This window comes from Bacillus sp. JH7, from assembly GCF_001563515.1.
Taxonomy (GTDB): Bacteria; Bacillota; Bacilli; order Bacillales; family Bacillaceae_G; genus Bacillus_A; species Bacillus_A cereus.
The window spans coordinates 115,343-173,013 of record NZ_LPUS01000011.1; the positions used below are offsets into that span (position 1 = coordinate 115,343).

Consider the following 57,671-nt stretch of genomic DNA (forward strand, 5'->3'; position numbering starts at 1 on the left):
TACTTCCTTCTCTAACATGACGAAGTACCGTTTCAGCAAGTAATAAATCATCCTCATCTGTCCAAGCATCTTGTCTTACTTTCATAGATTCAACTCCCTTTCTTTTTATGAACTTCCTATTTTTATAATGGGCAAAAAAATAAACTTTTATACAAAGCTTTTAAAAATATGGTAGATTTCGATGAAAGGTAAAAATTTTCCCATGAATGGTGAGCGCTTCTGTAGGAGAGCATATAAAATATGTAGCATTATGTAGAGAATAGGCTTTGTAGGGAAACTTGCAACGAGCTTCAAAGAGCGGTAAAATACCATTTAGTGTTTATTTTTAAACGTACTTGAGAAAAGTTTAAAATAGAGGAAGTGTTATATAATGGGAAACGAGTTTCGCGTGTGCGATGACTGTCAGGCAACGAACGTTAAAACGTTAGTTCCGAAGTTAAAAAAAGTAGATTCATGTGCAACGATTGAAGTTGGATGTCAGTCTTACTGTGGTCCTGGTCGTAAAAAATCATTCGCATTTGTAAATAACCGTCCAGTTGCGGCTCCAACAGAAGATGAGTTAATCGCAAAAATTGAAGCAAAGTTAAATAAGTAAGAAAAAGAAGAGTGAAAAGATTACTCTTCTTTTTTATGCCCATAAGAGGAATAATTTATTCTGCGAAAGTACTCTTGTATGGACGAACGTTTTCTAAAGGATAGACACAACTTTTGTATTAAAATTCCAATTTGTATAAATTTATATTTCAAAATAATGGTTGACAGTCTTTTAAAGCGATAGGTAGAATAGAAGTGTCTGATTCTGATAATCATTATCAGGAAAATAACAATTCACCTAATTTTTTTATTACTATTTGAGAATAAATTTCATTTCAATAAATATATGTTGTTAGTTAGGATGGTTGAGGGATGGAAGCGAGCGCAAGCAGTATAGAACAGCAAGAAGAGAATGTTAAAGAGATTAAGAGCAGACCGCTTATCGCTTCTATTATTTTAGTAGCGGGTACAGTTTTGTTAGCTTTAAGCATGGCAGTTTCTATTTCTTTTGGGGCTGCAGATATTAGTTTAAAGACTGTATGGCAAGCTGTATTTCAGTTTGATGGATCTATTACACATCATAATGTAATTCAAGAGCTTCGCATGCCTAGAGCAATAGGGGGCGTAGTTGCAGGTGCCTTTTTAGCGGTATCAGGAGCAATTATGCAAGGTATGACGCGAAATCCACTTGCTTCGCCATCGTTAATGGGGATTACAGATGGGGCTGTATTTGGAATTGCAATTATGTATGCATTTTTTCCTAATTCACCTTATTTAATGTTTGTTATCGCATCTTTTATTGGAGCTGCGTTTGGTGCAAGTATTGTATATGGAATTGGGTCTTCTTCACCAGGTGGATTAACACCTGTGAAATTAGCTTTAGCAGGTGCAGCTATTAGCGCTTTATTAGGGGCGATTTCATCTGGAATCGCATTGTATTTCAATCTTGCCCAAGAGGTAAGCATGTGGAATGCAGGCGGAGTTGCTGGAGTGAAATGGCAAAGTATTAATATGTTAGTGCCAATTGGCCTTGTTTGTCTTTTTATCGCAATTATGATGTCGAGATATATTACAATTTTGAGCTTCGGTGAAGAAATTGCAATTGGACTTGGTCAAAATACGACATTAATTAAATTTATCGGAACAGTACTTGTTCTTGTTTTAACGGGTTCCGCAGTTTCCATGGCAGGATCAGTTGGATTTGTTGGTCTTGTAATTCCGCATATGACTCGTTTTCTTGTAGGCTCGGACTATAGATGGGTTATTCCATGTTCTGCGGTCTTAGGCGGGCTGTTAATTGAATGTGCAGATATGTTATCTCGCGTTATTAACCCGCCATTTGAAACGCCAATTGGAGCAATTACAGCGCTAATTGGGGTTCCATTCTTCCTCTACTTAGCACGTAATGAAGGGAGAGGAAAGATGTGAGGACGAGTGTCTTAACAAAAAAGAACATTTCTATATTAACGATTTTAGTAGGACTAATCGTTTCTATATTTCTTATTAGTTTAAATACAGGAACTTTTAAAATCCCGCCAATGGACGTATTAAAGTCATTGGTTGGACTAGGGGCTGAAGATCAGTCTGTTATTTTATTTGAATTCCGTATGCCGCGTATGGTAATTGCTATACTAGTCGGATCTGCTTTAGCTATGTCAGGTGCGATTTTGCAAGGTTTATCACGAAATCCGCTTGCTGATCCAGGTATTATAGGTATTAATGCTGGAGCGGGATTAACAGTTGTTATATTCGTCTACTTCTTCTTCGGGAAAGTAGGGACTGGTACATTTTTATCTGTATTCATTCTTCCATTCTTTGCACTAGTTGGAGCGATATTAGCAGCGGTAATTATTTATTTACTAGCATGGAAAGACGGCGTTTCATCGACTCGATTAATACTTGTCGGTATTGCCGTTGCAGCTGGATTTGGAGCTGTTAGTTTAATTTTCTCTATGAAGATGACATCTAACGATTTTCGTTTTGCTACGATTTGGCTGGCGGGAAGTCTATGGGGTACAGATTGGAAATTCGTATTAAGTGTACTTCCATGGATGGTTATTTTCTTACCGCTTGCTATAAGTAAAGCACACATATTAAATGTAATGAACCTAGGCGATTCTACAGCAGTTGGCCTTGGTGTAAACGTAGAAAAAGAAAGACGTAAATTATTATTTATTGCAGTTTGTTTAGCAGGTGCATCTGTTGCTGTTGCGGGCGGAATTGGCTTTATCGGTTTAATGGCCCCGCATTTAGCAAGGCGCCTTGTTGGTGGTAAACATCAAATTATGTTGCCCACCGCTGCGCTAATAGGAACGTTTTTACTTTTATTCGCAGACGTAATTTCAAGAAGTGTATTAACAACTTCAGAAATACCAGTCGGTCTTGTTATTTCTGTAATTGGTGCACCATATTTCATTTATTTACTTATGAGGACAAAATAAAGGGAGGCTTTTCGTATGGCAACTTTAGCGGTGGATGCGGTATCTGTTGGCTATAATGAAGGTTTAATTATTGACGGGTTAACAGTTGAAATTCCGGAAGGGAAAATTACAACAATTATTGGACCAAATGGTTGTGGGAAGTCCACATTATTAAAAACGGCGTCTCGTATTTTGAAGGCAAAGCAAGGTACTGTTTATCTCGACGGAAAAGCAATTGAGAAACAGCCAACGAAAGAAATTGCAAAGAAAATGGCGATTTTACCACAAACTGCAGAAGTGCCAACGGGTCTTACTGTATTTGAGCTTGTGTCATATGGAAGATTCCCTCATCAAAAAGGGTTTGGCACGTTGAAAGAAGAGGATTATCGCTACATTAACTGGGCACTTGAAGTGACAGGAATGAAAGAATTTGCGAATCGTCCAGCAGAAGCGCTATCAGGTGGCCAACGTCAACGTGTTTGGATCGCAATGGCTCTTGCACAAGGAACAGAATTACTTGTATTGGATGAACCAACAACGTACTTAGATATGGCTCATCAATTAGAAGTATTAAACTTATTGAAAAAGTTAAATGAAGAAGAAGGTAGAACGATTGTTATGGTTATCCATGACTTAAACCACGCTTCTCGTTTCTCTGATCATATGATTGCATTAAAAGCAGGTAAGTTAATGAAACAAGGAACGCCAGATGAAGTTATGACAAGTGAAACACTTCGTAACGTATTTGAGATTGAAGCTCAAATCGTTCCATGTCCAGTAAACTGTAAGCCAATTTGTTTAACATATGATTTAGCGATGATTAGTAATCAATTGCGTAAAAAAGCATAAGTAGAACCCCCTCGTAAAGAGGGGGAATTCTAATGGACGTTGAGCTTCTTATATAAGAATGGGAAGTTGAACGCCCGTTAGAATGGGTTGTTAACAACAATTAATAAATATATATTAATTAATTGTTATATTTGTTTCTTATAGTTCATTGTAACTTATAAGATAAATACAGCTAGAAGGAGTGGGAACATGAAGAATTTTAAAATGGCACTATTAGCAATGGTACTAGTTGTGACTTCTGTACTATTTGCAGCTTGTTCTAACAAAGAAGAAGAAAAGAAAGCAGATGCAAAGACTGAAGAGCGCACTGTAAAACATGCAAAAGGGGAAATTAAAATTCCTGCAAACCCAAAGAAAATTGCTGACCTTAGTGGTTCAACAGAAGAATTATTAATTTTCGGTATGAAACCGGTTATTACTGCTAATACATCTCAAGAAAAAATTGATGCACATATTGAAAAGAAACTAAAAGACGTTAAACCAGTTGGTTCTGCTTGGGGCGATAAAATTAACATTGAAGCAGTAGCTGCTGCAAAACCAGATTTAATTCTTGTAAATAATCGTCAAGAAAAGATTTATGATCAATTATCTAAAATTGCACCAACAGTTATGTTAAACACTCCATTAGATCAATGGCGTCCAAAATTCGAAGAAGTAGGTCAAATCTTCGGTAAAGAAAAAGAAACAAAAGAATGGTTCAAAAAGTATGATGAAAAAGCAAGCAAATTACATGACAAAATCGTCGCTAAAACTGGTGAAGCAACATTTATGAAAATGGCTGCATATCCAAATGCTTTCCGCGTATATGGTGATTACGGTTACGGTAGCGTAATCTTTAATGATTTAAAACTACCAGCAGTTAAAGGTACACCAACTGATAAACCGTTAGTACAAGTACAAAAAGAAGCTTTAATCGATTACAACCCAGATTACTTATTCGTATTTACAACTGGTGACGGTTCTCAGCGCTTAAAAGAATTCCAAGAAGAATCAATTTGGAAAAACATGAACGCTGTTAAAAATAACCACGTATTTACAATTAAAAATGAAGACTTAAACAAAGGTTACTTCCCACTAGGGAAAGATATGATCTTAGACGAAGTTGCTGAATTCGTTTTAGGTAAATAATGTATAAAGGAAATCACTTTTACTTCGGTAAAGGTGATTTTTTCTTTTTATAAAGGGAATTAATACAGTCTTTCATTTCTTTCTGTTTCTCATTTCGTTTATAATATAAAGTAAGAATGTAGTAAAGAAAGGGGGATGTCGGAAAGTGGTATATTTAAACGACAAACTCAGCGAAACAAAAGTGTTTAAAGACCCAGTACATAAATATGTGCACGTGCGTGATCGTGTTATTTGGGATTTAATCGGAACGAAAGAATTTCAACGCTTGCGCCGTATTAAGCAGCTTGGAACGACATTTTTTACATTTCACGGTGCAGAGCATAGTCGCTTTACTCATTCGTTAGGTGTATACGAAATTATTCGTCGTATGATTGATGATGTGTTTGATGGCAGACCAAATTGGAATGCTGAAGATAGATTGTTATGTTTATGTGCGGCATTACTTCATGATGTCGGTCACGGCCCATTTTCTCACTCGTTTGAAAAAGTATTTTCATTAGATCATGAGAAATTTACGCAAAAGATTATCGTAGGCGATACGGAGATTAATGATGTATTAAGTCGTGTTGATAAGGAGTTTCCACAAAAGGTAGCAGATGTAATTGCAAAAACATCTACTAATAAATTAGCGATTAGTATGATTTCGAGCCAAATTGATGCGGATCGTATGGATTATTTATTAAGAGATGCTTATTTTACAGGCGTAAAGTACGGAAACTTCGATATGGAACGTATACTGCGTGTAATGCGTCCGTATGGGAATCAAGTAGTCATTAAAAATAGTGGTATGCATGCTGTTGAGCATTACATTATGAGTCGTTATCAAATGTATTGGCAAGTATATTTCCACCCGGTAACGCGAAGTGCAGAAGTTATTTTAACGAAGATTTTACACCGTGCGAAATCACTGCACGAGAAGTATTATACATTTAAAAATCATCCTGTTCATTTCTATTCTTTATTTGAAGAAGAAGTAACAGTAGAGGATTATTTAAAGTTAGACGAGAACGTTATGTATTACTACTTCCAAGTATGGCAGGAAGAAGAAGATTCAATTTTAAGCGATTTATGCCGCCGTTTTATGAATCGAAATCTATTTAAATATGTAGAGTTTACAGATAAACACGGTTTAGATAATTGGATGGAATTAAGTAGTTTATTTAAAAAGATTGGACTTGATCCGGAGTATTATTTAGTAGTTGATTCAACATCAGACTTACCGTATGACTTTTATCGTGCAGGAGAAGAAGAAGAGCGTCTACCAATCCTACTTCTTATGCCAAACGGAGAGCTTAGAGAGCTTTCACGTGAGTCGGATATTGTTGAGGCGATTACAGGTAAGAAAAGAACGGATCAAAAGCTATTCTATCCACATGATTTAATCTATGAAGATGGAAGAAAAGGAAAATATAAAGAGAGAATTATTGAGTTGTTAGAAGGAAAGAAATAAGAAGCAGCTAATGGCTGCTTCTTATGAAAAAACTTGAAATTATTTGTCACTTAAGCGTTTTCCGCCAACTGCATAATGGTTTTTAGACATTTCTTCGATGAAAACAACGATGTTTTCTTCAGGAGCACCAGTTGTTTCGCTTACTGCTGCTGTTACTTTCTCAGCAAGAGCTTTCTTTTGTTCTTCTGTGCGTCCTTCTAGCATTTTCACTGTTACGTATGGCATGTACAATCGCTCCTTTTATGTAAGTTACACTCTTATTATAGCGGATTATGGGGAAGAACAATCGAAAAAACAAATAATTTCTTTTTTTGACATATGGAAGAGGAGATGAAGCATGGATCAGTTATTTAGATACCCGTTGCACCAAATTCCTTTGGTAGCAATGGCCATTATTATCGCATTATCAGTTCATGAATTTGCACATGCATATGTAGCATATAAATTTGGAGACGATACAGCAAAGAGACAAGGCCGTTTAACGTTATCACCGATGGCACACTTAGATCCTATAGGTTTGATTGCAGTATTAATTCTTGGATTCGGTTGGGCAAGACCGGTTCCTGTTAACCCATATAACTTTAAAAGACCGCGTCTTGCAGGTATATTAGTTTCAATTGCAGGGCCGATTAGTAACTTAATTTTAAGCGCAATTGGTTTAATTATTTGGTATAGCTTAGTAAAATTTGGTGTATTATACTCAATTCCATCTGCAGTAGCAGATACGTTAGCTCAATTTTTCCAGATTTTTATTATGCTGAATATCGTTTTACTTGTATTTAACTTATTACCGATCCCGCCACTTGATGGGTATCGAGTTGTGGAAGATTTAGCGCCAGCAAATATTCGCGCGAAAATGATACAGTATGAAAAATACGGGGCAATTGCGTTATTAATTCTCGTTATTACACCGCTTAGTAATTACACAATTCAACCTATTTTCCAGGTAGTTATTCCGCATGTATTTGTATTTTTAGATAGCATCATTGCGCCTATTTTTGGCCTTTTATAATTTTTAAGTGAGGAGGATTTTACATATGACAGAGAAAAAGAAAAAAATCGGTTTTAATATCGTGAAAAATGATTCAACAGATGGACATGGTGGATTTGGTGTTGGGGCATTAAGCTTAGAAAACATTTCACCTGTATTTGTTGATGTACTAGAGAAAACTGCATTCGTTGATATTGGTGCGATGCACGCGCGTAGTACAGTAGAAAAAGGTATTAAGTTTTTAACAAATAAAGATGAAGTTCCAAACGGAAAACCATTTTGGCTTGTTTGGGTAACGATTGAAAGAACTGCGACAGGTGCGTATTATGCAGGTGTAACAGCTTGTGAAATGACAGTAGACCGTGAAATTCGCCGCGGATATAAATCACTTCCAGAGCACGTAAATAAAATGGATAAATCATTGAAGCGTCACATTATGGTTGACCATATGGATGAATCATCTAAAAAGGTACTTGGTACGTTCTTGAAAGAACATAATGAAGCTATTTGGAACGAATCTAGTGAAGAATTGCGCCGTGCATTATTAAGTGAATAAAAAATAGCTGACGGATGCCCGTCAGCTATTTTTTTTACCAAGGAAGATATTTTTTCCACCAACTTGCTTTTTTCTTTTCTTCAGTCGTTTTTTCAAATTCTTCTTTATCATCGACGTGATCCATACAATATTCAGTCGGTTCGGTACCTTTAGCGAAATACATTTTCACAGAAATAGGACAATTTTTTGTAGCAATTTTACCGTTCTCTGGATTGATATTAACCGCTACGACGTCACTTGGTTGTTTAAATTCTTTTTTTGGTTGTCCCTCTAACCCTTTCTCCATCGTATCAGTCCATATTTTCTTCGCATATCCTTGTTCTGCTACGTTTGAAATAGATTTAGGTTGATCATATCCGACCCACACACCAGTTACGATTTGCGGAGTAAATCCGATCATCCAACTATCCGTTTCAGTAGAACCAGATTTGCCGGCATATGTTCTTGATAGTTTGGATAACATCGATTGACCAGTTACAGCAGCATAGCTGCTTAGTTTCTTATTAAACATACCAGTCATCATTTCTTCCATTACAAACGCTTTGCTCTTGTCGAGAACTTGTTTACTCTCTAAATGAGCATCGTATAATATATTTCCTTCATGATCCATAATGCGGCGAATGAAAGTAGGTTTTACTTCTTTTCCACCGTTTGCGAACATGCTATAAGCGTTAACCATTTCAATTGGTTTTACTGGTGACGTACCGAGAGCTAGAGAAGGCACATCTTTTAATGCACTTTTAATTCCAAATTGTTTCGCTGTTTTTGCAAGCGCGTCATCGCCTAAAAACAAATTCGTTTTCACAGCATATATGTTATCAGAGACTGCGAGAGCTTGTGCCATCGTTACGAAATCATCTGCATAATAATCTTTATAGTTCTTCGGTTTATACTTTGAAACGCCGTCACCTAAGGTGAATACAGTATATTCGCTTTTTAAGCGCGTAGCAGGCGTGAATCCTCGTTCTAATGCCGCATAATATAGAAATGGCTTAAATGTAGAACCAGGCTGACGAATGGCTTGTGTAGCCCTGTTAAATTGACTCGTAGTATAATCAGTTCCACCAACAAGAGCAGCCACTTCACCTGTCTTTGGATTCATAGAGACGAGAGCAGTTTGTATGTTTGTTGTGTCAGGTATGTGATCTTTTACAGCTTGTTCTGCTACAGCTTGTAGTTTAGGGTCTAGCGTTGTATAAATTCGCAAGCCACCCCGTTGTAAAGCTTGTTCGTCTAATCCAACATCACGAAGGAGCGAAGCTTGTACAGCATCTTGGAAATATGGTGCGACCTCTGCTACTTTTTTCGTATCTAATGAGGCAAAAGTTAGTGGCTCTTTCTTCGCTAAGGCTGCTTGTTGCTTCGTAATATATCCTTGTTCTACCATTTCATCTAATATGAGAGCTTGTCGTCCTTTCGCACGATCCTCTTTCAAAAAGGGAGAATAGACACTTGGCCCTTTCGGGATACCTGCGAGCATACTAGCTTCTGCTAATGTTAACTCTTTTGCCGTTTTATCGAAATATAGACGGGATGCAGCTTCGATGCCATAAGCGCCATGTCCGTAATAAATTGTATTTAAATATCCTTCTAAAATATGATTTTTATTATAATTCACCTCAAGGCGAATTGTGTACATTGCTTCTAATAGTTTACGTTTCCACGTTTTATCATGATCTAAGTAAAGGTTACGAGCATACTGTTGTGTAATCGTACTAGCACCTTGGACTTTTGCCATCGCTTTTAAATCGGCAACAATGGCACCAGCAATACGTTTCATATCAAAGCCATGATGTTTGTAGAATCGTTGATCTTCAATAGATAGTGTCGCCTCTTTTACATAAGGTGAAATTTCATTAAGAGATACATTGTAACGTTTTTGCATTTCATTACTTTGTCCTATAACAGTGTCATCATTTGCGTAAAAGACGCTTGTTTGCGGGACCGCAACAGGAGGAGGTCCCATAATTTTTGCAACTATAATAATAACAAAAAAAGAAAAAACGAAGAAAAGGACGCAAGAAAACATTGCGGTGAAGAAAAGACGTTTATATTTTTTAAGTTTTGGATTCATAGTTTGATCCATCTTTTTTCAGCCCCTCATTAATACAAGCGTTATTGTATTAGTATTGAGGGTTTTCATTTATTTTAAACAATGAAATTTCGAAAATAAAAAAGCCCCTTCCATTAAGAAAGGAGCTCAAAGGCACGTGCTGGCCAATCAGTAATGATGACATCTACACCATAATCAATCATAGTTTGTAAATCTTTGTATTCATTAATTGTATATGGACGGAAAACATACCCTTGCTCTTGTGCTAACTGCACAAATTCTTTCGTTAATAACTGGAAGTTTGGATGTAATCCATTTGCTTCTCTATGTTTTGCTTCGGCAATTGGATCAGAAAGTGGTGTATCATATAAAATTGCTCTTGGGATTTCAGGAGCAATTTCTGCTAATAATGAAACAGAGTCATGGTTAAATGATGAAAATACAATTTGATTAGAAAGATGATATTCACGCACAAGTGCAACAGCTTTTTCCTCAATATTTGGGTAATGAATAACATCTGTCTTTAATTCAATATTTAGTTGTAAGTTCGTTGTGGAAAGCCAAATGAAAACCTCACGCAACGTTGGGATTTTTGCTTCATGGAAAGAAGGGTCTTTATAGCTACCAGCGTCCAATGATTGTAGTTCCTCTACCGTTTTTTCCGAAACAAGTCCAACGCCATTTGTTGTACGATCGACGGTTTCATCGTGAATTACGACAAGTTCACCATCTTTTGATAAGTGGACATCGAGTTCAATTCCGTGAGCGCCAATGCGTTCTGCTTCTTGGAAGGCAATCATCGTATTTTCGGGATGTGTTCCTTTTACTCCGCGGTGAGCGAAAATAAGTGGTTTACTCATGTGAAATTCTCCTTATTATCTCTTTTCTTTCATTATGAAACTGCTTTAGAGAAAATACAATTGAATATGACAAACATTTACAAAAGTCTAACAGTTGCAGAAAAGTTAACGTTAACGTAAAATGTAATAATTAAGTGAAGGGAGGAATAAACATGTATAAAATTGATGAAGTAACAAAGCAAGTCGGTTTAACAAAACGTACACTTCGTTATTATGAGGAAATTGGTTTAATTCATCCCCCAGAACGTAGTGAGGGAAATATTCGTCTGTATACGGATGAGGATATTGCCAGAATTAAAAAAATTGTAGAAGCGAAAGAAGTGCTAGGAATCACACTTCAAGAAATGCAGCATTTTTTATCATTAAAAGAAAGAATGGAGCAAAGAAGAAGTAGTGAAAATCCTCGTGACCGTGAAGTGATTCAAGAAATTAAAGAGATGCTTGAACAACAAGTGCAAACGTTAGACGAGAAAATGGAGCAAATGCAGCGTGTAAAGACAGAGCTTGAAGATAGCTTACATCGTGCAGTAACATTTTTAGAGAACACAAAAGGAGAGTAATCAAAATGGAGAGCAAACAAAAATTAGGGAGATTGATTACAGTGGTGGCTACCTTCCTTGCCTTTTCGGGTATAGGGGTAGTCGACCCAATTTTACCAAGCATTGCTGAACAAATTGGTGCATCGCATTGGCAAGTAGAGATGTTATTTACAGCATATATTTTAACGATGGCAATTATGATGTTACCAGCTGGAATATTCGCATCGAGATTTGGTGATAAACGAATGATGACGATTGGTCTTGCGATCGTGACTATATTTGCGTTTATATGCGGTATATCGCAAACGATTGCTCAATTATCTCTTTTCCGCGCTGGATGGGGATTAGGAAATGCGATGTTTTTTGCTACAGCAATGACGCTATTAATAGCATTAAGTAAAGAAGTTCATGAAGCAGTAGGATTGTATGAAGCAGCTATCGGTTTAGGGATGGCAGGCGGACCGTTATTAGGCGGGATATTAGGTGGACATTCTTGGCGTTACCCATTTTTTGCGACGAGTATTTTAATCTTCTTAGCATTTATTTTAGTTTTCTTTTTTGTAAAAGAACCGGAGCGAAAAGTGAAGCGTAAAGCGGCAGGCGTAGGAGAATTACTTAACTTAGTTAAATATAAACCGTTTATGCAAGGTGCGATTTCAGGAATGTTATACTACTACGGATTTTTCGTTGTGTTAGCATATTCACCACTTATTATGCATTTATCTGCTATTCAATTAGGGTTTGTGTTTTGCGGATGGGGATTAGCGTTAGCTTACGGTTCTGCAATTTTAGCCCATAAGCTAGAAGGTAAATATGAGCCGAAAACATTGTTGAAAGGAAGTTTACTCGTATTTGCGCTTTTCTTAATCGCGCTATTCTTTGTAAAAATTATGTGGTTACAAATTGTATTAATTGTTCTATCAGGATTAGCATCTGGATTAAATAATGCATTATTTACAAGTTATGTAATGGATATTTCACCTTATGAAAGATCTGTTACATCAGGTGTTTATAATTTCGTTCGTTGGTTAGGTGGTGCAATTGCGCCAATCTTATCAGGGGTCATCGGTCATACTGTTTCACCGCAAAGTCCGTTTTTAGTCGGTGGAATTGTTGTATTAGTTGGTTGCGTAATGCTTTTAATTCCGATTCAAAAACCGGTAGAAGTAGAGAAAAAAGCCCTTTCTTAAGAAAGGGCTTTTTTTATGCATAGATATTGGAGCCCTCTGACTAAAATATATTTTCGCTATTTTTTTACTTTTAACTATACTTTTTGGATGTTTTGTTTTATTTTTGTTAGGGGACATTAATGATGTCCCTATTATAAATTTGCATTGAAAGGCGTGATTGTATGATGGAACTATGGTTCACTGAAAAACAAACAAAACATTTTGGGATTACGGCGCGTATTAACCGCACATTACATACGGAGCAAACAGAATTCCAAAAATTAGATATGGTTGAAACGGAAGAGTTCGGAAACATGCTTATTTTAGATGGCATGGTTATGACAACAGAAAAAGATGAGTTCGTTTATCATGAAATGGTAGCGCACGTACCTTTATTTACACATCCAAACCCTGAAAACGTATTAGTTGTTGGCGGCGGTGATGGCGGTGTTATTCGTGAAGTATTAAAACACCCAAGTGTAAAGAAAGCAACTCTTGTTGAAATCGATGGAAAGGTAATTGAGTACTCTAAACAATACTTACCATCAATTGCAGGCGCATTAGATAATGAGCGTGTAGAAGTAAAAGTAGGAGATGGCTTCCTACACATCGCAGAGAGCGAAAATGAATATGACGTAATTATGGTAGATTCTACTGAGCCAGTAGGACCAGCAGTAAACTTATTTACGAAAGGTTTCTACGCTGGAATCTCTAAAGCGTTAAAAGAAGACGGTATTTTCGTTGCACAAACGGACAACCCTTGGTTTACACCAGAATTAATTACAACTGTGTTTAAAGACGTAAAAGAGATCTTCCCTATTACTCGTTTATACACAGCGAACATTCCAACTTACCCAAGTGGTCTTTGGACGTTCACAATTGGATCTAAAAAACATGATCCATTACAAGTAAGTGAAGAGCGTTTCCACGAAATCGAAACGAAATACTACACAAAAGAATTACACAATGCAGCATTCGCATTACCGAAATTTGTTGGTGATTTAATTAAGTAAGAAAATCGTATCAAATAAATAAAGTGTAAGTAGCTCATTTAAGGTGTTTGTCCAGAAGACTTGAACATGCTAGCTACTTACACTCCTGTAAAGAAAATCGTCTTCTTGTTATGAAACAGAAGACCCGGTAAATCGAGAAAGAGGAGCAATTCGCTCCAAATTTGAGAAATAGTGAAAGGTTGGGATACCTTAAGTTCCACATAAGGAGGAAAAGAATATGCGTTTTGATGAAGCTTATTCAGGTAAAGTATTTATTAAAAGTCATCCAAGTTTTGAAGAGTCAAAGGTAGTTATTTATGGGATGCCTATGGATTGGACAGTAAGTTACCGTCCGGGATCTCGTTTTGGCCCTGCACGTATTCGTGAAGTATCAATCGGTCTTGAAGAATATAGCCCGTATTTAGATCGTGAACTAGAAGAGGTAAAATATTTTGATGCGGGTGATATCCCATTACCATTCGGAAACGCACAACGCAGCTTAGACATGATTGAAGAGTATGTATCAAAACTTTTAGATGCCGATAAGTTTCCACTAGGTCTCGGCGGTGAGCACCTAGTGTCTTGGCCAATTTTTAAGGCAATGGCAAAAAAATATCCGGATTTAGCAATCATCCATATGGATGCTCATACTGATTTACGTGAGTCGTATGAAGGGGAGCCTTTATCCCACTCTACACCTATTCGTAAGGTGTGCGATTTAATTGGTCCGGAAAACGTATATTCTTTCGGTATTCGTTCTGGAATGAAGGAAGAATTCGAATGGGCAAAAGAAGTAGGTATGAACTTATATAAATTTGACGTATTAGAACCGTTAAAAGAAGTATTACCGAAACTGGCAGGACGCCCAGTTTATGTCACAATTGACATTGACGTATTAGACCCAGCTCACGCTCCTGGAACAGGAACGTTAGAAGCTGGAGGTATCACATCTAAAGAATTATTAGATTCCATCGTAGCAATTGCAAATTCAAATATAAATGTAGTTGGAGCAGACTTAGTAGAAGTAGCTCCAGTCTACGACCATAGTGATCAAACACCAGTCGCAGCAAGCAAATTCGTGCGGGAAATGCTGCTGGGTTGGGTGAAATAAAAGTGAAGCCGACTGTTTAGACCCGGTGACTAAGGTTCTTTCTTGCAAAAGGTGCTTTTTACCTTTTGGCAGGGAAGGTTCTTAGACGCAAGGGGCTAGGAGACGTAACTGGATAAAATAAAAGCGGAAGCGGCTCGCTCAGAATGTGGGGGGGATGGAGCTTCAGACGTAGAGGCGCTTTTTGCCTCGAAGGAAGAAGCGAAGCCACCAATCATTCTAGCCGCTGCAGCTAGATAAAATAAGAGCCCTCTATATGATTAGAGGGCTCTTATTTTGTCGTTATGTGTCGGTAAGTCGATATATTGAAAAAATCGCCGATATAATTCGAGTTGCGCCGATATATTAAAAAAATCGCCGATATAATTCGAGTTGCGCTGATATATTGAAAAAACCGCTGATATAATTTCAATTACCGTTACGCAACACAAAAAAAGCTATTCTCAAACGATGGGAATAGCTCTTTTTCTTATGCAACCTTCTCTTCCGAAGTAACTCCGCGAATTTCATCAGCAGAGCGGATTGGATATTTACGGAACACAATAGATCCAATGTATCCGACAATAGTGGTAACGATTCCACATAATATAGCAGCAATTGTTACTTTTACAACATCATTAAATCCGAATAGGACAAGAAGACCTGGAATTGGTGATGCTGTTCCTGGTGCATTATTAACAAGCTGGAATAGCGATGTAATAATACCGGCAAGTGCACCGCCAACGAAATTTGTCATATAGATTGGAATTGGATTTGCTGAGACAACATCGGCTTGTGTTAAAGGTTCGATTGCTACAGCAATTGTATCTTTCTTTGAACAAATTTTTAATCGTTTAAAGAAAATAAAGTTCATCGGGGCTGAGGCCGCAACGGCAAGACTACCAATCGCCATAGGTAAACCTGTTAATCCAAGCATTGCAGTTAGTGCCATAGAACTCAGTGGAGAGGTAGAAATAACTGTTATTAATCCACCAAGCATAATACCCATAATGATAGGGCTTTCTGTAGTTGCAACTGAAATCATAGAACCGATTTTACCGAGTGTTGCGTTAACAAGCGGATCCATAAGCATTGCCATTCCGCGTGAGATTGGTGCAGCGATAAATAGGATTGCTAAAAATTCCACGCCAGCTGGTAATTTCTTTTCGAGAAATTTCACGACGAAAGCACAAACGTATCCAGCGAAAAATCCTGGTAAAATACCGAATCCACTAGTAGCGATACCAATTAAAACAGCGTATACGGGGGAAACACCGATTGCTAATGCGACTAAAATCGCTGCTGCGACACCGCTCATACTACCGGAAGCTTCTCCTACTGATTGTAAAAAGTCATTATGAAACATTTCCCCACCTATATAACGGTGAAATGCTTCAATAAGAAAACTTGCGATTGCTGCATTAGCTAAAGCACCCATCGCCTTCATTCCATAAGGCGCACGGTAACTAAAAAGTGTAAATAGACAAAGTACAACAAGTAATAGTGCTAAACCTTGCAAGATAGCCATTTGAAAACTGTCTCCTTTGATTTTTGTAATAAAAATTCGTATCATTCAATAATAATATAAAAGTGTATGAAACGGAAAAATTTTTTCTTGGGAACTTGCTGTAAGAAAAATCCCTTACAATAATGTAAGGAAAGTGTAAGACTTTTAGATAGAGTATAGTATGCTCTTTTCCGTATAATACAAGTATAGATATAATACTAGTGAGAAAGAAGTGCAAACAGGAGGTTCATGTATGAAATTGGTAATTAAAGTTTTAGCTGTATTCGCCATTATTCTAGGTGGAACAGCGTATTATTTGAACACAAAAACAGAAGGTGTACATGCTTTTGTAGACAACTTCTTTTCAAATAAAGAAATACAAGATTATTATGCGGTTATAGATAAAGGTGAGAAAAAAGACGGAGAATACTTGTATACTTTTAAAGGGTATACAGAAGACGGAAAGTTACAGATCATTAAAAGAATGATGAACCGTGAATTGCATACGGGGGCGTTTATAAAAATTTATGCAAAAGGTATGCAAGGAAAAGGATGGGCTGAAATCCCGAAAGAATCTATTCCACAAAAAGCGTTGGAAAAAATAGAAAAACCATAAAAGGAGCGACTCATTCGCTCCTTTTTAGTGCGTTAAAATAGTGATAGATGTTTTTTCCTTGTTAGAAATAATTTTTGCACGTCCACCAATTGGGAAAGTGAAAATCGGGGTTGTATGCCCGAAACTTGCGTTTGCAATGATAGGAATATGTGCAAGTTCAGGTTTTGAAGCAATCATTTCTTGAATGTCTTCTATCGTACATTCTGCACCTTTTTGCATCTTTCCTATAACGATTCCCTTTATGTATTCAAAATCTTGCTGCTGCATAAGGGAATGTAAATAACGATCAAAAGTTTTAAGAGTAGATGTTCCAGTTAAACTATCTTCTTCAATAAATAAAATTTTGTCCTTTAAATTTGGCATATATGGTGTACCTTGCAGTAAGTTAAATGTGCTCATATTGCCACCGATAATATCTCCCGTAGCTTCTCCTTCCTGAATTGAAACGTATCCTTTATTTTTAATAAATTCTCGATTTTTCTGATCTATATACCAAGAATCATCGCTCCATGTTTCAGATGGCAGGACTTCAATAGGCTCATTAGAAGTTAAGCACTTTAAAAAGTAATCGGTTGTATACTCGAGCCCTTTCTCCATTCCAAAGGAAGAGAAATGGGGTCCTGAATATGTAACGAGACCTGTTTTTGCGTAAATTGCATTATTTAAAGCAGTAATATCTGAATAACCACAGAAAAATTTCGGATTTTTACGAATTAGATCATAATCGAGATGTTTCAATAAACCATTGGAGTTGTATCCGCCAAGTGTCGTCAAAATAGCTTTTACATTAGGGTCTCTAAATGCTTTATGGAGGTCTTGAATGCGGGAAGAAATAGAAGAGGAAGCAAATCGATCTATCTCATCGGCATATTTTGAGAATGTAACTTGAAAGCCCATGTCGGTTAATCTTTTTATAGCAAATTTTTTATTTTCATTTGAAACAATACTTAAACTACACGATGGTGAAATCACCCGTATTTCATCACCCTTTTTTAACTTTGTTGGTATCACTATATTCACCTCTTTAATTGAAAGAATATTTAGATTTAAAAAATATTTTATCATATAAAATAAAGTAGAAGTGAATTATTTTTTGAAATGGAGTTTTCCTGATTTTTCAGCAGACAGACAGAGTCTTTTTTTGATATGATAGGAAAAGTGATTTATTATAAGTAGTATTTAATATCTATAACATTTGAAAGGTGTGCAAGACGTGGAGAAACAACTTGCAGGCTTGCCGGTACACGTTCATTTCGTAACAGAAATCCGTGAAGGGGCGAGGAAGGAAACCGTTGCTTTTGAAGCAAATGGTCAATACTATGTAAAAGGTCAAGGTACATATGTAACATTCCAGGAGCCGAACGAACAAGGCGAAGTGAAAACAATTATTAAAATTCAAGATGAACAAGTTCTCATTATGCGTTCAGGTGCTGTTTCTATGCGTCAGACGCATGTGAAAGGTGAATGGACAACTGGTACGTATACGAGTGAACTTGGTACGTTTGCATTGCAAACAAAGACTGATAACGTTCTTTTTAAATGGTCGGATGAAAAGAAAAAAGGACAACTCTTCTTAACTTACGCATTGCTTCTAAGTGAACAAGAAGCTGGCAGATATACTATTACAATTAATTTGAAGGAGGCAAAATAATGAATTCCTTAGAACAAGTAAAAGGATTGATTAAAGAAGAAATTCAGGCTGCTGTATTAAAGGCAGAATTAGCGACAGAAGAACAGATTCCAAACGTTGTATTAGAATCTCCAAAAGATAAAACAAATGGTGACTTCTCTACAAATATGGCAATGCAACTTGCACGCGTTGCGAAAAAAGCACCTCGTATGATTGCAGAAGAACTAGTTGCAAACTTCGATAAAGCAAAAGCTTCTATTGAAAAAATCGAAATCGCTGGTCCTGGTTTTATTAACTTCTATATGGATAATAGCTACTTAACAGATTTAATTCCAACAATCGTAAACGCTGGTGAAGCTTACGGTGAAACGAATACTGGTAAAGGTGAAAAAGTACAAGTTGAGTTCGTATCTGCTAATCCAACAGGTGACCTTCACTTAGGACATGCACGTGGTGCGGCAGTAGGTGACACTTTATGTAACCTATTAGCAAAAGCAGGCTACGATGTATCTCGTGAGTACTACATTAATGATGCTGGTAACCAAATTCATAACTTAGCTCTTTCTGTTGAAGCTCGTTACATGCAAGCTTTAGGCTTAGATAAAGAAATGCCAGAAGACGGTTACCATGGTGCGGATATCATTGGAATTGGTAAACGTTTAGCAGAAGAATTCGGCGATCGTTATGCGAAAGCTGATGAAAAAGAAAGCTATGAATTCTACCGTGAGTACGGTTTAAAATATGAATTAGCAAAACTTCAAAAAGACTTAGAAAGCTTCCGCGTTAAATTTGATGTATGGTTCTCAGAAACATCACTATACAAAAACGGAAAAATCGATCAAGCTCTTGCTGTATTAAAAGAGCGTGAAGAGATCTTTGAAGAAGACGGCGCAACTTGGTTCCGTTCAATGACTTACGGCGATGACAAAAATCGTGTATTAATTAAAAACGACGGTTCTTACACATACTTAACGCCAGATATCGCGTATCACCGTGATAAATTAGAGCGTGGTTTTGATAAGTTAATCAACATTTGGGGTGCTGACCACCACGGTTACATTCCTCGTATGAAGGCTGCTATTCAAGCACTTGGTTACGATAAAGACACGCTTGAAGTAGAAATCATCCAAATGGTACAACTATACCAAAATGGTGAAAAAATGAAGATGAGTAAGCGTACGGGTAAAGCAGTTACACTTCGTGAGCTTATGGAAGAAGTAGGCGTGGACGCAATGCGTTACTTCTTCGCAATGCGTAGCGGTGATTCTCATTTAGACTTCGATATGGACTTAGCTGTATCAAAATCTAATGAAAACCCAGTATACTATGCACAATATGCTCATGCTCGCGTATGCAGTATCCTTCGTCAAGGCGAAGAATTAGGATTAGCTGTAGATGGAGATGTGAACTATAAACTTGTTACTTCTGAGAAAGAAGTAGAGTTACTGAAAAAACTTGGTGAATTCCCAGCTGTAGTTGCGGATGCAGCACAAAAACGTCTGCCACACCGTATTACAAACTATGCATTTGAATTAGCAGCAACATTACACAGCTTCTACAATGCAGAAAAAGTATTAAACCAAGATAACTTAGAATTAAGTAAAGCTCGTTATGAGTTAATGAAAGCAGTACGCACTACACTTCAAAATGCATTAGCAATCGTAGGAGTATCTGCACCAGAAAAAATGTAATGAAGAAAAGCGGAAGCGGCTCGTTTAGAATAGGAGGGGGATGGAGCTCCTGACAGAGAGGTGTACTTTGCCTCGGAGGAAGGCGCGAAGCCACCGAGTATTCTAGCCGCTGGAACTGGACAATAAAGAAAAGCGGAGCCGATTGTTTAGTCCCGAAGGCTAAGGTTCTTTCCAACAGAAGATGCATTTTATCTTCTCGTGAGGAAGGTTCTTAGACAGAAGGGGCTAGGAGGCAGAGCTGGACATAAAGAAAAGCGGAAGCGGACTTTCGTTTTTAAATAAAAGGCAATCACACGATGTTGTGATTGCTTTTTTATGTGGAGATAATAAAAAAAATTTATCAAACAAAAGGGGAATTTGCGTCGTCTTATATAAATGACAGGAGGCTTATGATGGAAGAAAAGATAGAAGAATTAATTGATATATATAAGCAGCAAATATATTCCTTATGCTATAAGTTAGCGAAAACGAAAGAAGATGCGGAAGATATTTTTCAAGAGACGTGGATAAAGGTTTTTTCATCAAGGCACCAACTTTCTTATGTGGATAATTATAAAAAGTGGATTACTACAATTTGCGTTCGTACATTTTATGACTTTTACCGCAAGAAGAAAAGATGGAAAGATCGCGTCTTAGATTTATTTCATAAAGAAGATGGTGGAGAAATAGATTTCGCAGATGATGTGAATATATCAGAAGAATTTATTCAAAAAGTGGAAGCGGAAATGATACGGGAAGTTATACAGCTATTGAATGAAAAATATAAAACCGTGCTCGTACTCTACTATTATGAACAATACTCTTATAAAGAAATGAGCGAAATATTAAATATACCGATTGGTACAGTGAAATATCGCCTTAATTATGCGAAGAAGCAAATGCGAGAACATTTGGAGGGGTTCGTTTATGACAGAAGATAAATTTGAACAGAAGGTAAAGAGTAGCTTAGCAGAAGAGATAACTCCAAGCGAAGAGCTAATAAATAACACGAAGCAGGGCGTGCGAAAGGCTCAGAAGTTAGAGAGGAAATGGATGATTTGTATTCACACCATTTGGATTGTTTTGTTAACAATTGTTATAGAACAATTTATCACTCATTTGGATCATAAAATTCCTATGCTGATAGCAAGTGTGATTACGATGCACGTATACATTCCGATATATGTTGTAATACAGTCGTTTTTAAAGAAGGAGTATAAATTACATGATAGAGTTCGCTAATCCATTTGTAGTATTTGAGATAGCTGGGATTACAATGTTTTTGGCTTTTATAGCACTTTTAATATGTGTTGGGTCATGGGTATATACAGATGCTAAAGCACATCAAATGAGCAAAGGATGGAGTATTTTAGCAGTTATATTACCATTCTTTATTGGGTTTTTATTATATATGGCAAGAAGAAGTAAAAAGAAGGTTGAAGGAGAACGTAAGGTGAATTTTGTTAAAAAACAGAAAGTAACATTAGTTGCGATATTGGCAAGCACAATGTTTGTATTACTTAGTGGTTTTACTTTTGCACAAACGTTAGATGATGCGTGGAGAGCCGGAGATATATATTTAGCAAATGAGAAGCAAGGGAAAACAAGTTACGAGGCAAAATTCTCATCATGGGATATTGCCGGTAAGGATATTGAATTTCAGTATGAAAAGGATACAGAAGTGACATTTTCTTATGAGACAGATGCAAAACGAGGAAACTTATGTTTTAGTGTGTATGAAAGACAAGGAGAAGGTATAAAAGAGTTAAAGGAAATTTGTGAATCGAAAAAAGGTACTTTTACAGTTACTTTAAAAGCAAATGAGGAATATGTATTGAATATAAGCGGATTAAAAGTAAAAGATGGATTTGTAAAAGTGAATTGGGAAGAGAAATAAAAGGGTCCTATAAAGGACCTCTTTTCTATTGAATAGTATAAGTAACAGAAAAACTAACAGGACTATAGTAAACGTAAGGTGCATGAAATTGAACGTACATATTTCCATCTGTTTTTGCAGTGAAAATTCGGCCGTAACCATCAGAATAACGTCCAATAAGGTTATGATTTGAGTCATAAACACTGTAACTAGGAGTTTTGCTGTTAGGTTGAATTGTTAACTCTTGTCCCTTTTGAAGGAAAACAGGTTCTTGTTCAGAACTACCTCCAGTTTGCAAAGAATAAAATTTTGTAAAGCTTTGTTCTTGAGCGGCAGCAGCGACTTTTGTTTCAGGAATAAACGCGGTAGCGCCGGTAATTCCTGCTAAAGTTAACGCACCTGCTAAAATCATTTTTTTCATAATAGAAAAAGCCTCCTTATAAGTTGTAATCGGTATTGTTACAGTTAATATTGTATACGATAATGAGTAGGATAAAATATGCTTTTATGCATATATATTTTTTCTCAATAAAAGACCACTGATAAAAATCAGTGGTCTTTTATTGATTAAGCAGCTTTCTGTTCAGTTTGAGTAACAGGTTTTTGAAGCGAGTTATAAACACCTGTTCCGATAACGTCTAATGCCATTTTCATTCGTTCAGGTGAAATGTTTTCTAATACGTTATCTTGAGGTGTATGGTATACCTTCTCAATATGATAGATTAATGGATTCCAACTATCGACACCCATCCAAATAAATAGAGCAGCAGGAATACCAGCTTCAGCAAATGGAACATGATCACTAGAACCGAATTTACCTTGTAGGACGAGGTCATTATTTAGTTGTTTACCTGCTTGCAAGGCAGCATCTGTTACAAAGTTTGTAGAGCCATCAGGTGTCATAGCGTATAAATTCTTTGCTTTATCATAATTTGTTGCAACCATGTCGGCGTTAAAGACACCTAAAATACGGTCGCGTTCTTTTTGGGATAGACTATTCACGTAATAATCCGAACCAAGTAATCCAGTTTCTTCAGAACCAAAGGTAATAAAGCGAATTTCTTTATCAGTTTCTACATTTTGAAAAGCACGAGCTAGTTCTAATACTAATCCAGTTCCAGAAGCATTATCATTTGCGCCAGGTGCTCCGATAACACTATCATAGTGCGAACTTACAACGACTGCTTTTTCATTACCTGTACTCTTTTTTGGTTTCTTTTTTGCGATAACATTTTGAGATGTTAATTTAGATTCATGTCTTGCCTTTAGAGAAAGGATTGTAGTTCCTTTTTTCGCAATTTCTTCTTTAAATGCATTTCCTTGCGCATAAGCAAGGCCAAATACAGGTACAGATTGTTTTTTCGTTAAACGAGGATTGAAAGTTTGCCCATAATTTCCGCGTCCGCCAATTAAACTGTATAAAAGAACACCTTTTGCACCTTTGCTAACAGCATTTTCAACTTGTTTATTATAGTCGGTAACTGTCGTTCCTCTTTCAAATAAAACAATTTTACCGTTTACTTCATTTGGAATATCTTCTAATTTTGTCCCACCTTGAACAAAGATAAGGGGAGCTGTAACAGCTTCTGTAGAAATTAGTGCATTAGGAGCAGCACCAGCTTGCCAATTACGTTTTGTTGATAGGGGTGATTCAATGAATCCAACGTATTGATCGGGCACCTGAAATGGTTGATATTCTACTTCATAGCCCATTGATTTAAGCTGCATACCAATGTAACGAGAAGCCCATTCTTCGGATTTTGTTCCACCGGGGCGAGGACCAATTGTTTCAGATAAGAAACGAACATGTTCAATCGCGCGGTTTGGATCAATCTGTTTTGTAATAGATGGAGTTTGTGTAACCTCTGACGTGGAATCCGCTTTTGCTTGCCCAATTGGAGCTAAGCTAACAGCAAGTGATACAGCAAGCAAAGAGCTTACTATTTTTTGTTTCAATGATTTTCTCATTTTTTCCTCTCCTATTCTTCTATTCTCTCTGACTGACAAAAGAAGACGGATAATGACTTTATTTTACCTTCACACCTTTTATTTTTCAATATTCTGACATTGAGAAATAAAAAAACGATATATGCATATTTGCATATTTTTGAGGGAGATATGTATGCTATCATTTTAAACGAAGGTTCGCTTTCTACTCTGAAAGCTCCTACATTGCATGAATCTAGTGTACCCAAACTTTAGATTATGTAGAGGAATGGAACCACTGTAGGGTTTCATTTCTCATGTTTGAATCAGTTGATGGTAATTATGTTTCCGCATTTCATAATTATTATCAGTGATATATGTAAGGCATCCATATGAAAATAAGAGGCTGTTCAAAGGTTTTCCGTACTTTTGGGCAGCCTCACCCCGTTAAAAGGACGATACTTTATGTATCGTCCTTTTTGTATAAAAAAACATCCAATCAATTGAGAGATTGATTGGATGTAAAAACTTTATTAATAATGTTTTTTGCGTTTTGTAGCTAAAATACTTAATAATCCAGCTAGTAGAAGGACGATACCTAATGTTTGTGTAGGGTCTTCTTTATGACCTGTATTTGGAAGGTGTTTATCCGTATTTCGATCATCTTGCTGTTTGTTATCTGTTTCATTTGATGTTTCTTCAGAAGTTCCGTTTTTGTGTTTCTCAGATGTTTCATTGCCTTTGTTTTCTTCTTTATTTGGAGGAGTAACTGGCTTGTCATCTCCACCTGACGAAGATTCAATCTTTTTATTTGAAACTGTAATTTGTAGTGGTGTAGCTTGGGCTTTATCAATTGTAAAGTTTACTGGTGATGCATCTAATTGATAGCCTTTAGGAGCCTGTGTTTCTACTAATTGATAATTACCAGGTTTCAAATCATTTACGATTACTTTTCCGTGTTGGTCTGTTTTTAAACCTTCTCGGATGACTTTTCCATCTTGGTCTAAAATATTGAAAATGGCACCTTCAAGTGTTCCGTGGTGATCAATATCAACTTTAGTTAACTCAATTGAACCTGTTGTTAAACTATTTAAGGCTGTAACAGAGGTAACCTGAGATTGTCCTTTCGTAATTGTGAAAGGAATTGGTTTAACGTTTAAATCATAGCCAGTTGGAGCTTTCGTTTCAATGAACTGATAATCTCCTGGACGTAAATCAGAAACTGAAATCTTCCCATCTTTATCAGTAGTTAAATCAGTGCGAACAATTTTACCTTTCGCATCGATGATGTTAAACACTGCATCAGAAAGTTTTGTATCTGAATTTATATCATCCACTTTTATTAATTCTACAGCACCCTCAGTTAAGCTATTTGTAGCAGTAACTTGGAGCTTTTCTTTTTGGCTTTTCTTAATTGTAAACTTAATAGGTGTACTATCTAATTTATAGTGTTTAGGAGCTTTCGTTTCAACAAACTGATAGTCCCCAGGACGTAAATCAGAAACAGAAATTTTTCCGTGTACATCTGTTGTAAGCTCAGTACGAATGTCTTTACCATTCATATCAGTAATTTTAAATACCGCATCTTTAAGAGCAGTACCATCTACATCATCCACTTTAGAAAGTTCCACAGCGCCTTTCGTTAAGCTATTTGTAGCTGTAACGGAGATAGGATCAGCTTGGCTCTTTGTAATTGTGAATGGAATTGGCTCTTTGTTTAAATCGTAGTGTTTCGGAGCCGTTGTCTCGATGAATTGATAATCACCAGGACGTAGGTCAGAAACGCTAATTTTACCTTGTTGATTCGTAACAAGATCTTTGCGAATTACAGTGCCATTCATATCCACAATTTTAAATACTGCGCCTTCAAGAGTAGTGCCATCGACGTCATCCACTTTAGAAAGTTCCACGCCGCCTTTTGTTAAACTATTTTTCATAGTAACGGTAGCAATATCTTTTTGGCTTTTTTCAATTGTAAATATAATTGGTTTTTTGTCTAAATCATAGTGTTCAGGGGCCGTTATTTCAACGAATTGATACGTACCAGGACGTAAGTTTTCGATAACGATTTTACCTTCACTGTTTGTTTTTAAATCTGTTTTAAGTACTTTGCCATCTTGATCTAGTAAATTAAATACCGCATCGGCAAGTTTTGTTTGAGTGGTTAAATCATCAACTTTAAGTAATTCGATACTACCTTGTTTTAAGCTATTTGTAGCAGTTAAAGAAATAACTTTCTTCTGTCCTTTTTCAATAGTGAATTTGATTGGTGTTTCATCTAAAACGTAATGCTTAGGAGCTTTCGTTTCGATAAATTGGTAATCACCAGGACGTAGGTCGTTAATTTCGATTATTCCTTGTTCATTTGTAACAAGGTCTTTATGAACTACATCACCGTTCATATTAACAATTTTAAATACTGCATCTTTAAGAACAGTGCCATCAATATCGTCTACTTTAGAAAGTTTAACTGCACCCTTTGTTAAAGCATTTGTAGCAGTGATATGAAGAGTTTCAGTTTGGCTCTTTTTAATTGTAAATACGATAGGTTTTTTATCTAAATCGTAATGTTCAGGAGCAATTGTTTCAACGAATTGATACGTACCAGGACGTAGATTTTCAACAACAATTTTACCTTCAGCATTTGTTTTTAAGCCTTCTTCCACTAGCTCACCGTCTGCATCTAATAAATTAAATACGGCGTTAGAAAGTTTTGTATTTATATCAATATCGTCAATCTTTGTTAGTTCAACGCTACCTTTTTTTAAAGCATTTTTGCCTGTAACATTGATCTCTTTCGTTTGACTTCTTTCAATTGTAAATGGAATCGTTGTTTCATCTAATACATAGTGCTCAGGAGCTTTTGTTTCAATGAACTGATAGTCTCCAGGGCGTAAATCAGAAACAGAAATTTTTCCGTTTTTATCTGTAACAAGATTCGTATGAACTTCCTTACCATTCATATCCACAATCTTAAAGATTGCACCTTCGAGCATCGTACGATCGATGTCATCAATTTTTGTTAATGTTACTGCACCTTTCCTTAAACTGTTAGTAGCGGTAACAGTAATATTCTCTTTTTGACTTTTTTCGATAGTGAACGGAATAGGGTCTTTGCTTAAGGTATAGTCTTTTGGAGCTTTTACTTCAATAAATTGATAGTCTCCAGGACGTAAATCAGAAGCAGTAATTTTACCGTTTTTATCAGTCGTTAAACCTTTGCGAATTACCTTTTTAGTATCATGAGCGTCAACGATTATAAATTCTGCACCTTCAAGAGTAGTGCCATCAACATCATCAACTTTTGTTAAAGTGACGCCACCTGTAAGTAAACTATTTTTTACAGTAACAGGGATAGGAAGATCTTCCTTACTACCTTTTTTAATTGTGAACTTAATAGGTGTTTTGTCTAATTTATAATGTTCAGGGGCTTTTGTTTCGATAAATTGATAATCCCCTGGTGCTAAATCAGGAATAACTAATACTCCGTGATCATCTGTTGTTAAATCTTTCATAATTTCTTTGCCAGTTGGGTCTTGCAATGTGAATACAGCGCCGGCAAGAGCTTTACTACTTTCCACATCATCTTCTTTAATAAGTTTAACTTTTCCTTTCGTTAAACTATTTTTAAATGTAAGTGGAAGGAGTTTTTGTTGTCCTTTTTCGATTGTAAATTCAATTGGTTCTACATTTACATCGTAATAAGTTGGAGCCTTTGTTTCGATAAGTTTATAGTTACCAGGACGTAAGTCATCTACAACTAGCATTCCTTTATTATTCGTAACAAGGTCCGTACGAACATCTTCATTAGTATCTCTATTAACGATTTTAAATACTGCACCTTCAAGTGTTTCCTTTTCATCTGCAGCATTCACTTTTGTTAACTCAATACCGCCTTTTGTTAAGCTGTTTTTAGCGGTAACAGTAGCCTGAGTTGTTTGACTTTCTGTAATCGTAAATTTAATTGGTTTTGTATTTTTGTCGTAATACTTCGGTGCTGTTACTTCGATAAATTTATAATCGCCAGGGCGTAAGCCAGTAGCGATAGCTTTACCATCCGCACCAGTTTTTACATTTTCGCGAATGACTTTCTTTTCATCATTTGCATCAACAATTTTAAATACAGCACCTTCAAGAGCTGTACCATCGATATCATCAACTTTTGTTAATTCAACATCTCCTGGTTTTAAAGCATTTTCAGCTTTCACAAGTAGAGTTTCTTTCTGACTTCTATCGATTGTAAATTCAATAGGTTCTGCTCGTAAAACGTAATGTTCAGGAGCAGCTATTTCAATGAATTTATACGTACCAGGACGTAGGTTACTAACTTTAACTTTACCGTGTTTATCAGTAGTTAAGTTAGTGTAAGGGGAAACGTCATTATTATTTGTATCGACAAGCTTGAATACTGCACCTTCAAGTGGTTTTTTCTCACCAAACTCATCAACTTTTAATAATTCAACTTCGCCCGTTTTTAAGCTGTTATTTGCCGTAACAGTAGCAAGAGCTTGTTGGCTTTTATCAATTGTAAACTCGATAGGGTTTGTACTTAACGTATAATCCTTAGGAGCTTCTGTTTCGATAAATTTATAAACACCAGGCTCTAGATCTTTAATGGTAACTTTTCCATCTGAACCTGTTTTTATATTTTCACGAATTACTTGTTTCTCGTCATTCGCATCGACAATTTTAAATACAGCACCTTCAAGGGCAGTGCCATCGACATCATCGACTTTCGTTAAAGTGACACCACCTTTAAGGAGGTGATTTGTCGCGGTAACAGTAAGTGCTTTCTGTTGGCTTTTTTCAATTGTAAATTTAAGCGGTTTTTTATCTATTTCATAATGTTCAGGTGCTTTCTCTTCAACAAACTGGTACTCTCCAGGAAGTAAATTTTTCGCTTCGATTTGTCCGTTACCATTTGTCGTTAATTTGGTATAACCAGGAATTCTTTTGTTATTTTGGTCCCGTACACTAAATACAGCACCTTCTAAAGTATTACCCTCTTTATCAACTTTTGTTAGGATAGCTGAGCCTCTAATTAAGCTGTTTTGGGCCGTTTTATTGATTACTGTTGTTTGATCTTCCTCGATTGTAAATTCAATAAGTCGATCATCTAATTGATAATGCTCAGGAGCCTTTATTTCTTTTAAATAGTAAGTTCCTGGTTTTAAATTATCTACAGTAATTTGCCCTTTATCATTTGTTGTTAATTTTTCGTGTTCTGAAATTATTTTTTTATCTTTATCAAGTAGTGTGAAAACGGCACCTTGCAGTGTGACGTTTTTATTCAGGTCATCAGACTTTGTTAAAACTACTTTACCGACAAACTTCTTATTTGCAAGTTTATATGTTGTAGTCTCTTGTGTACCAAGTTCAACAATTTTCCCTTGTTTTAAATCCCAGCTAATTACATAGCCTTCAGGAGCCTTTGTTTCTTTTAATAAATATTTATCGCGTTTTAAATTATTAAATTTAGCGATACCGTCTTTGTCTGTTGTAATTTTACGGATAACAGTTTTACCTGTACGATCGTATAAAGTAAATTCTGCCCCAGCTAATAGTGCGTTTTTATTGTCGTTATCTACCTTTATAATTTCAAGGTTTCCACGGCCTTTAGTAGCAGATCCTCCGCCTGAACCAGAAGACATTCTCACTTCAATCGTTTCAGTAGTTTCTGTGTTTTTAACTGTCAACTTATTGCCTGTGATTTTCGCTTTATTACTTACTTTTTCTTTATCGTCTGCATTAATAAGTGAGCGATATTCTAAAATATAAGCTCGATCAATTTTTTTCAAGAAGGCAATTTCGAAATGTTGCTTTCCGGTATTATTGTCTGTTGTTATTTTGAGTTTATAGTCTGTTCCTTCTTTTAATTCGTTTACTGTATCTTTTGTTAAATTTCCATATGGATCAACAGTTGTAGGATATAAGTGGAATGAATCTTCCACAATTACCTGATTTTCGGTTGGGTCATCTGTTACAACGGCATCTGCAATGGTTGATTGGCTTTCGTTAATTGCGATACTCCAATTAATATAGTTGTCGTCTTGCACAGCTTTTTTAGTAACGAAGCTGCCACCTTTATTTACTTGAGTGTCACCTGTAAGGGTGTTTACAATTTTAGAGCCATCTTTTAAATCTGCCTCGTTTTTGTAGGTACCTTGGATAAGTTCACCATCAAGGCTTGTTTTAAAGATAATATAGTAAGGTGAATTAATTGATTGTTTGAAATGAACCTTTAGGGTGTTTTTATTGTTCTCTGTAGGTTCTTCAAGTTCATATTGCTCAGTTGGTACAGCATTACCAGGTTGTGCATTATTAGGATTTCCATTTAAAATCATATCGCGCACTTCAATGGATCCAGGCACTAACTTTTGTTTATCTTGTATGACGTCTATAACATAAGGATCTTTAATCTCAACATTATTATAGTTAAAGCCTATTATCCAAGTAATTTCCTTCGTTTGGGCGTTATAAGAACCGTATTTATAACCATTTGCTTTTGTGAAAGTATCAGGATCAAAATTAGCTTCAACCTTATTTGATTGTGGATTAGAATCCGTATCTATCCAAGATAGGTTACCTGTATTTTTAAATGAAGTTTTACCACTTTCTAGCTTTGTATAATCAAAGTCTGTCGTATATTTTACGACTAATGTCTTTGTCATATTAGACTGATACGTACCTATAAGAGTAATTTTGAAGCCTTTATCTGTTGTATCTAAAATATAGTCAGTCCCAGCCTGAAGGGTATAATTTCCGTCTTTAATTTCTAGTTTCTTATCTTTTAATTGTAATCCACCATGATCAAAGGTGTCCGTAATGATCGCGTTGTTTAATGGATAGTTGTTATTATTTACTATAATTGTCCAAGTTGTTGTTTTGTCTTTATAATTTGTTTCAGCTTTATTATTAGATTTAATAATATTTTGCTGCTTGAAGCTAGCTTCATTTTCTTTACTTGAATCATTATCAGCTGTAACTTTATTTTTTACTTTTCCATCTTCTATAACTTTATTAGTTGGCTTGGTTTTATAGGTAATCACATAAGCACTATTAATATCATCATTAAACTGTAAATCGAAGCCATTCTTCTTGTTACTTACAGTGTAATTATTAACAGCGTCTCCTGTTACAAGCGTTCCTTGTTCATTATATGAAGCGTTTTTTACAACAATAGAATTTGCATCTAGTTCGTGTGTATCGTCAAAAATATCTTTTAAAATCGCATCTGCTTTTTTGATCTCTCTTTGATCACCATTGTAAGTAATTGTCCACTCAATTGTTTGCGTCTTTGGATCATATTTACTTGTTTTATTTAAGTGTGTACCACGAGAAACCGTTACAGTAGAGCTTGCGTTTTGTTGCTTTTGATTATCACTCGTTATCGTAACGTTATTTCGGAAACTTTTAATATTTTCATCAGTAATTTTTGTGGCATATTCGATTTGATATGCTTTATTGATAGAATCTTTAAAAGCAATCTCCAATTTTGAGCCATCTGATGAAATAATATTGTAATCTGTTGGCTCAGCTTCTGCACCACGCGTTACATTCCCATTAACATCAACTTCTAAATAATAAACTTTAATAGAATCTTTATTTAAGTTTGTACCTTGTGGAATGTTATCTTTAAAAATAGCGTTTTTAAGGGTGTCTTGCGTTTTGTTCATCTCTACTTTCCAATTAATTTCATTTGTATTAATTGGTCTATCAGGTAATCCTTTTTTATTCGTAGCTGTTTGTACATTAGGCTTAAAGTCAACTGTAATAGAAACATCCTTATCTTTAATCGGGAAAGGAATTTCTTGTGTTGTTGTACCTTTAATTTCAGCTTTATTAAATTCTGTCTTTAATTGTAGGTTACCAGCAACATCTGGATGCTCTTCAACATAATCGTTGAATGTCATCGTGACTTTTCCATCTTTTGTAACAGTAAAATTACCAATTTGATGGTTTTCACTATCATATAAAGGACTGTTAATTGTATTGTAAATCTTAAAATGTTTAGGAAGATCAAAAATATAGTAATCTCCATTTTTCACATTCATTGACTTTAAAAGTTCCCATGTAAACTCAATATTGGCAGGGGAATCTGTACTTGGACGGTTATCCTCTGTAAATGGTTTTCCGTCTTTATCCGTCAACTTTACACCGGTTAAAATGTTTGTTGTTATTTGCTTTGGACCTGAATTTGTATTCTCAGCAGGGTCGCTTGATAGCTTTTGTTCTGGATTGTCAGTAGCAATTTTAGCTGCTAGGTTTTGTTCCGGATTATCAGTGGCAGTTTTAGCTGCTGGGTTTTGTTCCGGATTATCAGTGGCAGTTTTAGCTGCTGGGTTTTGTTCCGGATTATCGGTAACAGTTTTAGCTGCTGGGTTTTGTTCCGGATTATCAGTAACAGTTTTAGTTGCTGGATCTTGCTCCGGATTGTCAGTAACAGGTTTAGCTACTGGATCTTGCGCTTGTTTATTAGTATCCTGTTTGGTGCCATCTTCTTTAGAGTTTTCTACTTGAACAGGAACTGATATAGGCTGAACCATTGTTCCTAAAGGAAAAGCGATTTGAACAGATTTTTCCCCAGGTTTTAAAGTTGAGTTAAACACGGTATCAACTTTAATTTTTCCTTTAGCGTCTTTCAAATTTTCTACTTGATCATTAAATATTAATTTTAGTTTATTATCTTTAGCTGTTATAAAATATTGACCAATATTTTTTTGATCTGTTACTAAATCCCCTTGCAAATCTTTAGATACTTTTAATGCAAGTGGTATTTGAACTACTGCTGTATCATTTGCGTGTGCAACTTGTTGATCCTTTATTGACCAAGCGTATTCTACTTGAATGGTTGATCCTATCTTTATTAAATTGTTAGGATTTTTTGCTTCGTCAATAATATGATTCGTCGCATCTTTCATTTCAACAGTGTCAAATAAGGAATCTCCTGTTAAGGTTTCCGCTTTTACTTGATTGTATGGAAAACTAGCAAGTTGCGAAAATAGTACGAATACAATTAAACATACATTAAAAAGTTTTTTCATTTTTCCTCCTCTGAACATTCATTTGTCCATTGGGGACTTATTCCACATGAACAAATGGAATATTAAAAGTATTTGTTATAAGCTATTTATTTTTGTTATCCCTCCGTTTCTATACGCGTTCTCAGACAAACAGAATTATGTTCAAAGCAATATTATTTAACGTAAAACAAAATGTATATTTACACAGTTCTATGGAAATATACACAATTCGACAAAAAATGTCGAAAAAAATACTGATATAAATAATGATATCAGACCTTTATATGTGAGATAGTTTTCATGTATATCTAGTAAAAAAGAATGGTTATAAAGGTAAGTTTTACGATACATACTAACCAATGTAGTGTATCCCTTTGTGAAGGCTTATTTTTGCCTTAAAGTTATGTGGAAATAAAAATCTAGATAGGGTTGGTTTTGGTCAGAATGAAGACAATATGTACTTTGAAAATAGTCATTTATTTTGTCTAAAGAGAGTTGTGCGATTAGTGGACCGAAGTTGAAAGGTGATAGTTTCTTACATTGTTAGAGAAATATAAGGATTACAGAATATTCGACTAACACGTTACTACGGTCATTTTTGAGCCTGTTTAAACAATAGGAAAGAAGGTGTTTTACTCCTTAGTTACAATATCTTTTTAGTAAAGATAAGCTTAAGTAACCTCCGCTAAAGATTATATACTTAAATGATAAAGAGTTCAACACTAGTTCACATATTTTCCCAAAAATAAAAAACGGCTGTTTTATGTGGAATAAATCTACAAAACAGCCGTTTTTGGTATTAGATTTCTGTTAAGATTATTGGTTCACCGCGTGTTACGACAACGGTATGTTCACATTGTGCAACAAGACTTTTATCTGGTGTAACGAATGTCCAACCATCGTCACCACGTTCAATAATATGATCAGCTTTCATAGAGATGAACGGTTCTACAGCGATAACAAGACCGTCTTTTAGAAGCGCATTATCCATTGGGTCATAGTAACTTAAAATGTGATTTGGTGCTTCATGTAAGCTAAGACCAATGCCGTGACCAGTTAAGTTTTGGATAACATTGTATCCACTTTTATGTGCGAAGTTTGAAACAGCACGACCAATTTGATTTTGTTTTGAGCCAGCTCTAACCCTTTTCATTGCTGCCCAAAATGCATCAACCGCTGCTTGGCAAAGTTTTTCTTTTGCCTCGTCTTCTCCAAGAACAAATGAAATGCCTGTATCTGCATAATAGCCATCAAGTGCAGCGGATACATCGACGTTTACTAAGTCGCCATCTTTTAATACACGATCTCCTGGAATACCATGAGCAACTTCTTCATTTACACTAATGCAAGTTACACCTGGAAAATCATATTCTTTTTCAGGTGCAGAAATAGCACCATGCTCATCTAATACTTTTTTACCGATCAAATCAAGCTCTTTCGTTGTCATACCTGGCTTCGCTTGTTTTTTCATTTCTTCACGTGCAAGCGCAACGATGCGGCCGATTTTTCGTAAGCCTTCTAAATCTTGTTCATTACGAATAATCATGAAAACCACTGTCCTTCCTCGAATATATATCTTATCCGATTGTATCATGTTTATTTTCGTCCTGCTACTCGCTTGCGGTATGCAGGTTGATTCCTCTCATAAAGAATACATGACAATTGTCATATCGATGTCATGACGCATCATACTGTTTCCTAAGTTTTCCAAGGAATACAATGTAAATATAAGAAACAGCGGGGGTGGAGAGATGGAAAAGATTATTGAAGTAAATGATGTTTCTAAAACATTTAAACATAAAAACGCAGTAAATAATGTTTCATTTCATGTAAATAAAGGGGAAATAGTAGCGTTGCTTGGTCCAAATGGTGCGGGGAAAACAACGACGATGTCGATGATGCTTGGATTAAAGGAACCAACGGAAGGTAAGGTCTCTATATTTGGAAAGAGTCCAAAGCATAGAGATGTTCGTAATAGCCTCGGTGCGATGCTGCAAGAAGTAAGTGTCATTGATAGTATTACGGTGGAAGAGGCAATTGAGTTATTCCGTAGTTATTATACGAATCCTATAGAGAAAGAAACGTTACTGCAGTTATCAAATTTAGAATCAGAGCGAAAGCAAAGATGTGAGAAATTATCAGGTGGGCAAAAAAGAAGGTTAAACTTTGCGCTTGCACTTGCGGGAAATCCGGATTTGTTATTTTTAGATGAGCCGACAGTCGGAATGGATATTACGTCTCGAAGAACGTTTTGGGAAACGATTCGAAAGTTAGCAAGTGAAGGGAAAACGATTATTTTAACGACGCATTATTTAGAAGAAGCAGATGCTTTAGCAAATCGTATCTTATTATTTGCGAACGGAAAGATTATCTCAGATGGTACACCAGACGAAATGAAAGCAACGATTTCGAGAAAAACAATCACATTTTACTCAAAGGAAAGCATTCCTACAAAATTACTAAAGGAATTACCAAATGTAATAGAAGTAAAGTCAAACGAAGGCCGCTTCATTTTAACAACGGAGGATACGGATGCAACTTTAAAAGCCATTTATCAAGGGAGTTTACCTGTAACAGATGTTTCAGTTGAACGTGGAAGTCTTGATGAGGCATTTGAACAATTCGTTGCAAATCAGAAGGAGGAAATCGCATGAGAGCGTTATGGATGCAGTGCAAAATAGAAATTTTACGTACATTCCGCAATAAATTATTTATCTTTTTCTCATTATTAATGCCTGTTATGTTTTACTACATTTTCACAAATGTTGTTCAAGTACCACAAAACGGAGATGCGTGGAAAGCACATTATTTAATTTCGATGGCAACTTTCAGTATTGTAGGGACTGCACTCTTTAGTTTCGGTGTAAGGCTTTCTCAGGAAAGAGGGCAAGGATGGACACATCTTCTAAAAATTACACCGCTTCCAGAGGGAGCATATTTAACAGCAAAAATTATCGCTCAAACAGTAGTAAATGCTTTTTCAATATTAGTTATCTTTATTGCAGGGATACTAATTAATCATGTTGAGTTAACGGTAGGGCAATGGATTGGTGCGGGGTTATGGTTATTGTTAGGGGTAACACCATTTTTAGCGTTAGGAACAGTAATAGGTTCCATTAAGAAGGCGGACGCAGCTGCTGGCTTAGCTAATATTTTAAATATGAGTTTAGCTATAGTTGGCGGGTTATGGATGCCGATTGAAGTATTCCCAAAAATATTAAGAACGATTGGTGAATGGACACCAACATACCATTTCGGAAGTGGTGCGTGGGATATTGTAGCTGGAAAATCAATTGGATGGGAAAATATCGCGGTATTAGGAGGTTATTTCCTTATATTTGTTGTAGTATCAATATATATAAGAAAAAGACAGGAAGCGGTATAAATGATAGAGAAGAAGAGGATTGAGATTTTTCCGAAACATATGGGATTCTTTCCGTACATGTGGTTTGTTTATCTATTATTTCCAATTTATCACTTAGCACAAGCATCAGGATGGAAGCTTGTGCTAGGGAGCGGTATGTTGATACTTTTTATTATCACATACCGTCAGCTTTATTTTGTTCAGAAGACGTTTATTTTATGGGCATGCATTCAAATGATACTCATTTTTTTATTTGCTTTATTTTATAATCCTTTTATGATATTTTTTGGCTTTTTCACAGCAAGTGCGATGGGATTTGCGCCGAATAAGAAAGTATTTCAAGTGCTGTTATGCTCGTTAGTTATAATGCTTGGAGCATTTGTATTTGTAAATATGAATCAACTAACACCAACAAGTTTAGTAAATATCGTCCCGATGTTTATTTTAATGCTTCTTACGCCATTTGGTATGCGTAATTTTAATCAGAAAAAGATGTTAAGAAATCAATTAGATGAGGCGAACGAGCAAATTAAAGACTTAGTAAAACGTGAAGAACGGCAGCGGATTGCAAGAGATCTTCATGACACATTAGGACATACGCTATCTCTTATTACTTTGAAAAGCCAGCTTGTAGAGAAGTTAATTGTGAAAAATCCGGAGCGTGCAAGTGTGGAAGCGAAGGAAATTACACAAACGTCTCGTACAGCCTTAAAACAGCTGAGAGAATTAATTTCTGATATGCGTATGATTACGGTAGAAGAAGAGCTAGAGCAAATAAAAGCAATCTTACAAGCAGCTAATATTGAATTAGAAGTGAGGCAAGAAGCAAGATCGAGCTCGTTATCACCAATTGAACAAAATATTGTCGGGATGTGTTTACGTGAGGCCGTTACAAATGTTGTAAAACATAGTAAGGCGACGCGGTGCGCAGTTTCTGTATTAGAATCACAAGGTGAACTAATTTTGAAAGTAGAAGATAACGGAATTGGTTTAACAGATCAAAATCATGATGGAAATGGTATTCGTGGCATGAAAGAACGAATTGCTCTTATTGATGGATTTGTTGAACTAGGTACAATCAATCCAGGGACGTTGTTAACAGTAAAAGTTCCAGTTGTTATTAGAACAGGAAAAGATGAGGTGAGGGCATGATCCGAATTATTATTGCAGAAGATCAGCGGATGCTTCGTGGTGCGTTAGGGGCTCTGCTTGATCTAGAAGATGATATCGAAGTAATTGGACAAGCGGCAAACGGGGAAGAGGCGCTAAAATTAATTGAATCGTTAAAACCGGATATAAGTATTATGGATATTGAAATGCCGATTCAAAGTGGATTAGATGTTGCTGAAGCGTTAAAGAAAGAAAAATCATCATGCAAAGTAATGATTTTAACAACATTTGCACGGCCGGGATATTTTGAAAGAGCAATGAAAGCTGGTGTGCACGGCTATTTATTAAAGGATAGCCCAAGTGAAGATTTAGCGGCAGCAATTCGTAATGTAATGAAGGGGAAACGAGAGGTCTCCCAAGATTTAATGTTTGGCTTATGGCAGGAGCAAAATCCGTTGTCAGATCGCGAAAAGGAAGTATTGTTGCTTGCGAAAGAAGGAAAGACGGCAAACGAAATTGCGAAGGCACTTTATCTTTCGCCGGGCACAGTACGTAATTATATTTCTGAAGTATTAACGAAGCTCGATGCGAAAAATAGAATTGAGGCAATTACAATTGCGGAAGAAAAGGGTTGGATATAAAAAGAAGGTTACCTATGAGAGGTAACCTTCTTTTTATAATTATTGTACTTCTATTACTTTATTTACTTTTTGTAACGGTTTGTAACCGTGTGCTTCAAATGCTTTTGCAAATTCATTTGATACGGCAGTGTCATATAAATCTTTTGCAGCTTGTACGATATGAGATTGAAGTGATTCAAAGTCTTCAGCGGAAGTTGCATAATTTTGCAATGCACGCATAACAACTTTACTTACTTTTTCATTTCCTTGCTTTTGAACAGCAACACCGTTATATGTTTTACCTTCAGCTAATTGATATAATACGTGACTGATAATACCAGAATTCACGTGTGATTCTTGATTATTACCATCGTTATAGAAATCTTGTAAATTTGTATATAATTTATGACCGCCGTCACCAATTTCCCTTGGGATATCACGAATTGTTAGGTCACCTAATGTATCGCCCATAATCCAGTTTCCTTTATCTTTCTTTACGTAATATTCGATTTGTGTACCCCAGAAATCCGCTAATCCCTCGTTTAGTGCAGATGTTTCAGCGCTTGGATATCTCACGACTTTATTTTTCGTCGTGCCACTGAATACAGCATGTCCAAATTCATGAGCTGTTACATCAAGAGCGGATGTTAGTTTTCCGCCTAAACCATCACCAAATACCATTTGGTTCCAAGCGGGATGCCAAAATGCATTTACATAGTCTTCTTTTACACCATCACTAACTTCAGTAGAATCAAAACCGTGTACACTAGCAACAACTTTTGAATCTTTATTGTCGTAACTTTTTAGATTATGTTCTTTCTTAAAGTAATCGTAAATATCACTCATATTCTTCATAGCGCCCGCGGCTTCTTTATCTGCAAAATTAGGAGTACTACTTGAAATTAGTGTCCCTGGATAACCAGCTTGACTATATCCTCCGAGGGAATCGGCGTAGTTTGCATTATAAATATAAATACCATTTCCGCGTGATAAATCCGCTAAATAAAATTTCCCATCAGTTCCTTTGGCAATATTGAAAGAGATGTTTTCTTGAAGTGCATTTTTCCCAGTTCCTTGCTCACTTGCAGGGGATAATCTAGGTGATGTTACTTGATTTATAGTCTTATTCTCTTTGTTTTTAATGAACTTTTCTTGGAAAAGTACTTCGCCAGTTTTTAGATCAACGATAGCATTGCCGTTTATGATTTGTTCATTGTTTTCATAAGTAAATGTAATAACAGTTGCGAATGTATAATAGCCATCTTTTTTCTTATAAACAACGGTTTCGCTAGAGAATTCTGTCTCAACTGCATCACTTGGAATTTGAACTATATCGCGTAATTTAGATTTTACTTCATTTTTCGACAAAAAATTTGTTATAGTAAGATTAGGTTGTTGATTTAAATTCTGAACAACTTTACCACTAACAGTTGTGATCACTCCATTTTTATCTACTTTTACAATGAGATCTTGGCCATATACTTTATAGTTTTTATATGTTTGTGCAAGGCGAACTTCGGTTTGATTTTCTTTAGTTTCTTTATTTGTAGGTTGGAAATCTACATTTTTTTCAGTAGTGACTTGTTCTTGTTGAGCTTTCGCCCCATTTACCTCACCTTTTAAATACTTTTTAGCAATATTTTCTTTCGTATCATTTTGAGGTTGTGTTAATTTCCCGATTGTTAAACCAGGCTGAGCAATTTCAACTTTGACTGCACTTTTGTCTAACTCTTGAGCATGAATAGCTTCTGTTGATAAAGGGCAAAGAAGACCGAATGTAACGAAAGCACTAGCAAGTTTTCTATAATTCATCTATAACACTCCTAATCTATTATTGTATGTGAGATGAATTGTATGAAAAATTTGCCGAATTATATATATATTATGCATTATTTCATATCAAAAATTGTCGAATTCACATTATTGTAGTGGTATGACAACTTAAAAAATTAGATTGTTATAATGGGATGGTGAGTAAGTATGCACGCAGAAAAATTAGGAAGTGAAATTAAGAAAATTAGGGTGATGAGAGGATTAACACAAAAACAGTTATCCGAGAACATATGTCATCAATCGGAAGTAAGTCGAATTGAATCGGGCGCGGTATACCCAAGTATGGATATATTGCAAGGTATTGCAGCAAAATTACAAGTTCCCATCATTCATTTTTATGAGGTACTTATTTATTCTGATATTGAGAGGAATAAGCAGTTAAAAGATCAAATTATTCTGCTTTGTAAGCAAAAAAAATATAAAGAAATTTATAATAGAGTATGCAATGAATTGAAAAAGGAAGAATATCATCCCGAGCTTCAGCAATTTCTTCAATGGCAATATTATGTAGCTGCTTACGTATTGAAAAAAATCGATTACGAATATTGCATTTTAGAATTAAAGAAATTGCTCAATCAACAACTGGTAGGAATAGATGTATATCAGAACCTTTATATTGAAAACGCAATTGCAAACATTTATGCTGAAAACGGCTATTTGAAGCAGGGTATTGATTTGTTTGAAAATATATTAAAACAATTAGAGGCATTGCATGATAATAAAGAGTTTGATGTGAAGGTGAGACATAATCATGCAAAAGCATTATACATAGACAATCAATACGAAGAAGCGCTTTGTCACGCAAATAAAGCCATTGACCTATCGTGTCGAATTAACAGTATGACATTGATTGGACAGTTATACTTTCGAAAAGGTGAATGCTTAGCAAAACTTGGGTGTGATAGAGCAGAAATTGAAGATGCTTACGAAAAAGCATGCTTCTTTTTTGATATATTAGGAAACCATGAATTAAAAGAATCACTTATAAAAAAAATGAAGAAATAAAAAAGACATAAAGAACAAATATGCATAATTGCATAAAGTCTGGATAATTTTTCATGATATATTTAAAGAAAAAATGCGGGTGATGGAATATGAAAAAACTACTTATTGGTAGTTTACTAACGTTAGCGATGGCATGGGGTATTTCATTAGGAGATACAGCATTAGAGAAAAACCAAATAATTTCTCATAATAATCAAGAGATACAATTAGCTAATGAAGTACCTTTTGAGTTCTAAAAAACAACCGTCTTACTTAGACGGTTGTTTTTTTATGGAGTAACATCCAAACGTCTTTACTAGAAACAGGTTTGCTAATAAAGAATCCTTGAATGTGATCACAATTTTGTTTATGTAAAAATTTCCATTCTTCTTCTGTTTCTACACCTTCTGCAATCACTTCTAAATTTAGTTCTTTTGATAGTGTAATAATGGAAGAGACAATTGCTTCTTCTAAAGGGCTAGTTGTAATTCCACAAATAAACTCTCGAGCGATTTTTAATGTGTTGATTGGATATTTTGTTAAATAAGCTAAAGAACTATAACCAGTTCCAAAGTCGTCGATTGAAATTTGAATACCGAGATTTTGAAGTTGTTCTAGTTTTGCAACTACAGATTGATTTTGATTAATTGCGATGCTTTCCGTAATTTCAATATCTAGTGCTTCTGGTTTCAGTTCTGTTTCTTCCAACACCTTTGAAATAGTTGGGATTAAATCTGCATGGTTAAATTGAACAACAGATAAATTTACACCAACTTTTAAGTGAGAAAAACCTTGATTATGCCATCTTTTTGCCTCTAAGCAGGCAGTACGTAAAATCCAATTGCCAAGTTCAATAATAAAACCAGTTTCCTCTGCTAGAGGGATAAATTGGGCAGGAGATACGATACCGAGTTTTGGATGCTTCCAACGTATTAATGCTTCAAAACCGATAATTTGTTTTGTTTTTGTGCTTACTTGTGGCTGGTATTCAAGGAAAAATTCATTTTGTTGTAATGCTTTTGAAAGTTCACCTTCTAAGAATTGAATTTCATTTTGAGCGATACTCATTTCTTTTGAGAAGAAAACAAATCTGTTTTTTCCATTTGCTTTCGCACGGTACATAGCCATATCAGCATTTTTCATTAACTCATTTACATTAGTTCCATAATCAGGGTACATCGCAATTCCGATACTTGGTGTAATAGAGAGTTCTTCGCCTTGAATGAAGAATGGTTTGTTTAAAATAGTTAAAATCTGTTCAGCTATAAAAATTGCACTTTTTTCTGAGTACATTTCTGGTAATAGAATTGTAAACTCATCTCCACCTTGGCGAGCGACGATATCTTTTGAACGCAAGCAACCGCGTAATCTTTTTGCTACTTCAATTAATAATAAATCTCCGACGTCATGACCAAGTCTATCGTTAATTTTTTTAAATCGATCTAAATCAAGGAATATGACGGCAACATCATTTGCGTTAGTTTGGGCTGTATTTAAAATGGCTTTTAAATCTTTTTCGAACTTTCGGCGATTTGGTAATCCAGTAAGTGCATCGTGAAAGGCTAAATGCTCTACTTGTTTTTGTTTTTCATATAAAGTTGTAATATCACGCGCTATCCCAAACATTCCGACCACTTCTTTGTTTATAAAAGTAGGGATAAGTGTAATATGAAGATAATAATAATAGCCTTCTTGTTCTTTTGTACGAACTTCTAACGTTTGTGGCCTACCTTCCTTTGTTATTTGTAAAGCCTTCTTCAGTAGTTCGTGGTCTTTTGAATCAATGAAGTGTAGCAGAGAATAGCTTGCCACTTCGCAATAATAGGCAGTAAATAAGCTTTCGCATGCCTTATTAGATTGTTGAAAAATGCCATTCATATTTAAAGAGAAAACGGCATCGGGATGATCTTCGAATAAAGACTTATAGCGTTGTTCACTTTTTGATAATGCAAATGCACCTTCTTCAACTTCGTCCTCTAGTTGTGTAGTCAACTGTTCATATGTAAGGATTAGTGCTTGATTATCTTTCCACATGTAAAGTTGCCGCAAGAATAACAAAATAAGTGATAATACGAGACCAATTAACATAAATTTATCATCCCAAGGTTGAATGATAATAAAGGAAAAAGTAATAATTATACTAAAATAAGGTAGTATAAAACGTACATAATCGAATCGATAATATTTTGCTTTCGTTTCATGTTGCATTGGTTTATCCAAGATATATAGTATGGAAGAAAGTCCAATTAATAAAATAGAAGCAGTGTGTATTAAATAATTAAATTCAGGAGAAGTTTTCATCCCAAAATTTAATTGAAACAGATGAATGTAACCGTATACGAGTATAATAGTGAAACCGATAATTAATGCGATTCTACTCGAAGAATATTGTTCTCTTCTATATAGACTAATAACGGCGTAAATTACTAATGATTGTGCAATGAAATAGCCAATTAAAATCCAAGTTTCCTTTGTTAACATACGGAAGTTTGAAAGGTCCAAGATAAAAGTTAAAGTGAAATAAATGTTCATAATAACAATAAAGATGCTATCGAATGAAAATTGAGCAAGACCCTTAATAGAGTAAATTTTTATAAACTTTATAGCAAATCCAACAAAGAGTAAAACATATTGTATGATAAAAAAAGGTAATGCTTTATATGAGAATATAACTTGCTTATGAATAGAAAGTGAAGGAAGAAATAAAGTTATCTCCATAGCTAACCCACATAGACAAGTACATAATAATAAAATCCAAAATAATTTATCACCATGCGTCATTTTTCTAATCGCTTTACATAAGCAATAGCAAGAAAAAAGTGCAGCGAAACAGAATAAGAAAAGAATCCCGATTTCTTTTATATTCGTCTCATTTGGTATAAGGAATATCCAAAGAGCAAATATAAATATGTATATTATGACAGATTGTATATACTTTTTTTGATTAATCATATTGTGACTCCGTTTCAATAAAGTTGAATCTCGGGGAGAAAATGCTAATTTAAATAATAGCATATAAAATAGAATATTTTTTACTATAAAAATTACTTTTTTGAAAAAATGGTGCAAAGTTACAATTTACCACTGTAACTTTGCACCACCTATTCTTTTCATTCCTCTTATAGCAGAAAGTTCATCTATTAATTGGAATAGTGCTAAGTCTTTTTGTTTACTTTCAATCATAATATCGAAATTATGATTGTTTTTTTTCGCAATGTGTAAGAAAGGCTTAATAAACTCTAAATCGATATATTCAGCATGGGCCCTAAATTCTTTTTCCGATCTCGGGGAGGAAATGTGAACTTTAGGAGAGATATTTGTATGTGACCAAGTTTCAAAAATTGCAGGAAGCAACTCTTCTAGTGGTTCTTCGCAAAGATTGGCCATATGATGATGATAATCAAATACAAATGGGATATTTTCTTTTTTGCAAATTGATAAAGTTTCAGCGGTTGTATAGGTTTTATCATCGTTTTCAAGAGTCATTTGTTTTTTTATATGTGTAGGAAGTTTTTTTATGTTTTCATGGAAGCGCTCAATTGCCTTTTCTTTATTTCCATAGGCTCCACCTACATGAATATTAATGTAAGAAGAATCTGCAATGCCTATAGCATCCAATATTTTATAATGATAAGTCATATCCGTAATAGCGTTAGTAGTAATATGTGGTTTGTCGCTTGTAAATAGCGTAAATTGATTCGGATGAAAACTTATTCGTAAATTGTGTTCTTTAATTAAAGCCCCTATTTTATGCCAAAGTGGTGTGAATACCCCAATATAGTCAAACTCGACTTCGGGATGTGTTGCAAGTGGGACGATGGAAGACGATAGGCGATATAGTGGGATTTCATGTGCTATATTGTAATGAAGGATACGTATTGTGTGCTCTAAATTTTGCCTTATAATATGGTACAGTTTGTCTTCTCGTTCTTGCTTGCTAAGTTTCTTAAAGCTTGTAAACGTCATTGTTTTGGCAGGAGAACAGTCCCAGAGTGCCATTGCATGTGAGACATATCCAAACCGTATAATCATATGAGATACACCTCTTTTATTCATTGTCTTTCCTATAAAAAGAAAGCAAACATTGTTCCAATCCATTCCTTTCCTCTATCGATAAGAGAAGGCGGGTTTACATCGCTATAGGAAAGTACGGATGCATTCTCTAGATCTTCATGGAATTTATTTTTTACTGTTTGAATGAAATGTTTATTATATAACAGGCAGTTTATTTCATGATTAATATATAAACTTCTCATATCAAAGTTTGCCGTTCCGATATCACAAATATCATCGTCCACTATAATAATTTTGGCGTGAAAAAAACCTTGTTGAAATGCATAAATATTGCAACCAGCCTGTATTAATTTTCGGCAGTACGGGAATTTTGCTTCCCGAACGAGAGGGTGATCAGCTTTTTCTGGAACAAGAATTGTGATTTGAACCCCTCTTTCTCTTGCTTTTAATAAGGCATTCATAATTTTTTTTCCAGGAATGAAATATGGTGTACCGATACAGATTTCTTTTTTTGCCGCGTTAATTAAATGTAAAAAAGTATGCTGTAAATAAGCACCATCAGTCGGAATAAATTGATGCAGGATGGTACCTGGTTGTTGTTTTGGAAAATAAAGAGAAGCATCCAATAAATTCTGTTTCGTATCATCAAACCAATCATGTAAAAATTGCTTTTGTAAATCTTGAACCCCTTCTCCTGTAAGACGTAAATGATAGTCTCGCCATAATCCTAAGTGTTCATTATGCCCTAGATACTCTTCGCCAATATTAAATCCCCCGATATAGCCGGTTTTCCCATCAATCACTGTAATTTTTCTATGATTTCTTTGATTGGCAGAAAAGAAAGGAAGAGGAAATTTTACCTTATGACAAAATGAAAAAGATACACCATGTTTTTGCAGGGAGCGAATAGCTTCGTTTGATAAAGAATGGCTGCCAAATCGATCAAGTAAAAGTCGTACTTCAATTCCTTCCTGAGCCTTATCAATCAACAATTTTAAAAATTCACGACTGATTTTATCGTTTTTTACAATGAAGAATAAAATATGAATGTGGTGCTGTGCTTGTTTTATGTCAGTAAATAAAGCGTCATATAAATCTTTCCCGTATGTATAAAGGCGAAAATCACTTTGACGTAAAGGGAAAGTGCGAGAGCTTACCCGTTTTAAATGAAGAAGTCTCCCGTATGAAAGGTCAATTGTAATCCAAAGAGCAACGGATATTAACAAAAGAGATAAGTAGAGCATCAGTGAATTCCCTCCTTCGCATTCTTTACACCTTCAGTGTGTTACAAATGATACGGGTAGCACGGTTGTTATTATAAACTTCATCAGAGGATAGTATGTTGCACTGATTAAAGTTTCACTTTATCCCGCTTTAACGGGCAGTAAGCTTCCCACCTCAAAAACTGTTGGATAAGTAGAAGTTAGTTTGGAAATCAACTGCCCGTAAAAGCCCGATTGGTTCAACTAATAATCAGCGGGGGAAGAACCGCCCCTACTGATTAAAGTTTCACTTTATAGTTTCACCGAAATAAACAGCTTTATGAAAAAATGTGTTGTTCTATAACAAAAAACTGTTGACTGAATGCTCACTCATTATATAATGGGGATAGGGGATATAATTCAGAAAATTATATATTTTCGAAGATTCAAAAAGAAAGAGGGCTTACAAAGAGAGGGGTAGCATAAAAATGAATAGCTTACTGATTATTAATTGGCTGGCTGCCATTGCTGTTATTGCTTATGCAGGATATTTGTTTGTATATCTTATACGGACGAGAATGGCCTACATACAATTAGGAAAAAAAATTGAGTTTGACCGTCGTTTTAAAGAGCGTTGGGATCTCCTTAAGGTCAATGTTTTCGGTCAGAAAAAGCTGCTGAAAGATAAGAAAAGCGGCATCATTCACGTTATGTTCTTTTACGGGTTTATTCTTGTCCAATTTGGAGCAATTGACTTCGTTTGGAAAGGACTCGCACCAGGATCACATCTTCCACTTGGACCACTATACCCTGCATTTACATTCTTCCAGGAAATTGTCACACTTGTTATTTTAATTGCAGTATTTTGGGCTTTTCATAGACGTTATGTAGAAAAGCTTGTTCGTTTAAAACGTAACTTCAAATCAGGTCTTGTTCTTATTTTTATCGGTGGTTTAATGATTTCTGTGCTACTTGGTAACGGTATGGGACTTATATGGCATGGCGAGGAGCTTTCATGGAGTGAACCAATTGCTTCTGCAATCGCTTACGTTTTTAGCGGGATAAATGAAACCGTAGCCATTTCAGTGTTCTATTTTTCTTGGTGGGTGCATTTACTAATTTTGTTAACGTTTTTAGTGTATGTTCCACAATCAAAACATGCGCATTTAATTGCAGGACCCGCTAATGTATTCTTCGGTCGTCTTTCAAACCCAGGGAAGCTTGAAAAGATTGATTTTGAAGATGAAACGCAAGAAACATTTGGTGTTGGTAAAATTGAAGACTTTAGACAAAATCAACTTATTGATTTATACGCTTGTGTAGAGTGTGGCCGTTGTACAAATATGTGTCCGGCAACAGGAACAGGAAAAATGTTATCACCGATGGACTTAATTTTAAAACTTCGCGATCATTTAACTGATAAAGGAGCTGCGGTAACATCAAAAGCACCTTGGGTTCCAGTAGTTGCCTTCAATAATACACAAGGAAATCAGTTAGCGATGATGGCAGCTGGAAAAGGGCAACAAGAATCAGCGTCTACAACGCTCGCTTACGATCCGAGTTTAATCGGAGATGTTATTACAGAAGAAGAGATTTGGGCATGTACAACGTGTCGTAACTGTGAAGATCAATGCCCAGTTATGAATGAGCATGTTGACAAAATTATTGACTTACGTCGATATCTCGTTTTGACTGAAGGGAAAATGGACGCGGAAGCACAACGCGCGATGACAAATATCGAGCGTCAAGGAAATCCGTGGGGGCTGAACCGTAAAGAGCGTGAAACATGGCGCCAAGGTGATGACGAAGTAACAGTTCCAACTGTAAAAGAAAAATCAAAAGCTGGGGAGGAATTCGAGTATTTATTCTGGGTTGGTTCAATGGGATCATACGACAATCGTAGTCAGAAGATTGCGATATCGTTTGCGAAGTTAATGAACGAAGCAGGCATTTCATTCGCAATTCTCGGTAATAAAGAAAAGAATTCTGGAGATACACCACGCCGCCTTGGAAATGAATTTGTATTCCAAGAGATGGCGACAAAGAATATCGAAGAATTTGAAAAGGCAGGAGTGAAGAAAATCGTTACGATTGATCCTCATGCTTATAACACATTTAAAAATGAGTATCCGGACTTTGGCTTGCAAGCAGAAGTCTATCATCATACAGAATTGTTAGCTCAGTGGGTGAAAGAAGGGCGCTTAAAGCCTGTTCACGCTATTGAAGAAACAGTTACGTACCATGATTCCTGTTATTTAGGAAGATACAACGAAGTGTATGAAGCGCCACGTGACATTTTGAAAGCGATTCCTGGAGTGAATCTTGTAGAAATGGCACGTAACCGTGAAACGGGAATGTGCTGTGGCGCAGGTGGTGGCTTAATGTGGATGGAAGAAACAACAGGTTCACGTATTAACGTTGCTCGTACAGAACAAGCATTAGCTGTACAGCCATCGATTATTGGTACAGGTTGTCCATATTGCTTAACGATGATCAGTGATGGAACGAAGGCGAAAGAGGTAGAAGAGAAAGTTCAAACTCTTGATGTGACAGAGATTTTAGAACGATCTGTTATCGGACAGAAAAAAGAAGCGATGTAATTTGTAAGAATGTATACAACTTTAGAAAGAGGTGCAATGATTGCACCTCTTCTCAACGTAGGGATACCGAGCGAGCGCTCAGTGTTAAAAAATGAAATGGGGGAAAGAAACATGAGTAAAACAGTTATTTTAAGTGCTGCAAGAACACCAGTTGGAAAATTTGGAGGATCTTTAAAAGATGTAAAAGCGACGGAACTTGGAGGAATTGCAATTAAAGCAGCGCTTGAAAGAGCAAATGTTGCGGCTAGTGATGTTGAAGAAGTTATATTTGGAACGGTTATTCAAGGTGGACAGGGGCAAATTCCATCGCGCCAAGCTGCGAGGGCTGCTGGAATCCCTTGGGAAGTGCAGACGGAAACAGTGAATAAAGTTTGTGCATCAGGACTTCGTGCGGTTACGTTAGCGGATCAGATTATTCGTACTGGCGATCAATCACTGATTGTAGCCGGCGGTATGGAGTCGATGAGTAACAGTCCTTACATTTTACGCGAAGCAAGATGGGGATACAGAATGGGTAACAACGAAGTTGTTGATTTAAACGTTGCTGACGGTTTAACATGCGCATTTTCAGGTACACACATGGGCGTTTATGGCGGAGAAGTTGCGAAGGAAGATGGAATTTCTCGCGAAGCGCAAGATGAATGGGCATATCGTAGCCATCAGCGTGCGGTTTCAGCGCATAAAGAAGGGCGTTTTGAAGAGGAAATCGTGCCAGTAACGATTCCGCAAAGAAAAGGCGATCCTATTGTCGTTGCAAAGGATGAGGCGCCACGTGAAGATACAACGATTGAAAAGTTAGCAAAGTTAAAACCTGTATTTGATAAGACAGCGACGGTGACAGCTGGTAATGCGCCGGGACTAAATGATGGTGGTGCCGCACTTGTATTAATGAGCGAAGACAGAGCGAAGCAAGAAGGAAGAAAGCCATTAGCGACAATTTTGGCGCATACAGCAATTGCAGTGGAATCTAAAGATTTCCCAAGAACGCCAGGTTATGCAATTAACGCATTGCTTGAAAAAACAGGCAAGAAAATTGAAGACATCGATTTATTCGAGATTAATGAAGCATTTGCAGCGGTAGCAATTGCAAGTACAGAAATCGCAGGAATTGATCCGGAAAAATTGAATGTAAATGGCGGCGCGGTAGCGATGGGACATCCAATTGGAGCAAGCGGAGCGCGCATTATCGTTACACTAATCCATGCACTTAAGCAGCGCGGCGGCGGAATTGGAATTGCTTCGATTTGTAGCGGTGGCGGTCAAGGGGACGCAGTGATGATTGAAGTCCATTAATTAAAGTTCGAGGGTATAAAATTTATTAACAATTAAGGGGGAAGAAAAAATGGGTGTACAAAACATTGTTGTAATTGGTGCAGGGCAAATGGGATCAGGAATTGCACAAGTATGTGCAATGGCAGGATATGACGTGAAGGTACAAGATTTAAAGCAAGAGCAATTAGATAGAGGAATGGCTATCATTACGAAAAACTTAGCGCGCCAAGTAGAAAAAGGACGCATGAAGGAAGAAGAGAAGGAAGCGACATTAAATCGTCTTACAGTAACGCTTGATTTAGATTGTGTGAAAGAAGCGGATCTTATTATTGAAGCAGCTGTTGAGAAAATGGATATTAAAAAGAAAATCTTTGCGAATCTAGATGAAATTGCTCCAGAACACGCAATTTTAGCGACGAATACGTCATCTCTGCCAATTACAGAAATTGCAGCGGTAACGAAGCGTCCGGAAAAAGTAATCGGTATGCACTTTATGAATCCAGTTCCAGTTATGAAGCTTGTTGAGATTATTCGTGGTTTGGCTACCGATGATGCGGTATATGAAGCAATTGAAGATATTACGAAAAAAATTGGGAAAGTACCAGTTGAAGTGAATGATTTCCCAGGTTTTGTATCAAACCGCATTTTACTACCGATGATTAACGAAGCAATTTATACGTTATATGAAGGTGTAGCGACGAAAGAAGCAATTGATGAAGTCATGAAGCTTGGTATGAACCATCCGATGGGGCCTTTGACACTCGCTGATTTTATCGGTTTAGATACGTGTTTATACATTATGGAAGTGTTGCATGAAGGGTTAGGAGATAGTAAATATCGCCCATGTCCATTATTACGTAAGTATGTGAATGCAGGATGGTTAGGGCGTAAAACAGGTCGTGGATTCTACGTTTACGAATAAATGCCCCCTTTGTTACAACATAGTGGTCTTACCAAATTATTTAAAGGATATATAGCAAATGGAGGCGGAATATATGAACTTTCGTTTTAATGAAGAGCAGCAAATGATGAGGAAAATGGTTCGGGATTTTGCACAGAAGGAAATAGCCCCCTTTGTTCCTAGTATGGAACAAGGGGTGTTCCCGAAAGCGATTTTGCAAAAGATGGGTGAGCTTGGATTAATGGGTATTCCAGCGCCTGCAAAATACGGCGGGGCAGAAATGGACTTTATTTCTTACATTCTAGCAATTGAGGAAATCTCAAAGGTAAGTGCAACAGTTGGTGTAATTTTAGCTGTACATACGTCAGTTGGAATGAATCCGATTTTATATTTCGGAACAGAAGAACAGAAGAAAAAATATGTTTCTAAACTTGCAACCGGGGAATATTTAGGTGCATTTGCTTTAACAGAGCCAAATGCAGGATCAGATGCAGGGAGTTTGAAATCAAGAGCTGTGAAAAAAGGTGATCATTATATTATTAATGGATCGAAAGTGTTTATTACAAATGGTGGTGAAGCAAGTACATACATTGTATTCGCTTCTACAAATCCAGAGGCAGGAAAAAGTGGTATTTCTGCATTTATAGTAGAGAAAGATACACCTGGTTTAATCATTGGAAAAGATGAACATAAGATGGGACTTCTCGGTTCTCGTACAGTACAACTTACTTTTGAAGATATGAAAGTGCCAGCTGAGAATTTACTTGGGGAAGAAGGACAAGGATTCAAAGTGGCGATGGCGAATTTAGATGTTGGGCGAATTGGAATCGGTGCGCAGGCGTTAGGAATTGCTGAAGCGGCGCTTGGCTGTGCAATTGATTATGCGAAAGAACGTGAGCAATTCGGAAAACCAATTGCGGCGCAGCAAGGGATTGGCTTCAAGCTTGCAGATATGGCAACAAGTGTCGAGGCAGCAAGGTTACTCGTATATAGAGCGGCATCTCTTAGGGCACAAGGATTACCATGCGGTAAAGAAGCATCTATTGCGAAATTATTTGCTTCTAAGACAGCGGTTGAAGTCGCGATTGAGGCGGTGCAAGTATTTGGTGGTTACGGTTATACGAAAGACTATCCAGTAGAACGATTTTTCCGTGATGCGAAAATTACGCAAATATATGAAGGAACAAGTGAAATACAGAAACTTGTTATTAGCCGTGCTTTATAAAAGGGCGAGGGGGAGACGGAGATGCATTTTAAACTATCAGAAGAGCATGAAATGATAAGAAAAATGGTTCGAGATTTTGCTAAAAATGAAGTGGCACCAACAGCAGCTGAGCGTGACGAAGAAGAGCGATTTGATCGAGAGTTATTTGATCAAATGGCAGAGCTTGGTTTAACTGGTATTCCATGGCCTGAAGAGTACGGCGGAATTGGAAGCGATTACTTAGCATACGTAATCGCTATTGAAGAATTATCTCGCGTTTGTGCTTCAACAGGTGTAACACTGTCTGCGCATACTTCACTTGCGGGATGGCCAATTTTTAAATTTGGGACGGAAGAGCAAAAGCAAAAGTTTTTACGACCGATGGCTGAAGGGAAGAAAATTGGTGCATACGGCTTAACGGAACCAGGATCTGGATCGGATGCTGGTGGAATGAAGACGATTGCTAAAAGAGATGGAGACCATTATGTATTAAATGGATCAAAAATATTTATCACTAATGGTGGTATTGCTGATATTTATGTTGTTTTTGCGCTAACTGATCCTGAATCGAAGCAGCGCGGTACGAGTGCATTTATTGTAGAAAGTGATACACCGGGATTTTCAGTTGGGAAGAAGGAGAGCAAGCTAGGGATTCGCTCTTCACCAACGACTGAAATTATGTTTGAAGATTGCCGTATTCCTGTAGAGAATCTACTTGGAGGAGAGGGGCAAGGGTTTAAAGTTGCGATGCAAACATTAGATGGAGGTCGTAACGGTATTGCGGCGCAAGCTGTTGGTATTGCACAAGGGGCTTTAGATGCTTCTGTAGAATATGCAAGGGAGCGCCATCAGTTTGGAAAACCAATTGCGGCGCAGCAAGGGATTGGCTTTAAACTTGCGGATATGGCAACAGATGTAGAAGCAGCACGCCTTTTAACATATCAAGCGGCTTGGCTTGAATCAGAAGGGCTTCCGTATGGAAAAGAATCAGCGATGTCAAAAGTATTTGCAGGCGATGCAGCGATGAAGGTGACGACTGAAGCGGTGCAAGTATTTGGTGGTTACGGTTATACGAAAGATTATCCAGTAGAGCGTTATATGCGAGATGCAAAGATTACACAAATATATGAAGGAACACAAGAGATTCAGAGGCTTGTAATTTCTCGTATGTTAACGAAGTAGGAACGAAAGCGTAGGTATTTTCCTACGCTTTTTCCTTCCAAAAAATAATAGAGAGAGGTGAAGGGAATGGTTAAACATAATGTGCATGCATCGGTGAAAGATGAAAAATTAGTTGCGTTAAGACGTGAACAAATGATTAAAGGTGCGGTGCAACTGTTTAAACAAAAAGGATTTCCGCGTACAACAACGAGAGAGATTGCAAAAGCGGCTGGGTTTAGTATAGGGACACTTTATGAGTACATTCGTACCAAAGATGATGTTTTATATTTAGTTTGTGATAGTATATATGAACATGTAAAAGAAAGATTAGAGGAAGTAGTGTGTACAGAAAAAGGGAGTATAGAAAGTTTAAAGATAGCAATAACGAATTACTTTAAAGTGATGGACGAATTACAGGAAGAAGTATTGATAATGTATCAAGAGGTACGCTTTTTACCGAAAGAATCACTTCCGTATGTATTAGAAAAGGAGTTTCAAATGGTAGGAATGTTCGAGAATATTTTAGAACAGTGTACGGAAAATGGAACATTTACATTAAATAAAAAAGAAATACAGCTTCTTGCGCATAATATTTTTATACAAGGACAGATGTGGGGATTTAGACGCTGGGCGCTGCAAAAACTGTATACGCTCGAAGAATATACAGAAATGCAAATTAGGTATGTATTGCAAGGGGCCCATATGCTTCCGAAATAAGGAACAGACAAATTATAATTTTACTACCCTATAAAAGTTTCCCGTTTTTTTTGTAGCATATTTGTGCGACTTTTGTTTATAATGAATAGTATGGATTTTTTTAAGCAGGCCGTTATATATAAGGTTATATTTGATGAAAGGAAGTGCCGCATAAGTGGATTTTAAGCAATATTCACCAGAAGAGCTAAAAGAATGTTCAATGATTGAAGTTGTACATAGCGTTTTAGGGGATAAAAAACAAGCAACGACATTCAACGAGTTGGTTCAAGAAATCGCTCAAGTGCTGGGACTATCTCAAGAGCAAGTTAATGCGAAAATCGCACAATTTTATACAGACTTAAACATCGATGGACGTTTCATTAATTTAGGAGAAAATCGTTGGGGACTACGCAGCTGGTACCCATATGAGCAAATTGATGAAGAAATCTTGCCTCAACCAAAACCGAAGAAGAAACGTAAAGTTGAAGAAGACGGTTTTGACGACTACATTGAAGAAGACGAAGATGACTTCGACGATGCAGACGTAAGTGAAGATGAAGACGATGTAGAAGATTTGGACAAGGTTCTTGAAGAAGAAGACGGAGATGACGACGATCTTGATGATTTAGACGAAGATGACGACGACTTCGCTGAAGAAGAACTTGAGTATGATGAAACTGAAGAAGAAGAAGAGGAAGAACTGTAGTTCTTGACTTTTCATTATCGTCCATGTAGAATCATTTTTGGGCTCTTTAAAAAAGGACGATAATACTTTTAAAGTGTAAATATAAAAGAAAATTGCTCCCTACTTATTACTTTTTGTGATGAGGGGAGCAATTTTCTTTTTTGTTTTTTGTTTAGAAAATAAAAAGAGTCTAACAATAAGATGGATACAGTGTTATCTACATACGTTGCGCTTTGCAACGGTGATTATATAACAACAGAGTAGAAGGGAGCTTTTTCATGACTAAGTATATTTTTGTAACAGGCGGTGTAGTATCGTCTTTAGGAAAAGGTATTACAGCAGCATCTCTTGGAAGACTTTTAAAAAATCGTGGTTTAAACGTAACGATTCAAAAGTTTGATCCATACATTAACGTAGACCCAGGGACTATGAGCCCATACCAACACGGTGAGGTATTCGTAACAGATGATGGCGCTGAAACTGACTTAGACCTTGGTCACTATGAGCGTTTCATCGACATTAACTTAAACAAATACAGCAACGTAACAACAGGTAAAATTTACTCTTCAGTTCTTCAAAAAGAGCGTCGCGGTGAATATTTAGGAGGAACAGTTCAAGTTATTCCTCACATTACTAACGAAATTAAAGAGCGCGTATATCGTTCTGGCCGTGAAACAAATGCGGATGTTGTTATTACAGAAATCGGTGGAACTGTTGGTGATATCGAGTCTCTACCATTCTTAGAAGCAATCCGTCAAATTAAGAGCGACATCGGTCGTGACAATGTAATGTACATTCACTGTACGTTAATCCCATACTTAAAAGCAGCGGGTGAAATGAAGACAAAACCAACACAACATAGTGTTAAAGAACTTCGTAGCTTAGGTATTCAACCAAACATTATCGTTGTTCGTACAGAAATGCCTGTTTCTCAAGATATGAAAGACAAGCTTGCATTATTCTGTGACATCGATACAAAAGCAGTTATCGAAGCTCGCGATGCAGATACTTTATATGCGGTTCCATTATCTCTTCAAGAACAAAACATGGACCAAATCGTTTGTGATCACTTAAAATTAGACAATCCAGCTGCAGATATGACAGAGTGGACTGCGCTAGTTAACAAAGTGCGTAATCTTTCTAAGAAAACAAAAATCGCTCTTGTTGGTAAATATGTAGAACTTCAAGATGCTTATATTTCTGTTGTAGAAGCACTTCGTCATGCTGGTTACTCATTCGACACAGATGTAGAAGTAAAATGGGTAAATGCTGAGCATGTAACAGCAGAAAACGTAAAAGAATTAGTTGGCGATACAGATGGTATCCTTGTACCAGGTGGCTTCGGCGATCGTGGTGTAGAAGGTAAAATCGTTGCGATTCAATATGCTCGTGAAAACAAAGTTCCATTCTTAGGAATTTGCTTAGGTATGCAACTTGCATCAATCGAATTCGCACGTAATGTATTAGGTTTAGAAGGTGCTAACTCTTCTGAAATCAACCCTGACACACCATATGCAATCATCGACTTATTACCAGAACAAAAAGATGTAGAGGACCTAGGTGGTACACTTCGTCTTGGTCTATACCCATGTAAGCTTGCTGAAGAAACAAATGCTTACAATGCTTATAATGAGCCGGTTGTATATGAGCGTCATCGTCATCGTTATGAGTTCAACAATCAGTTCCGTCCGGATATGGAAAAAGAAGGATTTGTATTCTCTGGTACAAGCCCAGACGGCCGTCTAGTTGAAATCATTGAATTAAAAGACCACCCTTGGTTCGTGGCAGCACAGTTCCACCCAGAACTTGTTTCTCGTCCAAACCGTCCACAACCATTGTTCCATGACTTCGTAAGAGCTTCTATTACGAATAAAGAGAGCAAGTAATAAAAAAAGCGCCTGAAATAAGGCGCTTTTTTTAATATTCATTTAACATTTCATCGATTGTAAATTTGATTCCGTGATAAGCAAATAAAGCTACTATTAAACTTGGGAATCCGTAGCGATTACCTTCATCGTCTGGAATAAGACCTTTTAACAGTTTTGTATCAATATGTACGTCTGTATATCGTTCGAGTGATTCCGTACCTTCTTGAAGAGCAGAAATGCCGACAATAGAGTGTCCCTCTTCTTGTAGTTTTTTTGCAATTTCTACAATCGCTTCATCTGTTGAAAAACGGCTAATAAGAAGTACACGATCTGCAGAAGTTACTTCTACTTCTTTACCATTTTCAAATAATCGTTTTGCTTGCTTCATTGGTTCAGCACCGAATAGTGCTTCAGCAACGACACCCTCCATTTCATTTGTACCATGTAAATAAATGAAACCTTCGCCAATTAATGCTTGAGCAAGTAGACGGGCGCTATCTTCTATATTCATTTCCTCTTTTTGAGAAACTCTGGAGAAATAACCACTTAATTGAGTTGAAAAAATTTTTAACATAATGTTACTCCCTTCGTACGTGTTTACCGGCTTTCATTATAGTTTATTTTTTTAGAAAGGTGAAATTGAATGGTGGCATAACAAAATAGGAAACGGTAAAATAAGAAAGAATAGGAAGGAATTTGCCAAAGAATAGCGAAAATTAATCGTTAAGATATAAGAAGCTTTAAATCTTGTACTTACACAGAAAGGTTGGGAGTTATGGAAGGGAAAATTTTAATCGTTGATGATCAATATGGCATTCGTGTGTTATTACATGAAGTGTTCCAAAAAGAAGGTTATCAGACATTCCAAGCAGCAAATGGATTTCAAGCTTTAGATATCGTGAAAAAAGATAATCCAGATTTAGTTGTGTTAGATATGAAGATTCCAGGTATGGATGGTATAGAGATTTTAAAGCATGTAAAAGAAATTGATGAGAGTATTAAAGTAATTTTAATGACTGCTTATGGAGAGCTTGATATGATCCAAGAAGCAAAAGATTTAGGTGCTTTAATGCATTTTGCTAAACCATTTGATATTGATGAAATTCGTCAAGCTGTGAGAAATGAGCTCGCTGTAGAGGCGTAAAAATGAATTTTTTATAAAAAATATGGAAAAAAGCGTTTACATGGACTATTGTGCAGGTGAATACGGTTGAGTTTTTGAGTACAAGTTGTTATCCTATTGAGTGTAGAAAAAAGTCCGGTATGTATATATACATATTT

General features: G+C 36.3%; 48 protein-coding genes (1 of these 48 cut by a window edge). 33 read left to right on the plus strand and 15 right to left on the minus strand.

The genetic code is table 11. The features are described from left to right. Window positions 1-85, minus strand: the start of a protein-coding gene (locus tag AU379_RS17975) for an RsfA family transcriptional regulator (protein ID WP_000868358.1). The gene continues 608 nt to the left of window position 1, outside the view; only the first 85 of its 693 coding nucleotides appear in the window; the start codon lies at window positions 83-85; its stop codon lies beyond the left edge, outside the window. 285 nt (window positions 86-370) lie between these two features. Here AU379_RS17975 and AU379_RS17980 point away from each other — a divergent pair, with 285 nt between their 5' ends. From AU379_RS17980 to AU379_RS18005, 6 genes are all read left to right on the plus strand, one after another. Continuing rightward, window positions 371-595 carry a DUF1450 domain-containing protein gene (locus AU379_RS17980; protein WP_000526078.1) on the plus strand — a complete coding sequence of 75 codons (225 nt, stop codon included), beginning with the start codon at window positions 371-373 and terminating at the stop codon, window positions 593-595. A gap of 311 nt (window positions 596-906) precedes the next feature. Continuing rightward, window positions 907-1,962, plus strand: coding sequence for an iron ABC transporter permease (locus AU379_RS17985; RefSeq protein WP_000388296.1), 1,056 nt, complete (start codon window positions 907-909; stop codon window positions 1,960-1,962). Further along, window positions 1,959-2,975, plus strand: a complete 1,017-nt coding sequence (locus AU379_RS17990) for an iron ABC transporter permease (protein WP_001260757.1) — start codon at window positions 1,959-1,961, stop codon at window positions 2,973-2,975. The genes AU379_RS17985 and AU379_RS17990 overlap by 4 nt, the downstream gene beginning before the upstream one ends. 15 nt (window positions 2,976-2,990) lie before the next feature. After that, a complete protein-coding gene (locus AU379_RS17995) occupies window positions 2,991-3,803 on the plus strand; it encodes an ABC transporter ATP-binding protein (protein ID WP_000212068.1) in 813 nt (270 codons plus the stop codon). Between the two features lie 189 nt (window positions 3,804-3,992). Next, a complete protein-coding gene (locus AU379_RS18000) occupies window positions 3,993-4,931 on the plus strand; it encodes an ABC transporter substrate-binding protein (protein ID WP_000787724.1) in 939 nt (312 codons plus the stop codon). A gap of 145 nt (window positions 4,932-5,076) precedes the next feature. Continuing rightward, window positions 5,077-6,381 (plus strand): HD domain-containing protein, encoded by a 1,305-nt coding sequence (locus AU379_RS18005; protein ID WP_000262731.1) that lies wholly within the window; start codon window positions 5,077-5,079, stop codon window positions 6,379-6,381. A 39-nt stretch (window positions 6,382-6,420) separates the two neighbouring features. Here AU379_RS18005 and AU379_RS18010 read toward each other — a convergent pair whose 3' ends face one another. Next, window positions 6,421-6,606, minus strand: coding sequence for a 2-hydroxymuconate tautomerase (locus tag AU379_RS18010; RefSeq protein ID WP_001147171.1), 186 nt, complete (start codon window positions 6,604-6,606; stop codon window positions 6,421-6,423). 112 nt (window positions 6,607-6,718) lie between these two features. Between AU379_RS18010 and AU379_RS18015 the strand changes: the two genes are divergently transcribed. Both AU379_RS18015 and AU379_RS18020 read left to right on the plus strand, forming a co-directional pair. Further along, window positions 6,719-7,393 (plus strand): site-2 protease family protein, encoded by a 675-nt coding sequence (locus AU379_RS18015; protein ID WP_061139580.1) that lies wholly within the window; start codon window positions 6,719-6,721, stop codon window positions 7,391-7,393. 25 nt (window positions 7,394-7,418) lie between these two features. Beyond that, window positions 7,419-7,928 (plus strand): YwhD family protein, encoded by a 510-nt coding sequence (locus AU379_RS18020; protein WP_000136678.1) that lies wholly within the window; start codon window positions 7,419-7,421, stop codon window positions 7,926-7,928. A gap of 34 nt (window positions 7,929-7,962) precedes the next feature. On the opposite strand, the gene AU379_RS18025 is transcribed toward AU379_RS18020, so the two are convergent. Together AU379_RS18025 and AU379_RS18030 are read right to left on the minus strand one after the other, a co-directional pair. After that, complete coding sequence (locus AU379_RS18025) at window positions 7,963-10,014, minus strand: PBP1A family penicillin-binding protein (RefSeq protein WP_000372966.1); 2,052 nt, start codon at window positions 10,012-10,014, stop codon at window positions 7,963-7,965. A gap of 101 nt (window positions 10,015-10,115) precedes the next feature. After that, window positions 10,116-10,841, minus strand: a complete 726-nt coding sequence (locus AU379_RS18030; RefSeq protein ID WP_000042788.1) for a glycerophosphodiester phosphodiesterase — start codon at window positions 10,839-10,841, stop codon at window positions 10,116-10,118. Between the two features lie 152 nt (window positions 10,842-10,993). On the opposite strand from AU379_RS18030, the gene AU379_RS18035 reads away from it, so the two are divergent. The 4 genes from AU379_RS18035 to speB all read left to right on the plus strand — a co-directional run bounded on the left by AU379_RS18035 (window position 10,994) and on the right by speB (window position 14,652). Next, window positions 10,994-11,401: a MerR family transcriptional regulator gene (locus AU379_RS18035; protein ID WP_000276557.1), complete on the plus strand. Its 408-nt coding sequence runs from the start codon at window positions 10,994-10,996 to the stop codon at window positions 11,399-11,401. A gap of 5 nt (window positions 11,402-11,406) precedes the next feature. After that, complete coding sequence (locus AU379_RS18040) at window positions 11,407-12,570, plus strand: MFS transporter (protein WP_000444243.1); 1,164 nt, start codon at window positions 11,407-11,409, stop codon at window positions 12,568-12,570. 164 nt (window positions 12,571-12,734) lie between these two features. Then, window positions 12,735-13,562, plus strand: a complete 828-nt coding sequence (speE, locus tag AU379_RS18045) for a polyamine aminopropyltransferase (protein ID WP_000424698.1) — start codon at window positions 12,735-12,737, stop codon at window positions 13,560-13,562. A 217-nt stretch (window positions 13,563-13,779) separates the two neighbouring features. Next, complete coding sequence (gene speB, locus AU379_RS18050; RefSeq protein WP_001209831.1) at window positions 13,780-14,652, plus strand: agmatinase; 873 nt, start codon at window positions 13,780-13,782, stop codon at window positions 14,650-14,652. 466 nt (window positions 14,653-15,118) lie between these two features. On the opposite strand, the gene AU379_RS18055 is transcribed toward speB, so the two are convergent. Further along, complete coding sequence (locus AU379_RS18055; protein ID WP_000996332.1) at window positions 15,119-16,156, minus strand: PTS sugar transporter subunit IIC; 1,038 nt, start codon at window positions 16,154-16,156, stop codon at window positions 15,119-15,121. Between the two features lie 232 nt (window positions 16,157-16,388). Between AU379_RS18055 and AU379_RS18060 the strand changes: the two genes are divergently transcribed. Then, the gene (locus AU379_RS18060) at window positions 16,389-16,751 is read left to right on the plus strand and encodes a YxeA family protein (protein ID WP_000779920.1); all 363 of its coding nucleotides are present in this window, start codon (window positions 16,389-16,391) and stop codon (window positions 16,749-16,751) included. Between the two features lie 24 nt (window positions 16,752-16,775). On the opposite strand, the gene AU379_RS18065 is transcribed toward AU379_RS18060, so the two are convergent. Continuing rightward, window positions 16,776-17,762, minus strand: coding sequence for a S66 peptidase family protein (locus AU379_RS18065; RefSeq protein WP_000613231.1), 987 nt, complete (start codon window positions 17,760-17,762; stop codon window positions 16,776-16,778). Between the two features lie 202 nt (window positions 17,763-17,964). Between AU379_RS18065 and AU379_RS18070 the strand changes: the two genes are divergently transcribed. The 5 genes from AU379_RS18070 (at window position 17,965) to AU379_RS18090 (ending at window position 21,948) form a co-directional block, all read left to right on the plus strand. Then, the gene (locus AU379_RS18070; protein WP_000414867.1) at window positions 17,965-18,402 is read left to right on the plus strand and encodes a DUF1934 domain-containing protein; all 438 of its coding nucleotides are present in this window, start codon (window positions 17,965-17,967) and stop codon (window positions 18,400-18,402) included. After that, window positions 18,402-20,072, plus strand: coding sequence for an arginine--tRNA ligase (argS, locus tag AU379_RS18075; RefSeq protein ID WP_001086446.1), 1,671 nt, complete (start codon window positions 18,402-18,404; stop codon window positions 20,070-20,072). Before AU379_RS18070 ends, argS begins: the two co-directional genes overlap by 1 nt. Before the next feature lie 392 nt (window positions 20,073-20,464). Beyond that, entirely contained in the window at window positions 20,465-20,992 is a 528-nt protein-coding gene (locus tag AU379_RS18080) for an RNA polymerase sigma factor (RefSeq protein WP_000391479.1), read from the plus strand. Further along, entirely contained in the window at window positions 20,979-21,293 is a 315-nt protein-coding gene (locus AU379_RS18085) for a hypothetical protein (RefSeq protein ID WP_000133820.1), read from the plus strand. The genes AU379_RS18080 and AU379_RS18085 overlap by 14 nt, the downstream gene beginning before the upstream one ends. After that, window positions 21,277-21,948, plus strand: coding sequence for an ECF-type sigma factor negative effector (locus AU379_RS18090; RefSeq protein ID WP_044585033.1), 672 nt, complete (start codon window positions 21,277-21,279; stop codon window positions 21,946-21,948). The genes AU379_RS18085 and AU379_RS18090 overlap by 17 nt, the downstream gene beginning before the upstream one ends. A 25-nt stretch (window positions 21,949-21,973) precedes the next feature. Here the strand turns inward: AU379_RS18090 and AU379_RS18095 are convergent, their stop codons facing one another. The 4 genes from AU379_RS18095 to map all read right to left on the minus strand — a co-directional run bounded on the left by AU379_RS18095 (window position 21,974) and on the right by map (window position 34,470). Then, complete coding sequence (locus AU379_RS18095; protein ID WP_000738223.1) at window positions 21,974-22,348, minus strand: hypothetical protein; 375 nt, start codon at window positions 22,346-22,348, stop codon at window positions 21,974-21,976. 146 nt (window positions 22,349-22,494) lie between these two features. Next, window positions 22,495-23,895, minus strand: coding sequence for a M28 family metallopeptidase (locus tag AU379_RS18100; protein ID WP_061139581.1), 1,401 nt, complete (start codon window positions 23,893-23,895; stop codon window positions 22,495-22,497). Window positions 23,896-24,386: 491 nt separating this feature from the next. Then, entirely contained in the window at window positions 24,387-32,897 is an 8,511-nt protein-coding gene (locus AU379_RS18105) for a SpaA isopeptide-forming pilin-related protein (RefSeq protein ID WP_061139582.1), read from the minus strand. 778 nt (window positions 32,898-33,675) lie between these two features. Further along, window positions 33,676-34,470, minus strand: a complete 795-nt coding sequence (gene map, locus AU379_RS18110) for a type I methionyl aminopeptidase (protein ID WP_157462681.1) — start codon at window positions 34,468-34,470, stop codon at window positions 33,676-33,678. Window positions 34,471-34,627: 157 nt separating this feature from the next. On the opposite strand from map, the gene AU379_RS18115 reads away from it, so the two are divergent. The 4 genes from AU379_RS18115 to AU379_RS18130 are packed head-to-tail and all read left to right on the plus strand — an operon-like array spanning window position 34,628 to window position 37,991. Next, window positions 34,628-35,530: an ABC transporter ATP-binding protein gene (locus AU379_RS18115; RefSeq protein ID WP_061139584.1), complete on the plus strand. Its 903-nt coding sequence runs from the start codon at window positions 34,628-34,630 to the stop codon at window positions 35,528-35,530. Then, complete coding sequence (locus AU379_RS18120; protein ID WP_001202431.1) at window positions 35,527-36,261, plus strand: ABC transporter permease; 735 nt, start codon at window positions 35,527-35,529, stop codon at window positions 36,259-36,261. Before AU379_RS18115 ends, AU379_RS18120 begins: the two co-directional genes overlap by 4 nt. Beyond that, the gene (locus AU379_RS18125) at window positions 36,262-37,392 is read left to right on the plus strand and encodes a sensor histidine kinase (protein ID WP_000570611.1); all 1,131 of its coding nucleotides are present in this window, start codon (window positions 36,262-36,264) and stop codon (window positions 37,390-37,392) included. Beyond that, window positions 37,389-37,991 (plus strand): response regulator transcription factor, encoded by a 603-nt coding sequence (locus AU379_RS18130; protein ID WP_000619245.1) that lies wholly within the window; start codon window positions 37,389-37,391, stop codon window positions 37,989-37,991. Before AU379_RS18125 ends, AU379_RS18130 begins: the two co-directional genes overlap by 4 nt. Window positions 37,992-38,030: 39 nt before the next feature. Here the strand turns inward: AU379_RS18130 and AU379_RS18135 are convergent, their stop codons facing one another. Continuing rightward, a complete protein-coding gene (locus AU379_RS18135) occupies window positions 38,031-39,782 on the minus strand; it encodes a M4 family metallopeptidase (protein ID WP_061139585.1) in 1,752 nt (583 codons plus the stop codon). A 168-nt stretch (window positions 39,783-39,950) separates the two neighbouring features. Here AU379_RS18135 and AU379_RS18140 point away from each other — a divergent pair, with 168 nt between their 5' ends. After that, on the plus strand, window positions 39,951-40,808 hold the full coding sequence (locus AU379_RS18140; protein WP_000542925.1) for a helix-turn-helix domain-containing protein: 858 nt from the start codon (window positions 39,951-39,953) through the stop codon (window positions 40,806-40,808). A gap of 89 nt (window positions 40,809-40,897) precedes the next feature. Next, window positions 40,898-41,044 carry a quorum-sensing peptide PapR gene (locus tag AU379_RS18145; RefSeq protein WP_000734726.1) on the plus strand — a complete coding sequence of 49 codons (147 nt, stop codon included), beginning with the start codon at window positions 40,898-40,900 and terminating at the stop codon, window positions 41,042-41,044. Window positions 41,045-41,060: 16 nt separating this feature from the next. Here AU379_RS18145 and AU379_RS18150 read toward each other — a convergent pair whose 3' ends face one another. The 3 genes from AU379_RS18150 to cls form a co-directional block, all read right to left on the minus strand. Continuing rightward, window positions 41,061-43,739: a DUF4084 domain-containing protein gene (locus AU379_RS18150; protein WP_000609934.1), complete on the minus strand. Its 2,679-nt coding sequence runs from the start codon at window positions 43,737-43,739 to the stop codon at window positions 41,061-41,063. Between the two features lie 126 nt (window positions 43,740-43,865). After that, the gene (gene uvsE / locus AU379_RS18155) at window positions 43,866-44,819 is read right to left on the minus strand and encodes a UV DNA damage repair endonuclease UvsE (protein WP_033685829.1); all 954 of its coding nucleotides are present in this window, start codon (window positions 44,817-44,819) and stop codon (window positions 43,866-43,868) included. Window positions 44,820-44,851: 32 nt separating this feature from the next. Next, window positions 44,852-46,045 carry a cardiolipin synthase gene (gene cls / locus AU379_RS18160; protein WP_000966427.1) on the minus strand — a complete coding sequence of 398 codons (1,194 nt, stop codon included), beginning with the start codon at window positions 46,043-46,045 and terminating at the stop codon, window positions 44,852-44,854. A gap of 446 nt (window positions 46,046-46,491) precedes the next feature. Here cls and AU379_RS18165 point away from each other — a divergent pair, with 446 nt between their 5' ends. The 8 genes from AU379_RS18165 to pyrG all read left to right on the plus strand — a co-directional run bounded on the left by AU379_RS18165 (window position 46,492) and on the right by pyrG (window position 56,408). Continuing rightward, a complete protein-coding gene (locus AU379_RS18165; protein ID WP_001086776.1) occupies window positions 46,492-48,603 on the plus strand; it encodes a (Fe-S)-binding protein in 2,112 nt (703 codons plus the stop codon). 9 nt (window positions 48,604-48,612) lie between these two features. After that, window positions 48,613-49,896: an acetyl-CoA C-acetyltransferase gene (locus tag AU379_RS18170; RefSeq protein ID WP_157462686.1), complete on the plus strand. Its 1,284-nt coding sequence runs from the start codon at window positions 48,613-48,615 to the stop codon at window positions 49,894-49,896. Window positions 49,897-49,945: 49 nt separating this feature from the next. Then, entirely contained in the window at window positions 49,946-50,797 is an 852-nt protein-coding gene (locus AU379_RS18175; protein ID WP_000538880.1) for a 3-hydroxybutyryl-CoA dehydrogenase, read from the plus strand. A 73-nt stretch (window positions 50,798-50,870) separates the two neighbouring features. Further along, window positions 50,871-52,001, plus strand: a complete 1,131-nt coding sequence (locus AU379_RS18180; protein WP_001011165.1) for an acyl-CoA dehydrogenase family protein — start codon at window positions 50,871-50,873, stop codon at window positions 51,999-52,001. A gap of 21 nt (window positions 52,002-52,022) precedes the next feature. Further along, a complete protein-coding gene (gene acdA, locus AU379_RS18185; RefSeq protein WP_000545549.1) occupies window positions 52,023-53,162 on the plus strand; it encodes an acyl-CoA dehydrogenase AcdA in 1,140 nt (379 codons plus the stop codon). A gap of 66 nt (window positions 53,163-53,228) precedes the next feature. Next, window positions 53,229-53,858 carry a TetR/AcrR family transcriptional regulator gene (locus AU379_RS18190; protein WP_000238599.1) on the plus strand — a complete coding sequence of 210 codons (630 nt, stop codon included), beginning with the start codon at window positions 53,229-53,231 and terminating at the stop codon, window positions 53,856-53,858. A gap of 154 nt (window positions 53,859-54,012) precedes the next feature. Then, entirely contained in the window at window positions 54,013-54,543 is a 531-nt protein-coding gene (gene rpoE, locus AU379_RS18195; RefSeq protein WP_000346280.1) for a DNA-directed RNA polymerase subunit delta, read from the plus strand. Window positions 54,544-54,800: 257 nt separating this feature from the next. Further along, on the plus strand, window positions 54,801-56,408 hold the full coding sequence (gene pyrG / locus AU379_RS18200; RefSeq protein ID WP_000170460.1) for a CTP synthase: 1,608 nt from the start codon (window positions 54,801-54,803) through the stop codon (window positions 56,406-56,408). 31 nt (window positions 56,409-56,439) lie between these two features. On the opposite strand, the gene AU379_RS18205 is transcribed toward pyrG, so the two are convergent. Next, window positions 56,440-56,964: a DUF2529 domain-containing protein gene (locus AU379_RS18205; protein ID WP_061139586.1), complete on the minus strand. Its 525-nt coding sequence runs from the start codon at window positions 56,962-56,964 to the stop codon at window positions 56,440-56,442. 201 nt (window positions 56,965-57,165) lie between these two features. On the opposite strand from AU379_RS18205, the gene spo0F reads away from it, so the two are divergent. Next, on the plus strand, window positions 57,166-57,534 hold the full coding sequence (spo0F, locus tag AU379_RS18210; RefSeq protein WP_000398594.1) for a sporulation initiation phosphotransferase Spo0F: 369 nt from the start codon (window positions 57,166-57,168) through the stop codon (window positions 57,532-57,534). Window positions 57,535-57,671: the final 137 nt, after the last annotated feature.

Coding starts and splice junctions, on each gene's coding strand:
- AU379_RS18035 (WP_000276557.1), top strand. CDS start 10,994: ATGTATAAAATTGATGAAGTAACAAAGCAAGTCGGTTTAACAAAACGT.
- speE (WP_000424698.1), top strand. CDS start 12,735: ATGGAACTATGGTTCACTGAAAAACAAACAAAACATTTTGGGATTACG.
- pyrG (WP_000170460.1), top strand. CDS start 54,801: ATGACTAAGTATATTTTTGTAACAGGCGGTGTAGTATCGTCTTTAGGA.
- AU379_RS18120 (WP_001202431.1), top strand. CDS start 35,527: ATGAGAGCGTTATGGATGCAGTGCAAAATAGAAATTTTACGTACATTC.
- AU379_RS18100 (WP_061139581.1), bottom strand. CDS start 23,895: ATGAGAAAATCATTGAAACAAAAAATAGTAAGCTCTTTGCTTGCTGTA.
- AU379_RS17980 (WP_000526078.1), top strand. CDS start 371: ATGGGAAACGAGTTTCGCGTGTGCGATGACTGTCAGGCAACGAACGTT.
- AU379_RS18180 (WP_001011165.1), top strand. CDS start 50,871: ATGAACTTTCGTTTTAATGAAGAGCAGCAAATGATGAGGAAAATGGTT.
- AU379_RS18130 (WP_000619245.1), top strand. CDS start 37,389: ATGATCCGAATTATTATTGCAGAAGATCAGCGGATGCTTCGTGGTGCG.
- cls (WP_000966427.1), bottom strand. CDS start 46,045: ATGCTCTACTTATCTCTTTTGTTAATATCCGTTGCTCTTTGGATTACA.
- AU379_RS18000 (WP_000787724.1), top strand. CDS start 3,993: ATGAAGAATTTTAAAATGGCACTATTAGCAATGGTACTAGTTGTGACT.
- AU379_RS18115 (WP_061139584.1), top strand. CDS start 34,628: ATGGAAAAGATTATTGAAGTAAATGATGTTTCTAAAACATTTAAACAT.
- AU379_RS18080 (WP_000391479.1), top strand. CDS start 20,465: ATGGAAGAAAAGATAGAAGAATTAATTGATATATATAAGCAGCAAATA.
- AU379_RS18015 (WP_061139580.1), top strand. CDS start 6,719: ATGGATCAGTTATTTAGATACCCGTTGCACCAAATTCCTTTGGTAGCA.
- AU379_RS18095 (WP_000738223.1), bottom strand. CDS start 22,348: ATGAAAAAAATGATTTTAGCAGGTGCGTTAACTTTAGCAGGAATTACC.
- AU379_RS18125 (WP_000570611.1), top strand. CDS start 36,262: ATGATAGAGAAGAAGAGGATTGAGATTTTTCCGAAACATATGGGATTC.
- AU379_RS17985 (WP_000388296.1), top strand. CDS start 907: ATGGAAGCGAGCGCAAGCAGTATAGAACAGCAAGAAGAGAATGTTAAA.
- AU379_RS18205 (WP_061139586.1), bottom strand. CDS start 56,964: ATGTTAAAAATTTTTTCAACTCAATTAAGTGGTTATTTCTCCAGAGTT.
- AU379_RS18135 (WP_061139585.1), bottom strand. CDS start 39,782: ATGAATTATAGAAAACTTGCTAGTGCTTTCGTTACATTCGGTCTTCTT.
- AU379_RS18010 (WP_001147171.1), bottom strand. CDS start 6,606: ATGCCATACGTAACAGTGAAAATGCTAGAAGGACGCACAGAAGAACAA.
- acdA (WP_000545549.1), top strand. CDS start 52,023: ATGCATTTTAAACTATCAGAAGAGCATGAAATGATAAGAAAAATGGTT.
- AU379_RS18060 (WP_000779920.1), top strand. CDS start 16,389: ATGAAATTGGTAATTAAAGTTTTAGCTGTATTCGCCATTATTCTAGGT.
- map (WP_157462681.1), bottom strand. CDS start 34,470: ATGATACAATCGGATAAGATATATATTCGAGGAAGGACAGTGGTTTTC.
- AU379_RS17995 (WP_000212068.1), top strand. CDS start 2,991: ATGGCAACTTTAGCGGTGGATGCGGTATCTGTTGGCTATAATGAAGGT.
- AU379_RS18040 (WP_000444243.1), top strand. CDS start 11,407: ATGGAGAGCAAACAAAAATTAGGGAGATTGATTACAGTGGTGGCTACC.
- AU379_RS18025 (WP_000372966.1), bottom strand. CDS start 10,014: ATGGATCAAACTATGAATCCAAAACTTAAAAAATATAAACGTCTTTTC.
- AU379_RS18055 (WP_000996332.1), bottom strand. CDS start 16,156: ATGGCTATCTTGCAAGGTTTAGCACTATTACTTGTTGTACTTTGTCTA.
- AU379_RS18030 (WP_000042788.1), bottom strand. CDS start 10,841: ATGAGTAAACCACTTATTTTCGCTCACCGCGGAGTAAAAGGAACACAT.
- AU379_RS18190 (WP_000238599.1), top strand. CDS start 53,229: ATGGTTAAACATAATGTGCATGCATCGGTGAAAGATGAAAAATTAGTT.
- spo0F (WP_000398594.1), top strand. CDS start 57,166: ATGGAAGGGAAAATTTTAATCGTTGATGATCAATATGGCATTCGTGTG.
- AU379_RS18090 (WP_044585033.1), top strand. CDS start 21,277: ATGATAGAGTTCGCTAATCCATTTGTAGTATTTGAGATAGCTGGGATT.
- argS (WP_001086446.1), top strand. CDS start 18,402: ATGAATTCCTTAGAACAAGTAAAAGGATTGATTAAAGAAGAAATTCAG.
- speB (WP_001209831.1), top strand. CDS start 13,780: ATGCGTTTTGATGAAGCTTATTCAGGTAAAGTATTTATTAAAAGTCAT.
- AU379_RS18140 (WP_000542925.1), top strand. CDS start 39,951: ATGCACGCAGAAAAATTAGGAAGTGAAATTAAGAAAATTAGGGTGATG.
- AU379_RS18175 (WP_000538880.1), top strand. CDS start 49,946: ATGGGTGTACAAAACATTGTTGTAATTGGTGCAGGGCAAATGGGATCA.
- AU379_RS18145 (WP_000734726.1), top strand. CDS start 40,898: ATGAAAAAACTACTTATTGGTAGTTTACTAACGTTAGCGATGGCATGG.
- AU379_RS18150 (WP_000609934.1), bottom strand. CDS start 43,739: ATGATTAATCAAAAAAAGTATATACAATCTGTCATAATATACATATTT.
- AU379_RS18170 (WP_157462686.1), top strand. CDS start 48,613: ATGTATACAACTTTAGAAAGAGGTGCAATGATTGCACCTCTTCTCAAC.
- uvsE (WP_033685829.1), bottom strand. CDS start 44,819: ATGATTATACGGTTTGGATATGTCTCACATGCAATGGCACTCTGGGAC.
- AU379_RS18105 (WP_061139582.1), bottom strand. CDS start 32,897: ATGAAAAAACTTTTTAATGTATGTTTAATTGTATTCGTACTATTTTCG.
- AU379_RS18020 (WP_000136678.1), top strand. CDS start 7,419: ATGACAGAGAAAAAGAAAAAAATCGGTTTTAATATCGTGAAAAATGAT.
- AU379_RS18085 (WP_000133820.1), top strand. CDS start 20,979: ATGACAGAAGATAAATTTGAACAGAAGGTAAAGAGTAGCTTAGCAGAA.
- AU379_RS18165 (WP_001086776.1), top strand. CDS start 46,492: ATGAATAGCTTACTGATTATTAATTGGCTGGCTGCCATTGCTGTTATT.